Annotated in this window: 59 protein-coding genes and 1 pseudogene (1 of these 60 only partly in view); 37 read left to right on the top strand and 23 right to left on the bottom strand. The window is 72.5% G+C overall.

Annotated elements, in window-relative coordinates; all coding sequences use genetic code 11:
- Positions 1-67 precede the first annotated feature (67 nt).
- From ACFY0D_RS06130 to ACFY0D_RS06105, 6 genes are all read left to right on the top strand, one after another.
- Entirely contained in the window at positions 68-427 is a 360-nt protein-coding gene (locus ACFY0D_RS06130; protein WP_390797209.1) for a lipid asymmetry maintenance protein MlaB, read from the top strand.
- Positions 424-1,386 carry an anti-sigma factor RsbA family regulatory protein gene (locus tag ACFY0D_RS06125; protein WP_390797208.1) on the top strand — a complete coding sequence of 321 codons (963 nt, stop codon included), beginning with the start codon at positions 424-426 and terminating at the stop codon, positions 1,384-1,386. The genes ACFY0D_RS06130 and ACFY0D_RS06125 overlap by 4 nt, the downstream gene beginning before the upstream one ends.
- A gap of 115 nt (positions 1,387-1,501) precedes the next feature.
- Positions 1,502-1,966, top strand: a complete 465-nt coding sequence (locus ACFY0D_RS06120) for an ATP-binding protein (protein WP_390797207.1) — start codon at positions 1,502-1,504, stop codon at positions 1,964-1,966.
- 96 nt (positions 1,967-2,062) lie between these two features.
- Complete coding sequence (locus tag ACFY0D_RS06115) at positions 2,063-2,185, top strand: hypothetical protein (protein WP_384829789.1); 123 nt, start codon at positions 2,063-2,065, stop codon at positions 2,183-2,185.
- A gap of 290 nt (positions 2,186-2,475) precedes the next feature.
- Positions 2,476-2,925 carry an SRPBCC family protein gene (locus ACFY0D_RS06110; RefSeq protein WP_390797206.1) on the top strand — a complete coding sequence of 150 codons (450 nt, stop codon included), beginning with the start codon at positions 2,476-2,478 and terminating at the stop codon, positions 2,923-2,925.
- 5 nt (positions 2,926-2,930) lie between these two features.
- Positions 2,931-3,755 (top strand): DUF1206 domain-containing protein, encoded by an 825-nt coding sequence (locus ACFY0D_RS06105; RefSeq protein WP_390797205.1) that lies wholly within the window; start codon positions 2,931-2,933, stop codon positions 3,753-3,755.
- Between the two features lie 41 nt (positions 3,756-3,796).
- Here ACFY0D_RS06105 and ACFY0D_RS06100 read toward each other — a convergent pair whose 3' ends face one another.
- Entirely contained in the window at positions 3,797-4,231 is a 435-nt protein-coding gene (locus tag ACFY0D_RS06100; protein WP_390797204.1) for a VanZ family protein, read from the bottom strand.
- Between the two features lie 239 nt (positions 4,232-4,470).
- Between ACFY0D_RS06100 and ACFY0D_RS06095 the strand changes: the two genes are divergently transcribed.
- Complete coding sequence (locus ACFY0D_RS06095) at positions 4,471-4,959, top strand: DUF6328 family protein (RefSeq protein ID WP_390797203.1); 489 nt, start codon at positions 4,471-4,473, stop codon at positions 4,957-4,959.
- Between the two features lie 13 nt (positions 4,960-4,972).
- On the opposite strand, the gene ACFY0D_RS06090 is transcribed toward ACFY0D_RS06095, so the two are convergent.
- The 4 genes from ACFY0D_RS06090 to ACFY0D_RS06075 all read right to left on the bottom strand — a co-directional run bounded on the left by ACFY0D_RS06090 (position 4,973) and on the right by ACFY0D_RS06075 (position 7,319).
- Positions 4,973-6,097 carry a glutamate--cysteine ligase gene (locus tag ACFY0D_RS06090; RefSeq protein WP_390797202.1) on the bottom strand — a complete coding sequence of 375 codons (1,125 nt, stop codon included), beginning with the start codon at positions 6,095-6,097 and terminating at the stop codon, positions 4,973-4,975.
- Between the two features lie 218 nt (positions 6,098-6,315).
- Positions 6,316-6,489, bottom strand: coding sequence for a CsbD family protein (locus ACFY0D_RS06085; protein ID WP_390797201.1), 174 nt, complete (start codon positions 6,487-6,489; stop codon positions 6,316-6,318).
- Between the two features lie 122 nt (positions 6,490-6,611).
- Positions 6,612-6,767, bottom strand: coding sequence for a DUF6131 family protein (locus tag ACFY0D_RS06080; protein WP_301374057.1), 156 nt, complete (start codon positions 6,765-6,767; stop codon positions 6,612-6,614).
- A gap of 150 nt (positions 6,768-6,917) precedes the next feature.
- Entirely contained in the window at positions 6,918-7,319 is a 402-nt protein-coding gene (locus tag ACFY0D_RS06075) for a PRC-barrel domain-containing protein (protein ID WP_390797200.1), read from the bottom strand.
- Between the two features lie 274 nt (positions 7,320-7,593).
- Here ACFY0D_RS06075 and ACFY0D_RS06070 point away from each other — a divergent pair, with 274 nt between their 5' ends.
- The 6 genes from ACFY0D_RS06070 (at position 7,594) to ACFY0D_RS06045 (ending at position 11,635) form a co-directional block, all read left to right on the top strand.
- Complete coding sequence (locus tag ACFY0D_RS06070; protein ID WP_390797415.1) at positions 7,594-8,331, top strand: VOC family protein; 738 nt, start codon at positions 7,594-7,596, stop codon at positions 8,329-8,331.
- A 221-nt stretch (positions 8,332-8,552) separates the two neighbouring features.
- Complete coding sequence (locus ACFY0D_RS06065; protein WP_390797199.1) at positions 8,553-9,320, top strand: ribonuclease BN; 768 nt, start codon at positions 8,553-8,555, stop codon at positions 9,318-9,320.
- A gap of 355 nt (positions 9,321-9,675) precedes the next feature.
- The gene (locus tag ACFY0D_RS06060) at positions 9,676-10,161 is read left to right on the top strand and encodes a DUF2975 domain-containing protein (protein ID WP_390797198.1); all 486 of its coding nucleotides are present in this window, start codon (positions 9,676-9,678) and stop codon (positions 10,159-10,161) included.
- Positions 10,161-10,382, top strand: coding sequence for a helix-turn-helix domain-containing protein (locus ACFY0D_RS06055; protein ID WP_390797197.1), 222 nt, complete (start codon positions 10,161-10,163; stop codon positions 10,380-10,382). The genes ACFY0D_RS06060 and ACFY0D_RS06055 overlap by 1 nt, the downstream gene beginning before the upstream one ends.
- A 315-nt stretch (positions 10,383-10,697) precedes the next feature.
- On the top strand, positions 10,698-11,216 hold the full coding sequence (locus ACFY0D_RS06050) for a hypothetical protein (protein WP_390797196.1): 519 nt from the start codon (positions 10,698-10,700) through the stop codon (positions 11,214-11,216).
- A gap of 149 nt (positions 11,217-11,365) precedes the next feature.
- Positions 11,366-11,635 (top strand): DUF1905 domain-containing protein, encoded by a 270-nt coding sequence (locus ACFY0D_RS06045; RefSeq protein WP_390797195.1) that lies wholly within the window; start codon positions 11,366-11,368, stop codon positions 11,633-11,635.
- 100 nt (positions 11,636-11,735) lie between these two features.
- Here ACFY0D_RS06045 and ACFY0D_RS06040 read toward each other — a convergent pair.
- Positions 11,736-12,203: pseudogene (locus ACFY0D_RS06040) on the bottom strand (DoxX family protein); the annotation flags it as partial.
- Positions 12,204-12,313: 110 nt separating this feature from the next.
- Here ACFY0D_RS06040 and ACFY0D_RS06035 point away from each other — a divergent pair.
- Together ACFY0D_RS06035 and ACFY0D_RS06030 are read left to right on the top strand one after the other, a co-directional pair.
- Complete coding sequence (locus ACFY0D_RS06035; protein WP_390797194.1) at positions 12,314-13,006, top strand: hypothetical protein; 693 nt, start codon at positions 12,314-12,316, stop codon at positions 13,004-13,006.
- The gene (locus ACFY0D_RS06030; RefSeq protein ID WP_390797193.1) at positions 13,006-13,134 is read left to right on the top strand and encodes a hypothetical protein; all 129 of its coding nucleotides are present in this window, start codon (positions 13,006-13,008) and stop codon (positions 13,132-13,134) included. Before ACFY0D_RS06035 ends, ACFY0D_RS06030 begins: the two co-directional genes overlap by 1 nt.
- A 9-nt stretch (positions 13,135-13,143) precedes the next feature.
- Here the strand turns inward: ACFY0D_RS06030 and ACFY0D_RS06025 are convergent, their stop codons facing one another.
- Both ACFY0D_RS06025 and ACFY0D_RS06020 read right to left on the bottom strand, forming a co-directional pair.
- Positions 13,144-13,542, bottom strand: a complete 399-nt coding sequence (locus tag ACFY0D_RS06025; protein ID WP_390797192.1) for a contact-dependent growth inhibition system immunity protein — start codon at positions 13,540-13,542, stop codon at positions 13,144-13,146.
- Between the two features lie 141 nt (positions 13,543-13,683).
- Complete coding sequence (locus tag ACFY0D_RS06020; RefSeq protein ID WP_389117623.1) at positions 13,684-14,214, bottom strand: hypothetical protein; 531 nt, start codon at positions 14,212-14,214, stop codon at positions 13,684-13,686.
- 208 nt (positions 14,215-14,422) lie between these two features.
- On the opposite strand from ACFY0D_RS06020, the gene ACFY0D_RS06015 reads away from it, so the two are divergent.
- Positions 14,423-14,971 carry a DUF4262 domain-containing protein gene (locus ACFY0D_RS06015; protein ID WP_390797191.1) on the top strand — a complete coding sequence of 183 codons (549 nt, stop codon included), beginning with the start codon at positions 14,423-14,425 and terminating at the stop codon, positions 14,969-14,971.
- A gap of 50 nt (positions 14,972-15,021) precedes the next feature.
- Here ACFY0D_RS06015 and ACFY0D_RS06010 read toward each other — a convergent pair whose 3' ends face one another.
- Positions 15,022-18,318, bottom strand: a complete 3,297-nt coding sequence (locus ACFY0D_RS06010) for a BTAD domain-containing putative transcriptional regulator (protein ID WP_390797190.1) — start codon at positions 18,316-18,318, stop codon at positions 15,022-15,024.
- A 185-nt stretch (positions 18,319-18,503) separates the two neighbouring features.
- Here ACFY0D_RS06010 and ACFY0D_RS06005 point away from each other — a divergent pair, with 185 nt between their 5' ends.
- A complete protein-coding gene (locus ACFY0D_RS06005; RefSeq protein ID WP_390797189.1) occupies positions 18,504-19,517 on the top strand; it encodes an NADP-dependent oxidoreductase in 1,014 nt (337 codons plus the stop codon).
- 44 nt (positions 19,518-19,561) lie between these two features.
- Here ACFY0D_RS06005 and ACFY0D_RS06000 read toward each other — a convergent pair whose 3' ends face one another.
- Entirely contained in the window at positions 19,562-21,739 is a 2,178-nt protein-coding gene (locus ACFY0D_RS06000; protein ID WP_390797188.1) for a SpoIIE family protein phosphatase, read from the bottom strand.
- Positions 21,740-21,827: 88 nt separating this feature from the next.
- Complete coding sequence (locus ACFY0D_RS05995; RefSeq protein ID WP_390797187.1) at positions 21,828-22,187, bottom strand: MmcQ/YjbR family DNA-binding protein; 360 nt, start codon at positions 22,185-22,187, stop codon at positions 21,828-21,830.
- Between the two features lie 104 nt (positions 22,188-22,291).
- Between ACFY0D_RS05995 and ACFY0D_RS05990 the strand changes: the two genes are divergently transcribed.
- Both ACFY0D_RS05990 and ACFY0D_RS05985 read left to right on the top strand, forming a co-directional pair.
- The gene (locus ACFY0D_RS05990; RefSeq protein WP_390797186.1) at positions 22,292-24,424 is read left to right on the top strand and encodes a DUF4139 domain-containing protein; all 2,133 of its coding nucleotides are present in this window, start codon (positions 22,292-22,294) and stop codon (positions 24,422-24,424) included.
- Positions 24,425-24,432: 8 nt separating this feature from the next.
- Positions 24,433-25,998 (top strand): DUF4139 domain-containing protein, encoded by a 1,566-nt coding sequence (locus tag ACFY0D_RS05985; RefSeq protein ID WP_390797185.1) that lies wholly within the window; start codon positions 24,433-24,435, stop codon positions 25,996-25,998.
- A 134-nt stretch (positions 25,999-26,132) separates the two neighbouring features.
- Here ACFY0D_RS05985 and ACFY0D_RS05980 read toward each other — a convergent pair whose 3' ends face one another.
- Positions 26,133-26,783 carry a TetR/AcrR family transcriptional regulator gene (locus ACFY0D_RS05980; RefSeq protein WP_390797184.1) on the bottom strand — a complete coding sequence of 217 codons (651 nt, stop codon included), beginning with the start codon at positions 26,781-26,783 and terminating at the stop codon, positions 26,133-26,135.
- 160 nt (positions 26,784-26,943) lie between these two features.
- Here ACFY0D_RS05980 and ACFY0D_RS05975 point away from each other — a divergent pair, with 160 nt between their 5' ends.
- Positions 26,944-27,990: a medium chain dehydrogenase/reductase family protein gene (locus tag ACFY0D_RS05975; protein WP_390797183.1), complete on the top strand. Its 1,047-nt coding sequence runs from the start codon at positions 26,944-26,946 to the stop codon at positions 27,988-27,990.
- Between the two features lie 53 nt (positions 27,991-28,043).
- Here ACFY0D_RS05975 and ACFY0D_RS05970 read toward each other — a convergent pair whose 3' ends face one another.
- On the bottom strand, positions 28,044-29,603 hold the full coding sequence (locus tag ACFY0D_RS05970) for an alpha/beta hydrolase (RefSeq protein WP_390797182.1): 1,560 nt from the start codon (positions 29,601-29,603) through the stop codon (positions 28,044-28,046).
- 260 nt (positions 29,604-29,863) lie between these two features.
- Between ACFY0D_RS05970 and ACFY0D_RS05965 the strand changes: the two genes are divergently transcribed.
- Positions 29,864-30,925 carry a PI-PLC domain-containing protein gene (locus ACFY0D_RS05965; protein ID WP_390797181.1) on the top strand — a complete coding sequence of 354 codons (1,062 nt, stop codon included), beginning with the start codon at positions 29,864-29,866 and terminating at the stop codon, positions 30,923-30,925.
- A 64-nt stretch (positions 30,926-30,989) separates the two neighbouring features.
- Here ACFY0D_RS05965 and ACFY0D_RS05960 read toward each other — a convergent pair whose 3' ends face one another.
- A complete protein-coding gene (locus ACFY0D_RS05960; protein WP_390797180.1) occupies positions 30,990-31,271 on the bottom strand; it encodes a WhiB family transcriptional regulator in 282 nt (93 codons plus the stop codon).
- A 47-nt stretch (positions 31,272-31,318) separates the two neighbouring features.
- Positions 31,319-32,407, bottom strand: a complete 1,089-nt coding sequence (locus ACFY0D_RS05955; protein ID WP_390797179.1) for a mechanosensitive ion channel family protein — start codon at positions 32,405-32,407, stop codon at positions 31,319-31,321.
- A gap of 135 nt (positions 32,408-32,542) precedes the next feature.
- Between ACFY0D_RS05955 and ACFY0D_RS05950 the strand changes: the two genes are divergently transcribed.
- A complete protein-coding gene (locus ACFY0D_RS05950; RefSeq protein WP_390797178.1) occupies positions 32,543-33,019 on the top strand; it encodes an ATP-binding protein in 477 nt (158 codons plus the stop codon).
- An 86-nt stretch (positions 33,020-33,105) separates the two neighbouring features.
- Here ACFY0D_RS05950 and ACFY0D_RS05945 read toward each other — a convergent pair whose 3' ends face one another.
- Positions 33,106-34,032 (bottom strand): SigB/SigF/SigG family RNA polymerase sigma factor, encoded by a 927-nt coding sequence (locus ACFY0D_RS05945; protein WP_390797177.1) that lies wholly within the window; start codon positions 34,030-34,032, stop codon positions 33,106-33,108.
- A gap of 179 nt (positions 34,033-34,211) precedes the next feature.
- Between ACFY0D_RS05945 and ACFY0D_RS05940 the strand changes: the two genes are divergently transcribed.
- Positions 34,212-34,595 carry a helix-turn-helix transcriptional regulator gene (locus tag ACFY0D_RS05940; RefSeq protein ID WP_390797176.1) on the top strand — a complete coding sequence of 128 codons (384 nt, stop codon included), beginning with the start codon at positions 34,212-34,214 and terminating at the stop codon, positions 34,593-34,595.
- A gap of 25 nt (positions 34,596-34,620) precedes the next feature.
- Here ACFY0D_RS05940 and ACFY0D_RS05935 read toward each other — a convergent pair whose 3' ends face one another.
- Positions 34,621-35,382 (bottom strand): YqjF family protein, encoded by a 762-nt coding sequence (locus tag ACFY0D_RS05935; protein WP_390797175.1) that lies wholly within the window; start codon positions 35,380-35,382, stop codon positions 34,621-34,623.
- A 277-nt stretch (positions 35,383-35,659) separates the two neighbouring features.
- Between ACFY0D_RS05935 and ACFY0D_RS05930 the strand changes: the two genes are divergently transcribed.
- Positions 35,660-36,055: a DUF4118 domain-containing protein gene (locus ACFY0D_RS05930; RefSeq protein WP_390797174.1), complete on the top strand. Its 396-nt coding sequence runs from the start codon at positions 35,660-35,662 to the stop codon at positions 36,053-36,055.
- Here ACFY0D_RS05930 and ACFY0D_RS05925 read toward each other — a convergent pair.
- Positions 36,045-36,758 carry a class E sortase gene (locus ACFY0D_RS05925; protein WP_390797173.1) on the bottom strand — a complete coding sequence of 238 codons (714 nt, stop codon included), beginning with the start codon at positions 36,756-36,758 and terminating at the stop codon, positions 36,045-36,047. The two genes, ACFY0D_RS05930 and ACFY0D_RS05925, sit on opposite strands and share 11 nt — an antisense overlap.
- A gap of 298 nt (positions 36,759-37,056) precedes the next feature.
- Between ACFY0D_RS05925 and ACFY0D_RS05920 the strand changes: the two genes are divergently transcribed.
- From ACFY0D_RS05920 to ACFY0D_RS05890, 7 genes are all read left to right on the top strand, one after another.
- Positions 37,057-37,299, top strand: a complete 243-nt coding sequence (locus tag ACFY0D_RS05920) for a hypothetical protein (protein ID WP_390797172.1) — start codon at positions 37,057-37,059, stop codon at positions 37,297-37,299.
- Between the two features lie 50 nt (positions 37,300-37,349).
- Positions 37,350-39,599, top strand: a complete 2,250-nt coding sequence (locus ACFY0D_RS05915; RefSeq protein ID WP_390797414.1) for a heavy metal translocating P-type ATPase — start codon at positions 37,350-37,352, stop codon at positions 39,597-39,599.
- Complete coding sequence (locus tag ACFY0D_RS05910) at positions 39,596-40,126, top strand: copper chaperone PCu(A)C (RefSeq protein WP_390797171.1); 531 nt, start codon at positions 39,596-39,598, stop codon at positions 40,124-40,126. Before ACFY0D_RS05915 ends, ACFY0D_RS05910 begins: the two co-directional genes overlap by 4 nt.
- An 85-nt stretch (positions 40,127-40,211) precedes the next feature.
- Positions 40,212-40,721, top strand: a complete 510-nt coding sequence (locus ACFY0D_RS05905; protein WP_390797170.1) for an NUDIX hydrolase — start codon at positions 40,212-40,214, stop codon at positions 40,719-40,721.
- A gap of 78 nt (positions 40,722-40,799) precedes the next feature.
- A complete protein-coding gene (locus tag ACFY0D_RS05900; RefSeq protein ID WP_390797169.1) occupies positions 40,800-41,678 on the top strand; it encodes a SigB/SigF/SigG family RNA polymerase sigma factor in 879 nt (292 codons plus the stop codon).
- 83 nt (positions 41,679-41,761) lie between these two features.
- On the top strand, positions 41,762-42,133 hold the full coding sequence (locus tag ACFY0D_RS05895) for an STAS domain-containing protein (RefSeq protein ID WP_390797168.1): 372 nt from the start codon (positions 41,762-41,764) through the stop codon (positions 42,131-42,133).
- A 5-nt stretch (positions 42,134-42,138) separates the two neighbouring features.
- Positions 42,139-42,588 (top strand): ATP-binding protein, encoded by a 450-nt coding sequence (locus tag ACFY0D_RS05890; RefSeq protein ID WP_390797167.1) that lies wholly within the window; start codon positions 42,139-42,141, stop codon positions 42,586-42,588.
- Between the two features lie 46 nt (positions 42,589-42,634).
- Here the strand turns inward: ACFY0D_RS05890 and ACFY0D_RS05885 are convergent, their stop codons facing one another.
- Positions 42,635-42,880 (bottom strand): DUF6296 family protein, encoded by a 246-nt coding sequence (locus ACFY0D_RS05885; RefSeq protein ID WP_390797166.1) that lies wholly within the window; start codon positions 42,878-42,880, stop codon positions 42,635-42,637.
- Positions 42,881-43,140: 260 nt separating this feature from the next.
- On the opposite strand from ACFY0D_RS05885, the gene ACFY0D_RS05880 reads away from it, so the two are divergent.
- The 5 genes from ACFY0D_RS05880 (at position 43,141) to ACFY0D_RS05860 (ending at position 47,330) form a co-directional block, all read left to right on the top strand.
- Positions 43,141-44,040, top strand: coding sequence for an oxidoreductase (locus ACFY0D_RS05880; RefSeq protein WP_390797165.1), 900 nt, complete (start codon positions 43,141-43,143; stop codon positions 44,038-44,040).
- 422 nt (positions 44,041-44,462) lie between these two features.
- A complete protein-coding gene (locus ACFY0D_RS05875; RefSeq protein WP_390797164.1) occupies positions 44,463-44,948 on the top strand; it encodes a lamin tail domain-containing protein in 486 nt (161 codons plus the stop codon).
- 140 nt (positions 44,949-45,088) lie between these two features.
- A complete protein-coding gene (locus ACFY0D_RS05870) occupies positions 45,089-45,364 on the top strand; it encodes a hypothetical protein (RefSeq protein WP_390797163.1) in 276 nt (91 codons plus the stop codon).
- A gap of 104 nt (positions 45,365-45,468) precedes the next feature.
- Complete coding sequence (locus ACFY0D_RS05865) at positions 45,469-46,521, top strand: ATP-binding cassette domain-containing protein (RefSeq protein ID WP_390797162.1); 1,053 nt, start codon at positions 45,469-45,471, stop codon at positions 46,519-46,521.
- Positions 46,518-47,330 carry an ABC transporter permease gene (locus ACFY0D_RS05860; RefSeq protein WP_390797161.1) on the top strand — a complete coding sequence of 271 codons (813 nt, stop codon included), beginning with the start codon at positions 46,518-46,520 and terminating at the stop codon, positions 47,328-47,330. The genes ACFY0D_RS05865 and ACFY0D_RS05860 overlap by 4 nt, the downstream gene beginning before the upstream one ends.
- Before the next feature lie 8 nt (positions 47,331-47,338).
- Here ACFY0D_RS05860 and ACFY0D_RS05855 read toward each other — a convergent pair whose 3' ends face one another.
- Positions 47,339-48,382 carry a S66 peptidase family protein gene (locus tag ACFY0D_RS05855; RefSeq protein ID WP_390797160.1) on the bottom strand — a complete coding sequence of 348 codons (1,044 nt, stop codon included), beginning with the start codon at positions 48,380-48,382 and terminating at the stop codon, positions 47,339-47,341.
- Between the two features lie 287 nt (positions 48,383-48,669).
- Between ACFY0D_RS05855 and ACFY0D_RS05850 the strand changes: the two genes are divergently transcribed.
- A complete protein-coding gene (locus ACFY0D_RS05850) occupies positions 48,670-49,167 on the top strand; it encodes a C40 family peptidase (protein ID WP_390797159.1) in 498 nt (165 codons plus the stop codon).
- On the opposite strand, the gene ACFY0D_RS05845 is transcribed toward ACFY0D_RS05850, so the two are convergent.
- The 3 genes from ACFY0D_RS05845 to ACFY0D_RS05835 all read right to left on the bottom strand — a co-directional run.
- A complete protein-coding gene (locus ACFY0D_RS05845; protein ID WP_390797158.1) occupies positions 49,149-50,447 on the bottom strand; it encodes an MFS transporter in 1,299 nt (432 codons plus the stop codon). The two genes, ACFY0D_RS05850 and ACFY0D_RS05845, sit on opposite strands and share 19 nt — an antisense overlap.
- 58 nt (positions 50,448-50,505) lie before the next feature.
- Positions 50,506-51,102 (bottom strand): MBL fold metallo-hydrolase, encoded by a 597-nt coding sequence (locus ACFY0D_RS05840; RefSeq protein WP_390797157.1) that lies wholly within the window; start codon positions 51,100-51,102, stop codon positions 50,506-50,508.
- Between the two features lie 219 nt (positions 51,103-51,321).
- On the bottom strand, positions 51,322-52,415 hold the 3' portion of the coding sequence (locus ACFY0D_RS05835; RefSeq protein WP_390797156.1) for an epoxide hydrolase family protein. 79 nt of this gene lie beyond the right edge of the window; only the last 1,094 of its 1,173 coding nucleotides appear in the window; its start codon lies beyond the right edge, outside the window; the stop codon is at positions 51,322-51,324.

Here is a 52,415-nt window from a genome sequence, read left to right as displayed (position 1 = left end):
CCACGGACCGGTCCCGCACGTCCCTCCCCTCCCGCCCATCGGCGCGCAGGCGCTCTACGATGACGCCATGTGGGCGAACGAGGTCGTGCGGTGCGCGAACGCCGGGACGGGTACGACGGCGACGCTGACCGCACGGCCGTTGCGCGACCGACCCGGTGCCCAGCTGAGCGGCAGCTGCGACCTCGACACCCGGCCGATCCTGTGCGCGGCGCTCGGCGTCGTCATCCGGATCCCCGGCCCGGTCGTCCATCTCGACCTGTCCGCGGTGGCCTTCCTCGACACGGCCGCCGTCGCCGCCCTGGTGCAGGCCAACGCCACCGTCACCGGCCAGGGGCGTCGCCTGCTGCTCCACCACCCGCCATACTCGCTCCGCAAGCTCGTGGAGATGTTCCCGGACGAATGTGCCGCGCTGGAGGTCGCAGCATGATCAATTCTCCTGCGTCCGGCGCCTCCGGGGCCTTCGTCCACCCCGCCCTCTTCTACCGGGGGCAGGCGGACTACCTGGCAGGCGTGGGCGGGTTCGTACGGTCCGCCCTCGCGGCCGACGAGCCGGTGCTCGTGGCCGTGCCCGGCCCGCGGCTGGATGCCCTGCGCGAGGACCTCGGCGTCGCCGCGACCGGGGTCACCTGGACGGACATGACGCACCTGGGCCGCAACCCCGGCCGTATCCTGGCCGCCCTGCAGGACTTCGCCGACCGGCACGCGGGACGGCCGGCCAGGATCGTGGGCGAGCCGATCTGGCCCGGGCGCTCGCGGGCCGAGGTGCTGGAGGCCACGCGTCACGAGGCCCTCATCAACACCGCCTTCGCGGGGCGCCGGGCCACCATCCTGTGCCCGTACGACGTCCTCGGCCTGCCGGCCGCCGTGGTGTCCGATGCCCGGCGTACGCATCCCACGCTGCTGGAGGACGACAAAGCCCTGCTGAGCCCGGACTACGCGGACGCCTCGTCGGTCTGCGCCGACTGCGACGCCCCCCTGCCCGAACCCGACGGCGGTGCGCCCTGGCTCGCCTACACGCACGGGCAGCTGAGCGAGGTACGCGCGTACGCCGAGGCCTTCGCCCGTGGCACGGCCCTGAGCGCCGTGCGGCGGGGCGACCTCGTCCTGGCGGTCGGCGAGGCCGCCGCCAACTCCCTCGCTCACGGGGGCGGGAGCGGCGCGATCCGGCTGTGGAGCACTGCGGGATCCGGTGCGGGTGCCGGGGTCGTGGCCGAGATCCGCGACGGAGGTCACCTCGCCGACCCGTTGGCGGGGCGCCGTCGTCCCGCCCTGGCCTCGGCCGACGGCGGCCGAGGCCTGTGGATGATCCACCAGCTGTGCGATCTGGTGGAGATCCGCGCCTCGGACGGCGGCCTTACTCTGAGGCTGCACATGACAACCTGCTGAGCGGCCGGCGGTCCCTTTAGACTGTCAGTCGCGTGCTCGGGTGTCCTCGGCCCCACGGGGCCTGTTCGTTCCCGCGAACAGAGACCAATGTCAATGGTGGGGGTGAGAGACCTCAGTGGAAACGATCGGGCCGGAAGCCGGCGATCGCAGGCCTGCCGGGCTTCCCGTCGCGGGGCAGCGCCGTCGGCTCGCCCTGGCCGGCGTCCGCGGACCCGTGGCCAAGGGCCGCGACTTCGTACGCCAGGCCCTGCTCGACTGGGGCTGGAGCGGGACCGAAACGTCCGAGGACACCCTGCTCCTCGTGTCCGAGCTGCTGACCAACGCGGCCCTGCATGCGGGCGGTTGCATCGAGCTCGCGCTCTCGGCCGGCGAGGTCCTGCGGATCGAGGTCTTCGACGGCACGACGACGCAGCCCCGCCGCCACCCGTCGCCGCAGCGCGGCCTCCCGGGCGGCCACGGCCTCTACATCGTGGAGCGTGTCTCCGATCGCTGGGGCACGCACACGCACGAGAACGGCAAGGCCGTCTGGGCCGAGATCGAGGCATCCCGGCTGACCTCGGGCAGGTCCACGGGGCTGTGACCCGGCCGGGCCCCGCGGGCCCCCGCACCACCCCGCGCCCGCGCCCCCGTCCTCGTGCCGGAGCTTCGTTCCGCGCGAGGGGGGCAGGCGCGCGGTATGACATCCCACGCGCTCGACTCCCTGGCCCTTGCTCCGGCGCCCGGCCCCGCCTGGCTCCACCTCGCCGTCATCGCGTTCGCTCTCCTCGTCCTGCTCCACAGCCTGGCCCGGCACCGGTAGCAGGGACGGAGGCTCCCCGCACCGTGAACGTCACCCACGGCTGAGGGTGCGGCACGGTACGAATTCCTTCCCCGCTGCTGTTTGAGCCCCCGATTCGGGGCCAGACGCGTAAGTGTCGGCGAGTTGCCGTTTCGAGCGGGGCGGCGACCCGTCGAGATCCGCGGCCGCACGCAGGTGTCCCGTCCCCCCGGGCACCGCGTGCGGCCGCGGTCCTGCAGGGTCCTGACGGCGATGCCCGGCTTCGCGAGATGCGGGGTGGGGCCGCCGACGACGACGCGGAAGGGGTACGCATGTCGCACGTGGAGGAGTACGTCGAGGTCAACGTTCCGGCACGGACGGCCTACAACCAGTGGACGCAGTTCGAGGAGTTCCCCGTCTTCATGGAGGGGGTCGAACGCATCGAACAGCGCACGGACACGCTCACCCACTGGGTGACGAACGTGAACGGCGTCCGGCGTGAGTTCGACGCACAGATCACCGAGCAGTACCCGGACCACCGCGTCGCGTGGATGACGGTGGACGGTGAGCCGCGCCAGGCCGGGCTGGTGACCTTCCAGCCGATCGACGCGACCACCACCAAGGTCGTCCTGCACATGAACTGGGTGCCCGACGGGCTGGCCGAGAGCGCAGCCGACAAGCTCGGCTTCATCAAGCGCCAGGTCGCCGGCGACCTGTTGCGGTTCAAGCTGTTCATCGAGTCCCGCGGAGCCGAGACGGGCGCCTGGCGGGGCGAGGTCTGACCGCGATGGGCAGCGGCCGTGTGAGCAGGGGCGTCCGGGCCGCGTCCCGCGGTGGCGGGGGCCGGGAGGTCACGGCGCGCTGCGGGCTGCTGGCCCGCGGGGTGCTGTACGCACTGATCGGGATGCTGGCCCTGCGCGTGGCCTTCGGTGATGCCGGGGGCAAGGAGGCCGACCGCCAGGGCGCCCTCCAGGAGCTCATGGGCAAGCCCTTCGGCGGCATCCTCGTCTGGGCCGTGGGCATCGGGCTCGTCGGCATGATGCTGTGGCGCCTGTCGGAGGCGGTGTTCGGCGCGGCCGGACCCGACGGCGGCAAGCCGGTGAAGCGGCTGGCCTCGGCGGGCCGGACCGTCTTCTACGCCGCGGTCGCCTTCTCCGTCCTGTCGTTCGCGGCGGGCGGGGGCGGGCGCTCCGGCGACCAGCAGTCCCGCGACATGACGGCGCGAGCCATGGATCTGCCCGCCGGCCGGTGGCTGGTGGGTGCGGCCGGGCTCGGGATCGCCGTCGCGGGCGCGGTCATCGCGGTGCAGGCGGCGCGGCGCAGCTTCCGCAAGCATCTCGCCATGAGCGGGGTCTCGGCGCGGTGGCGCGCGGCCGTCGGCTTTCTCGGGGTGACCGGCGGCCTGGCCCGGGGCGCCCTGTTCGCGGCGGTCGGCGGCTTCGTCGTGTACGCCGCTGTGCGCTACGACCCGGCGCAGGCGAAGGGCATCGACGACACCCTGAGGTCGTTCACCGGGACGCCGGCGGGGCCGTGGCTGCTGGTCGCGGTCGCCCTCGGGCTGATGCTCTTCGGGGCGTTCTCCTGGGCGATGGCCCGATGGCGGGAGGTCTAGGGCCCGTGCAGGCGGAGGGCCGCCGTACGACTCGTCCGGGCTCAGCGGTGCCACCAGTGCCTGCGGCGCGGGTGTACGGCCCGGCCCAGCCGCAGGCCGATGAGCAGGTAGCCGATGAGCGCTCCGGCCGTGTTGAGGATGACGTCGTCGATGTCGAAGACGCGTCCGGTGATCAGGGCTCCCTGGGTGAGTTCCACCAGGGTCATCAGGGCGACCGTCACCGCGGCGACCCTCACCAGCCCCCGGGCCGGGGGCAGCAGGACCGGCAGGAGCACCCCGAACGGCAGACCCAGCAGCAGGTTCCCGCCCAGCTGGCGCACCGCATCGACCGTCGACGTCCCGTCCAGATAGGCGCTGATCGAATGACCCGGTCGGACATTGCTGTGGACGAGGGCCTCCGAGGCGGCGGACGGTTCGAGCGTCAGCCGGGCCAGGACCGCACCGAACAGGACCGTCCCGACGAAGGCGATCACCATGGCCAGCGCCCGGACGGCCGGGTGTGCCGGACGGCGTTGCCGCCGGCCGGCCGCCCTGGTCCCTTCCGTAAATTCTTCGGATCCCTCGGATCCCTCGGATCCCTCGGACACCGCACCACGCCGCCGTGCCTGCCTCCATGTCATGCGGGCGCGTTTACCCTGTGGACGGCCGTGTACGCGTGCTCCACTGACGGTCCGCCACGCATACCCGACAGCCCCGGCGGACATAGGGAGGATTCATGGCACAGGATGCCCAGAACGGGCGGAACGAGAGCGTGGAGGAACGCGCGGACCGGCAGTGGCAGGAGCTCATCCAGGAGATCCGCGTCGCGCAGACCGGCGTGCAGATCCTCTTCGGCTTCCTGCTGACCGTCGCCTTCACCCCGCACTTCCAGGGTCTGCCCCAGACCGACAAGGTGATCTACATCGTTACCGTGGTGCTGGGCGCACTGGCGACGGGGGCGCTGATCGGGCCCGTCTCCTTCCACCGCATCGTCTCGGGCCGCCGGATCAAACCCGAGGCGGTCGCGTGGGCCTCGCGTCTGACCTTCACCGGACTGATCCTGCTCCTGGCCACCTGCACGTGCGCCCTCCTCCTCGTGCTGCGGGTGGCCACGCACAACGCGGTCGGGCCCTGGCTCGTCGCGGGAGTCCTGGCCTGGTACCTCCTGTGCTGGTTCGTCCTCCCCCTCTGGGCGCGCGTCCGCTACACCGAAGGGGCGGGCTGAGCGGCGGACGGCCTCAGAAGGCGGGTGTGGCCGTGGTCGTGTCCGCGCAGCCCAGGACCACGGCGGCGAGGTCACCTCGCTCGCTCAACAACGCGCGCTGGACCCGGGCGCCGTTGCCACGTTTCAGGAGAGTGGCGATCTCCGCGGTCACCCGTTCCTGGTCGCCGTGGTCGACGAGCGCCTCGCGGACGTGCTCGTGGAGGGCCCGTACGGCGGTGGCGGGAGCGGTCTCCCGCATCGTCAGGGGATGCAGCAGCGGCCCGTCCAGCCCTGACCGGCCGGCCCGCCAGCCGGCCAGGCGCAGCAGACCCGTATCGACCCGGGCCGGCGGCTCCCCGGCCCGCCAGGCCCGGGCGGCCGTTTCGACCAGCGCGCGGACGAGGGCGGCCAGGAGCACCGTGGTCCCCGCCTCCAGGCACACGTCCGCGACCCGGATCTCCACCGTGGGGTAGACGGCCGACAGACGGGCGTCGAAGTAGATCATTCTTTCGTCGTGCAGCACGCCGGTGTCCACCATCGCGCCGACCTGCTCGTGGTAGCGGTCGGCTGACCCGAAGACGTCCACGGGCCCGGCCGAGGGCAACCGGTTCCACACCCGGCTCCGGTAGCTTCCGTACCCGCTGTCCGCGCCCTGCCAGAAGGGAGAGTTCGCGCTCATCGCGATCAGTACGGCGAGCCAGGGGCGGATCCGGTCCAGGACGGCCACGCCCTCCTCGTCCGACTCGACCGCTACGTGGACGTGGCAGCCGCAGGTCAGCTGCTCCTGCGCGGTCAGGCCGAACTGCTCGGCGATCCACTCGTACCGCTGTCCGGCGCTGCGCGAGGGCCGCACGGGCAGGGGCGACGTGCCGAGGGCCGCCACGAGGGCTCCGGCGGACGCCGCGTGCCGGGCCGCCTCCGTGCGCCACCGGACGATCTCCTCCTGGAGCTCGCCCATCTCCGTCACCGGCTTGGTACCGAACTCCACCTGCTCCTTCTGGAGCTCCTTCTCGAAGACGTGCTCCTTCGCTCCCCCGCCCTTGGAGCACTCCCCCGTGCAGTGGTCCGCCGCCGCCACGACCGGGCCCGACACGGCCAGCGGCTCACCGGTGGCAGCGTCCACCAGCAACAGCTCTTCTTCCACGCCCACGCTTCGCATTCCGCCGCCGCCCATCGCTCCCGGGTTCAGATCGATACAGGTGGCCGCGTTCGAGGTGAGCGCCCCGATGCCGCACGCACCCGCGGAAACCTTGCCGTCTCACGTTCACACGTATCGCGGTTCCATGCATCCGCCGTCACGGACGGTACGGCCCTGCACATGCCGAGGTCCCGCACCCGAACACGGGCGCGGGACCTCGGCGGAGATACTGGTGCGCGTCAGCGCTTGAAGACGTCCTTCATCTTCTCCTTGGCCTGACGCGCGTCGCCCTTGGCCTTTTCGGCCCGGCCCTCCGCGGTCATGCGTTCATTGCCGACCGTGCGTCCTGCCGTCTCCTTGAGCTTTCCCTTGGCCTGCTCGGCCTTGGCGCGGCTCTTCTCCTTGTCCGACACAGCTGATCACTCCCTGGGGAATCGGAATGGAAAGGGGGACTACGTACGTCTTGCGTCCGACCGGAATTCCGAGGGCCGAAGTCCGAGCCCCGGCGTCCCTCGTACGGCGTAGGGCCGACCGGTCAGTAGTAGTGGCGCCGGCCGCCGACCGCATGCCCGACCGAGCCCAGGATCCACAGCACCGCACCCACCACGAGCAGGATGATCCCGATGGTCCACAGGATGGAGATCCCGGTGAAGAATCCGACGATCAGTAGAATAAGCCCGACAAGAATCATGATCTCCTCGTTCCCGCTTCGGAATTCGACGGAACACTTGGATCCGCCGGGGCTTCTCAAGAGGCGTCTACCCTCGAAATTCGCCTTCACCGATTCCGTACCCGGTTATTTTCAGCGGTGGTGAATTCCTCCCTGTGGCAGCCGTGGCCCTCATGCGCGGTGGCTGCCGACCGGGCCTTCGCCGGGCAGGCCTCCGTTGCCGGGCAGCCCTCCCGTGCCGTAGTAGCTGCCGAGTTCCGCCCGGTATCCGGGGTCCTGCAGGTGTTTTTCCCGGTGGAACTCGGGGGCGTTCTTGATCCGGTCCTTCGTGGCGTTCACGTAGACCGTCTCCTCCTGCAGGTCTATCCGGGACACGGTGCTCGCCGGGAGGAGGACCTCCTTGCCGAAGATCCACACACCGGTGTCGACGACCAGGTAGGCGTCACCCACGTCGTAGGAGTGCTTGTCGACCTTCCCGATGTGGCCGTCGGCCGCCTCGACCTTGTACCCGGTGAGGTCGGCCCAGGTCAGGTGCCCCGATGCCGGCCGGTAGCTCCACACATGCTCAGTCACGCGAAACAACTCCTCCCGCTAGGGGTGACCCGTCGTGTTCCGTACGTGTTGACGCGGCTGCCCGCCCTGCCGTCGGCCAAACACCGGTGCGGGCCGCGCGAGGCCCGCCGCGAGCCGAAGAGGGACATGACTCCGTTCGAACCGCGCCTCGCGGCCCAGCGCCGCCGCCCGGTCTACGGTGGAAGGGTTCCGTCCCCCGTCAACGCAGATGAGGCTGGCAGCTGTGTCGACTTCGAGCCACGAGATCTTCGGTGCGCCGTGCTGGGTCAGTCTGCTGGCCCGGGATCTCGAATCCACACAGCGGTTCTACGCCGGCGTGCTCGGCTGGGACTTCCGCTCCACCCACCTCGGCGGCGGGATCGTGGTCGCCTTCCGTGACGGGGCTCCCGTGGCGGGCATCGGCGTGCTCGCCGGGAGCGTCGGCGCGCCGGTGCTGTGGACGCCCTACTTCGCCGTCGAGGACGCCGACGTGACCGCCTCACGGATCCTCGAACGCGGCGCCACCATGGCGGTCGGCCCCGTGGCCTTCGGCACCGGCCGCATCGCCCTGGCGGCGGACCCCGCCGGGGCCGTTTTCGGCTTCTGGCAGGGCGAGGTCGTCCCCGACTGGTCGGTCGGCCGCGGAAGTGCACCCGCCTGGCTGGAACTGCGGACCCGGGACGCGTTCGCGGCCGCCATCTTCTACGGGGAGGTCCTCGAATGGGCCGGCTCGCGTCCCGGCTGCTGCGCGGTCTCCTACGAGCACGCCCACGTCGTCCTGCGCCACGGGCGCGACACCGTGGCCCGCATCAGCGGCGGCGCGCTCGAAGCGGCACCGGACCCGGAGGTCCGTCCCCGATGGCACGTCCACTTCCGCGTGCCCGACCTGGAGACGGTGGTCGAGGCCGCGATCCGGCTGGGCGGCAGGATCGCGTCTCCCGTACAGACGTCCAGCGCGAGCCGGTGGGTCGTCCTCGCCGATCCCGAGGGGGCGCTCTTCACCGTGGTGACCCCGCAGGACAAGCTGTCCTGACCCGGTCGGCCCGGGCGGAAGCCGTCCCGATGGATTCCCCGGCACGAGAGTCCTATCGTGGGAGCGACACCTGGAGCGGCCATGCTCGTCACCTCACCTCCGGCCTACCGCTCCCGGGCACGGAACAGCGGTCGCGGCGACTCGTCCGGGCGTGACCCGGTGAAATGACGGGGTCGGGTGGACCTGGCCGGCTGTCGCCCGTCGAACGGATACGCAGCGCGATGCGCCGTGCGCGGGCCGGACGGCACTGGGGGCGCATCCGGGACGTCGACCTGTGGCAGCGCTCGCTGGGGTTCTCGGCGCTGGGGTTCCTGACGCTGGTACCGCTGCTGATCGTCGTATCCGCGGCGGACACCGCCACCGGGCAGGGGTTCGCGCAATGGCTGGGGGACGGACTCGGCGTGTCGCCGGCCGCCAGGGCGGAAATCGAACGGCTCTTCGCCCTGCCCGGCCAGGCATGGCGGACCACGACGGCGTTCGGCCTCGCCGTACTCACCGTGTTCGGCCTGTCCTTCGGAACCATGCTGCAGAGCGGCTACGAAAAGATCTGGGACCTGCCCCCGGCCCGCTGGTGGGCCAGGTGGCGGCATGTGGTCTGGCTCGGCGTTCTCGTCGGCGTCCTGTACCTGTCGGCCATCACACCACCATGGCGTGAGTCTCCGGCCCGCGGGTTCGTCACGGTGGCGATCGGCACCCTGTTCTTCTGGTGGTCCCAGCGGCTGCTGCTCGGCGGCCGGGTGGCCTGGACCGCTCTGCTTCCCGGGGCGGTCGCCACCATGATCGCGCTGCTCGGACTACGGATCTTCTCCCGACTCGTCTTCTCACCGCTGATCGCCTCCAGCGCCGTCACCTACGGCCCCTTCGGAACCGTCCTCGTCATCCAGACCTGGCTCGTCGGCATCGGCGTCGTCGTCTTCGGCGGCGCACTCACCGGTCGCCTCCTCCACGACGAACTGCCGCGCCGGTCCGGCCCTCCTCGGCCCGGGTAGGCGACCGAGCCCAGCGGCGGGCAGGGGATGTCGCCTGAGCTGCGCTGGAACTCCGCTTTCACGACAGCCTGCTGGAGTGCGCTCTGGGGCGCGGCGAATTCGATGCGGGTGATCAGGACGCCGGGGGTGTCCGGTTCGCGGGTCGGCATGGGGGCCTGCGGCAGCAGCGGCCGAGGCTCGCGTGGCCCGCGGCGACGAGCCACGTGCCGTCGGGGCCGAGCACCGTGGCGCGCGACGACATCGCGAAGGCCCGCGAAGCGGTCCTGCCCCGACCGTCCGGCCCCGCCGGCCCAGCCCTTGCTCCATCTATCGAGATTCGATAGATTCCCATCGTAAATCGATGGAAGGATGGGTCATGGGAAAGCTGGCCGTGCACGCGTTGCGCGCCGTGATCGTGGTGGTGCTCGTCGGCACCGTGTTCGTACAGGCATTGATGGTGTGGGCGCTGGCCACCGACCCGGAGGACGGGGCGCTCCCGCTGACGCCGCTGCGCGTGATCACGATCCTGGGCATGGGGTCGGCCCAGGTCGCCCTGGTCTGTGTGTGGCGGCTGGTGACGATGGTGCGACGCGGAACCGTTTTCTCCCACGCCGCCTTCCGGTACGTGGACGGCGTGATCGGCTCGATCGTGGCGGCTGCCCTCATGTGGTTCGGGGTCACGGCCCTCAATGCGCCGGGCCAGCGGGAGGATCCGGGCGTCACCGTCATCATGGGCGGGGTCGGCGTGGCGATCCTGGGGGTCGCGCTCATCGTGCTCGTCATGCGGATGCTGCTCGCCCAGGCCGTCGCGCGCGACATCGAAGCGGCTCGGATGCAGGCCGAGTTGGACGAGGTCATCTGATGCCGATCACCGTCGACATCGACGTCATGCTGGCCCGGCGGAAGATGTCCGTGGGCGAGCTCGCCGACCGCGTGGGGATCACGCCCGCCAACCTGGCGGTACTCAAGAACGGCCGGGCCAAGGCGGTGCGCTTCGCCACGCTCGCCGCGCTCTGCGAGGTGCTCGAGTGCCAGCCGGGCGACCTGTTGCGCTGGGAGGCCGAGGACGCCGCCGTCGGATGACCCGCCCCAGGATTCGCCTGTACGACTGCAACGGGTCTGCGGCGCGGCGTCGGCCGATGGCCGCCAAGAGGCGAAGCGTACGCGCGAGTTCGGGCGGGGGGCTCGGCGTCACCGGTTGGCGCCTGCGCCAACAGCGCTGCCGTTCAGCCCTGTACGGCGAGCGTGAGCAAGCGTCGTACCCAAGTAGGCGCAGCCCCGCGCCCGTATGCCGGAACCCCGCCGTGTCGGCGGCACGAGGGTCGCCCGCCCACTGTTAGGGTGTCATGCGCCCATCAAGTTGGGCCTCTCACATACTGACATTTCAACGGGGTTGACGTGAAGCTTCGCCATGTCCGCGCGGTAGCCGTCTTCGGTATCGCAATCTTCGCACTCACCGGAGCCCGTGGCTCCCACGGCGGCAGCTGCGGTGGCAGCAGCCACAGTTCCGGCTCGGGCTCCAGTGGTTCCAGCAGCTCCAGCGGTGGCACCACCGGTGGCAGCGACAGCACGAGCGGCAGCACCTCTGGTTCCTCGGTCACCGGTGGATCCGGCAACAACAAGGCCGAGCGCGACATCAAGATCGACGAGTGCAAGCTGGACACGTCGGGCAAGAACCTCGTCGCCAAGATCACCGTCACCAACAGTGGCTCGATCGACTACACGTACAACATCACCATGCAGTTCCGTGGGGACGCCACCTCGGCGGCGACCCCCGCCCAGGCCAAGGTCGCCGCCCTCACGGTCAAGGCGGGTGCGTCGAAGCAGGCCGAGGCCACCACGGCGTACACCGGCAAGGGCGACGGCAGCGAGTACAAGAAGTGCACCGTCGACAGCGCCTCGAAGAGCGCCCTCTGAGCCGTTCCGGATCGAGCGGAGCCCCCTCTCCTGGCCCAGCGGAGCGGGGGCTCCGCCGTTTTCGGACGGACGCGGTCCGGCGCCGCCGCTTGCGGCCCGGACCGTCACCGCCCGATCCTGATGGAATCCCCGACCGGAGGCGTTCCGTCATGGAAGAACAGTTCACGGCAACCCTGCGGAAGAGTCCGGGCAAGGGCGGCTGGACCTATCTGATCTGGCCCGAGTCGGCCGCGTTCTTCGGCACGAGGGGCCTGGTGAAGGTGCGCGGAACCATCGACGGCCACCCGTTCCGGAGCTCCTTCATGGCCCTGGGCGACGGCCGCCACAAGCTCCCGGTGGCAGCGGAGATCCGCAAGGCCATCGGTAAGGAGGAGGGCGACGTCGTCACGGTCCGGCTGCTGGAGCGGATCACGGACTGACCCGGGCCCGGCCCCGGGCGCGGGCCCGTCGGGCACCCGCGCGGGATCCGACGGCCGTCAGGTTCGGGCCGGAGTCGGTGCGTACCGGGGCGGTGGCACCGCGCCTCCGGTGGAGCAGCGCGTCGAGGGACAGGACCGGTGCGCCGGCGAGGATCAGGGGGGTCCAGGCCAGCAGGTAGATCAGGTCCGCGCCGAAGTAGTACGGGGTGGTCGACCAGCTCATGGTCAGCCACAGGCTGAGTGAGATCAGCGCACCGCCGAGCGCCGCGATCCGGGTCAGCAGGCCGGCCAGGGCGCCCAGCCCGACGGCCAGCTCGCCGAGGGCGATCGCGACGCCGAAGCCGACCGGGTCGGCCAGGGAGAGGTCGATCAGCGCGGGAATGCCCGCGGCGTCCCGCACCGCTTCCATCTGCTGGCCGATCGAGCCGTCGCCGGTGGCGGACAGGAAGGCCGGATCGGTCAGCTTGTCCAGACCGGCGTAGACGAAGGTGACGCCGAGGAAGAGGCGCAGCGGCAGGAGTGCGTACTCGGAGGCTCTCGCACGGAGGCCGGCGGAAGGCGTGTTCATGACCCTCACACGAGGGCCCCCGCCATCCGGTTCGACCGCCGGGCCCGCTCTTCACGGCCACTGCACACCGCCGGGCTCGTCCGGATCACGACAGATGCCGAATGAAGCGGATGACGCAGCGCCATTGGCACCATGTTGAGCTGAACGTCGCGGACAACCGCCCCCTGCACGAGCAGGTGGCCGGGGCCGTCAGGCGTGCGATCGGGGCGGTGCCGGTGTCGTGCGGGGTGCTGCCGGCCGGGGAGCAGGTCTCGATCGTGCGGGCGAATCTCCACCACGCGGACGGGCGGGACGCGGACTCGGTCACCGTCGGGGCCGTGGTCACGGTCGTTACGGCGGGCGCGGCCGGGCTGGTGGGGGTGCCGGTGAGCCGCCGGCCCGCGTCCCCGCTCTCGTGGGGGCAGGGCCCCCGGATGGACATTCCTGCAGGTGAACGCCGCGTCTGGCTCGCGTCCACGGAGAACCCGTGGCTGTACCTGCTCTCGGCCGTCACCGGGGTGGGCGCTCTGGCCGCGCTGCTCATCGGGCTCGGCAACCTGGCGGAGCCGATGTGGCTGGTGACGGTGCCGTTCCTGTTCGCCTCGGTCTCGGTGCCGGCCTGTTCCTCGGTCCGGGTCCGGGTCACGTCGCGCGGTAGAGACGTGGTGTTCGGGCCCCTCGGGTGGCCGGTGCGGCGCCGGGACGCGGGCGGACATCGAGTGGGCACGGGCCGAGAACCGGACACCGGGACACCGGGACACCGGGACACCGGCGCAGGTCGGCGGCTGGGGCTACCGGCGTCGGCGGGCTGGGCACGACGGTGATGCCGTGGAGCGGCGCCCCGCCGGTGATCCGGGCCAAGGGCAAGGACTTCGCGGTCAGCGTGGACGACGCCGAGCGGGGCGCGGCGCTGCTGAACTGCCTGGCCGGGGCGCGCGCCGAGCGCCCTTGAAGCGGGCCCTCAACTCCACCGCCCCACCGGCCCGTAGGCCCTGAGCTCGGCCCGCTCCTCTTCGGACAGACCCGCGACGACGGCCGCCAGCTCCTCCCGCAGGTCCGGGAAGAGCGCCCAGGCCGATTCGGGCCGGCCCAGGACGGCGAGCAGCAGGTCCCCCGGGTAGAAGTACGCGTCCAGCATGGGGTCTTCGCGAAGCAGGCGCACCGCGAGGGGCAACAGATAGGGGAGGCCTACGGCTTGGCCGATCAGTGTGCGCAGGTCGGCCGGGGTCAGGGCGCCGAGGCGCTTGTGGCGCAGGGCGTGGACCTTCGTGACCAGGCCGGTGGTGGGCGAGGGCGGCGGAGGCCACGGCGGTCCGTCGAGCTCGTCGAGGGTGCGGTCCAGGTGGAGGAGACGGGTCATGCGCCCATCCTCGTGGCTCGGGCGGACGGGGCACGGTACCGGGTGGACCGAACCCGTCCGCCCGGCCACGACGGCCGGGTCCGCGGCCCGGACCGGACCGGACCGATGCGGGCCCTGACCGGTCCGGAGCCGGTTTCCGGTTCAGTGGAACAGCATGGACGCGTCCCCGGCCGGGGTGGTGACCGATCCCGGGCACAGGAAGCTGCCCGAGGTCTTGGCGGCGGTGAAGGCCCGGTTGATGTACTTCCGGCTCGTCGCGTCGCGGTCCCACACGATGCCGGTCGCCTTGTAGCGGCAGGAGATGAAGCTCTGCCTGCCGGTGATGTCGATCAGATCGGTCCGCGCCGTGCCCGCGGCGTCGTCGAAGGTGAAGGCGGGGTTGTTGTTGAGCGTGGCGGCGATGCCGCCGCCGCAGGCCAGATTGCCGCCCGGCGTGTTGATCGTCGTGCGGTCGACGGTGAGGGCGTTCGGGGGAACGGCGCTGGTGCTCGCGTTGGTCCAGCTACAGCTGTTGCCGGCGACCACCATCACGCCGTCGACCTTCTGGTCGACGGCCGAGGCGCCGGTGCTCTGCGCGAGGGCGGTGCCGGTGCCGGTGAATGCCGCCGCGACGACCAGCGTCGCGATACCGGCGAGGCGTGAGATACGGGTGCCGTGCGTGATGTGCCTCATGGTTCGCTCCTCCATGCCACGTACTGGTGGGGGTGGGCGAGGCGTGGGGCCTCACAGAGTGTGCGGAGTGCGTGCCGGGAGAGTCCCACAGCGACCTTGAACTGTCAGGAGCATGTCAGCACCATGCCGAGAAATGGCCGAAAATGCCGACCCGGCGACGCGGCGACCCCGCGAGCCGAACGCCTCTCAGGCCCCGTAGCCTCACCCCATGCTCCGTGATCGCTTCTCCTGCCGCTGCGTCCTGTGCCACGACTACGGCGACCGCGCCGAGGCGGACCAGCTGGAGGAGAGCATCATCGGCAACGTGCGACGGCACGGGTGGCACGTGGCCATGGTCCCCGAGGACGAGATCGGACCCGGGTTCGCCTACACCATCGGTCTCGCCCACACGCACGGCGCCCCTGAACTGTGCATGTTCGGACGTGATGTCCACGAGATGCACCGCATGCTCAACGTGCTCGGCGACCTGGCCGCCGCCGGCGCCGCGTTGGAGGACGGTCAGGAGCACAGCGGGGTGCTGGACGGCGGGCCGGTGCGGCTCAGGAGCGTCGACATGCGCTGGTGCCGGACCTTCTTCGGCCGGGCCATCGGAATCTACCGGCGGCCCCCGCTCCCCTTCCTGCAGGTCGCCTGGCCCGACGCGGGCGGGCGCTTCCACTGGGAGGAGCAGGCCGGCGAGGACCACCAGGAGTCACAGCCCCGCCTGTGGCTGCCGCCCGACGGCCACCCCGTGGGGGTCTGGACCGTCGAACTCTGAACTCTGCACTCTGATCGCATGCGCACACCGGGCGTAGGGCTTCGACGCGCTCACGGCCCGGTGCGCTCGATCGGGGCGGCGGCCTGCGCCTGCGGCGACAGGGCGCGGCCGTGTGCGAACGCGGTGGCGAAGGCGTCGTCGCCCAGTCGCGCCCGGAGGCGGGCCGTCGCCCGGTCCACGTCGTGCCGTTCCGCCGGCGGCAGCGGGGTCCCGAGCGACTCCCGCAGTGCGGCGGCCGTACCGAGGAGCGCCGCCGCCGCGGCGGCCCGCTCCCCCGAGCCGGCGGCCACGGACCCGGCGCCCGCCAGCCCCTCGAAGGCCAGGGCCAGGGCGCGCGGGTCACCCGACCGGCGGGCCGCCGCGAGGCCGTCCCGGTGCAAGGTCTCCGCGAGCGCGGCGTCACCGCGCAATTCGGCCACGTACCCCAGCTGCGCCAGGATCAGCGCGACGCCGATGTCCACCCCGAGCCTGCGGTTCCAGTCGAGCCACGGCCGCAGCCGGGCTTCTGCGGCGTCCAGGTCGCCGACCCGGCGGGCCCCCAGCGCCAGGCCGATCTCGGCGAACTGCTGGGCCGGCCGGTGCGACTGCTCGTCGGCCAGCCGCCGGGCCTGCTCGTGGAGGTCCGCGGCCCGTGCGGTGTCTCCCGTCAGCAGGGCGATGCGGCCCTGCCGCGCCAGCCGGAAGGAGACCTGGGTGAAGAGCTCCAGTTCTCGCGCGCTCCGTACGCCGTCCTCGTGCAGCCGGGCGGCCTGCGCGTAGTCGCCGCCGATCTCGGCGAGGATGCCCAGTTGTTCCGAGGCCTGCAGCCGGCCCCACTGGTCGCCGAGTTCCGCGAACAGCCGCGCCCCGGCCTCGGCGTTGCGGCGCAGCTCCGCGAGATCGCCTCGGTACAGGGCCCGGGTGGCGAGGCCGCTCAGCGCGGCCGCCTCGCCCCAGCGGTCGCCGAGGCCCCGGAACACCGCGGGCAGCCCTTCGAGGACATCGTCGTGCGCGGCTCCGGCGGCGGCGCAGTCATCGGCCTCGGCATCGAGCCCGCGGGCGAAGCCGAGGCGGGCGAACTCCAGCAGCCACCTTCCCCGCGGATCGGCGCCGCCGAAGTCGCCGCCGAGCAGGCTGTCGTCCCCGGCGAACACGGCGAAGGCGGCCAGCCGGACCCGCGCACCGGCGACGTCCGGCCCGGCCTGCCCGGCCGCGGCGGAGGCGCACGCCAGCGCGGACTCCAGCGCCGTACGCGCCTCGCCGATCCGGCCGCGCAGGCACCAGTACCAGGCCGACGCGTTGACCAGCCGCAGTGCGGCACCGGCCGCTCCCGCCGCGACCGCCCGGTCCAGCGCCGCTCGCAGGTTGAGTCCTTCGGAGTCGAGACGGCGCAGCCATACGCGCTGTTCGGAGCCGTGCAGGCGGGCCGCGGCCTGCTCGGCGAAGCCGGCGAAGTGCTCCGCGTGCCGCAGCCGTGCGGCCGCGGCCTCGCCCGCCTCTTCGAGCCGTTCCAGGCCGTACGCGGTCACCGATTCCAGCATCCGGTAGCGCGGTGCCCCCGCTTCGCCGTCACCGTCGCCGTCACCGTAGGGTGCGACGACCAGCGAGCAGTCCACCAGTCGCGTGACCAGGTCCAGGACGTCCTCGGCGGCCGCGTCCCCCGCCGCGCACACGGCCTCCGCCGACTCCAGGGTGAACCCGCCCGGGCAGACGGCCAGCCGGCGCAGCGCCGCCTGCTCTGCCGGGGCCAGCAGCTCCCAGCTCCAGTCGATCATCGCCCGCAGGGTCCGCTGCCGCGCGGGCGCGTCCCGTCGTACCTGGTTGAGCAGCCGGAACCGGTCGTGCAGCCGCTCGGCGAGTGCGTGCACACCGAGCGCCCTGACCCGGGTGGCGGCAAGTTCCAGGGCGAGCGGGAGTCCGTCGAGGCGGCGGCACACCAGGGCCACGGCCTCGGCGTTGTGCGGGCCCAAGGCGAAGCCGGGTGTGCCGGCGGCGGCGCGGGCGGCGAAGAGCTCCATGGCCTCGGCCCCGTCGAGCGGGGCGACGGCTTCGAGTACCTCGCCGGAGAGGGCGAGCGGCTCCTGGCTGGTGGCGAGGACACGCAGCCCCGGGGCCTGCCGCAGGAGCTGCTCGGTCAGAGCGGCCACGGATTCGACGACGTGCTCGCAGTTGTCGAGTACGAGGAGCAGCCGGCGCGTTCCGAGCGCCGCGGCCAGCCGGTCCCGGGCGGCGGCCTCGCCTCCCGATCCGGGGCCCGCGCCGCCGTCGGCGTCCTCCCGCACCCCGAGGGCGGCCGCGATCACCGCGGCCACGCCGCCCCGCGCGCCCGCGAGTTCGACGAAGCGGACGCCGTCGGGGCACGGGCCCGGCCCGGCGTCGGCGAGGCGGGCCGCGGCGGCGAGCGCGAGACGGGTCTTGCCGACGCCGCCGGGCCCGGTGAGCGTCACCAGGCGGCCGGCCTCGACCGCCGCGCACACCCGGGCGACGGCTTCCTCGCGCCCGACGAGCGAACTGACCGGGGTGGGGAGGTTCGTCCCGGGCCGCAGCGGCCACGCCTCCACGACGGCGGGCACTGGCTCCGGCTCCGGCTCCCGCTTCGGCTCCGGCGCGTGCCCGGCCGTCAGCTCCGGGTCCTGCCGCAGGATCGCCTCGTACAGCGCGCCGAGTTCGGGGTCCGGGTCGATGCCCAGCTCCTGCGCGAACCGTGCCGTCAGCTCCCGGTAGGCCGCGAGCGCCTCGTTCTGCCGCCCCGCCCCGTACAGCGCCCGCATCTGGGCTGCCCGCAGCCGCTGCCGTAGCGGATGCTCCACGACCAGGGTGCCCAATTCATCGGCCAGTACGACGTGTTCGCCCAGCTCCAGCCGCGCCTCCGCGAGATCCTCCTGCGCGGTGATCCGCCGCTCCTCCAGCCGGACGGCCTCGGCCCCTGCGAAGGCGGCGTCCGGGAAGTCGGCGTAGGCGGGCCCCCGCCACAGCCCGAGTGCCTCTGACAGCAGTGCGGCCCGCGTCCGCGCCCCGGCCTCCTTGCGGGCGAGCGCGGTCAGCTCGGCGAACCGGCCCGCGTCCACCGCTTCACCGGGCACCCGAAGCGCGTATCCCGCCGGACCGAACCCGACCAGGGCCCGGCCGCCCTCCTCGGCCTGCGCCAGGATGCGCCGCAGCTGGGAGACCTTGGTCTGCAGGGTGTTCCCGGGGTTGCCCGGCAGGTCCTCGCCCCACAGCTCGTCGACCAGCCGGTCCACGGGCACGGGCCGCCCGTACCGCACGAGCAGCGCGCCCAGCAGCGCCCGGACCTTCGCCTCGGGCACGGGGACGGGGGTCCCCTCGTCGGTTCGCACGGTCAGTGGTCCCAGCACCTCGAAACGCATGCCGCAACGTTACTTCTTCCTCGTCAACAGGCCGTGGGCGGACCGCCGGTGGCTCCGCACGCCGCGCGTACGCGGCGCCGTACGCGGCCCGTGCGCGGCCCGTGCGTCGTCCGTGCGCGGCCCCTTGCACGGTGTTCCTGTGACCGCGACCGAGCGGTCCCCATCCGCACCGGAAGGAACACGCCATGACCGTCTCCCGTGAGATCCGCCTCGCCTCCCGCCCCACCGGTACCCCGAAGCCCGCGAACTTCCAGCTCGTCGCCGCCCGGCTCCCGGAGCCCGGCGAGGGGCAGATCCTGGTGCGCAACACCTGGATGTCGGTGGACCCGTACATGCGGGGCCGGATGGACGACGCCCCCTCCTACATCCCGCCGTTCGCCCTCGGCGCCGCCCTCGAAGGCAGCGCGGTCGGCGAGGTGGTCGCCTCCCGCTCCGCCTCCGTCCCGGTCGGGGCGACCGTCTCGCACTTCCTCGGCTGGCGGGAGTACGCGGTCCTGGACGCCGGCGCCGCCACCGTCGTCGACACCTCGATCGCCTCGCCGACCGCCTACCTCGGCGCGCTGGGCACCACGGGCCTGACCGCGTACGCGGCGCTGACCCGGACCGCGCCGGTCAAGGAGGGCGATGTCGTCCTCGTCTCCGCCGCGGCCGGGGCGGTGGGCAGCATCGCCGGTCAGCTGGCACGGCAGTTGGGCGCGTCGCGGGTCGTCGGCTCGGCCGGCGGTCCCCACAAGACCCGGAAGCTGCTGGACGTGTTCGGCTACGACGCGGCCGTGGACCACCGTCAGGGCGATCTCCCCGGCCAGCTCGCCGAGGCCGCCCCCGAGGGCATCGACGTCTACCTGGACGCCGTCGGCGGCGACCACCTCCAAGCGGCCATCGGCGCGATCCGTCCCGGTGGGCGGATCGCCATGGTCGGTGCGATCAGCGGCTACAACGCCACGCGGCCGGCGCCGGGTCCGGACAACCTCTTCCGGGCCGCAGCCCACGAGGTGACCCTGCGGGGGATGCTGGTCTCCAGCCACTTCGACCTGTTCCCCGAGTGGATCGGCAAGGCGGCCGGCTGGCTGGCCGACGGGACCCTGCGTACGGAGGAGACCGTCGCCGACGGCATCGAGCGGGCGGCCGACGCCTTCCTCGGCGTGCTGAGCGGCGCCAACACCGGCAAGATGCTGGTCCGTCTGGGCGCGGACCGATGAGCGCCTCCGCCCCGGAGGCCGTTCGGAGGCGGTTCGGAGGTGGTTCAGAGGAGGTGCGGAACCGTGGAGGGTACCGGGCCCTCGGTGCGCAGCAGCAGGAGGGCGATGTCGTCGGGGCGGGGGCCGTCGCGGTGGGCGTGCTCGATGAGTTCGTCCGCCAGGTCACCGAGCGGGTGGTGCTCGGGGGCGCCGCCGATCAGGGCCGCGACCGCGCCGATGGCGTCCTCGATGTCCCGGCCGGGGGCCTCGACGAGCCCGTCGGTGTAGAGGGCGAGGAGGGTGCCGGGGCTGAAGGGGACCTCGACGGCGGTGTACGAGGCCCCTGGCTCGATGCCCAGGAGGAGTCCGGCCGGCAGGTTCAGCATCTCGGTCGTCCCGCCGGGGTGGCGCAGCAGGGGCGGCGGGTGGCCGGCGGAGGCCAGGCGGACGGTGTGGCCGGCGAGGTCGATGTGGGCGTACAGGCAGCTGGTGAACAGCCCGGGTTCGAGGTCGGTCAGGAGCCGGTTGGTGCGGGCGAGGACCTCCTCCGGGGGTGCGCCGGCGCCCGCGTGGACGGCGGTGCGGACCTGGCCCATGAGGGCGGCGGCATTCACGTTGTGGCCCTGGACGTCCCCGATGGCCGCCGCGACGGTGGTGTCGTCGATGCGGATGAGGTCGTAGAAGTCGCCACCGATCTCCAGGCCGTACGCGGCCGGGCGGTAGCGGGCGGCCACGTCGAGGCGGGGGACGCGGGGCAGGGTGTGGGGCAGGAGGCCGGTCTGCAGGCTGCGGGCGAGCTGGTAGGTGGCGTCGTAGAGGCGGGCGCGGTCCAGGGCCTGCGCGATGAGCCCGGCGATCGAGGTCAGGACGGCGCGCTCGCCGGGGGCGAAGACGCGGGGGTGCCCGTAGGCGAGGACGAGGGAGCCGATGGGGCGGTTGGAGGCGATCAGGGGCAGGAACGCCCAGGCGGCCATGCCGTCCTCGACCACCGCGTCGGGGTGGGCGGCCAGGAGCTCGCCCACGTCGCCGAAGAACAGGGGGGTGGAGGTGTGCAGGATGTGGGTGATGGCGGTGTCGGCTGAGACGGGGGTGCCGTCGAGTTCCGCGAGGTGTTCGGCGGAGTATCCGCGGTGGCCGACGATCCGCACCCGCCCGTCCTGCTCGGCCAGCAGGGCCAGGGCGTGGGCTCCCAGTGAGGGAACGATCTGGTCCGCGGCCTTCTCCACGACGTCCTGCGCGTGGGCGGCCTCGGTGAGGGTGACGGCCAGCAGCATGAGCGGGTAGAGCGCGGTGGCCCGGCTGGGTGCGGACTGCTCGGGGTCCGTCGGCGGGAGGGGGGCCGGGGAGCCGGCCCGGTCGCCGACCGTGGTGATGCGGACGCTGATGCCGGTGTTGTCCGGGTAGAGCTCGAAGTAGAGCTGCTGTCCGGTGGGGCGTTCGGCGGTGAAGCTCCGGGGCAGTCGGCTCATCGCGGTGGCCCGGTAGTGGTTCTCGATGGCGGGGGTGTCCATCCAGGGAAGGGCCTCCCAGGGCAGGGCTCCGAGCAGCCCGGAGACGGGCGCGCCGAGCAGGTCGGCCGCCTCCTGGGTGATGAAGGTGATGGTGCCGTTCAGGTCGAGTGCGCAGTTGCCTCCGGGGAGACGCCGGACGAAGGCCATGGTGGCCGCAGCCTCGGCCGGGCCCGGTGTGGGTGAGGGGAGCGGTCGCAGGATGATCGGATACGGTGGCGGCCGCAGCGGCAGGCCGTCGCGGGCGGCACGCCGCAGGATGCGCGCCAGGCGGCTGCGGGCCGATTCCAGGGCCGTGCGCTCCTGCTCGTCGAGGTCGGGCCGGTGCGAGCCGGGCCACAGGAACACCAGGCCGGCCCCGGTGGACTCGGGGGCCCCGTCGGCGGCTTCCCCGGTCAGGGGGGCGGCGGCGAGCGCGAAGTCGTAGGGGAGGACGAGGCCGAGACGCGGATAGCGGCGGGCCGTGTCCTCCTGGCCGCGGAGCCAGACGAGCCGGCCCTCACGGACCGCGTCGGCCACCGGAATGGGGTCGTCCAGGGCGACCCGCGACCAGGGTGCCGCGAACTCTCGGGAGAGCCCGGAGGCCAGCATCAGGTGCAGTACGCGCCGGGTGGGGTCGGGGTCGGGCAGGTAGAGCATGCCGATGGACGCTCCCGCGTCGGCACAGGCCCCGACCAGTGCCTCTCTCAGCGCACGCCGGTCGGCCTGCTGATCACGCCCCGGAACGTTTCGCACCTGACCATGGTCTCTCCATATCCCCCCTCCCGTCGGCACCCGCCCGTCCCGGCGAGCCCGTACGCCGATGGCGGCCTCGCTCAGGGCCTCAGGACGGTCCCGGGGGCCCGAGGTCGGGGTGGTCCTTGAGCAGGCCGGGCGGAGCGGCCTGGCGCCAGGAGTCGACGACGATGGCACGCAGCTCGTCGGTGTCGTCGAGGGCCGCCAGGCGGGCCCGTACCCAGGCGAAGGACGCCTCGTGGTCCGCGACCCAGAACTTCCCGGGCTCGGCGCGGACCAGCTCGTCGCGTTCCTCCTTGGGGCAGCGGACGGCCAGCGACGTCCCGTCGTCGGGCAGGGTCAGGAACATCTTCCCGGCGACCCGGAAGGTGGGCATGGCCCAGGCTTCCTTCTCGGTCGTCTCCGGGAGGGCGAGGGCGATTTCGCGGACTTCGTCGGACGTGCACACACCCTGACCGTACGACAGGCCACTGACATCGGGTCTCGGCACGGACGCGCGGGCCGCTCGGGCGTAGGCTTCGACCGGCACGGACGCATCGGGGGGCGGAGTACATGACGGCAGAGACAGCACAGCGGTGGAGTTCGGCCCTCGATTCGGTCGTGGTGTACGCGCAGGGCGCGGTCTGCCGCCGGCTGGTCCGGGGCACCATGCCGGCGGACGGGCGGGTGCGCGTGACGGGGTTGCCCCGCTCGCTGGACCCGGGCTCGCTGCGGGCGAGTGTGCTGGGCGCCCGCGGGGTGCGCGTGACCGAGGCCCGGGTGGAGGTCGAGGCCGAGCCGCGCAGCGCCGGCGCACCCGACGCCTTGCGGCGCGAGGTCGAACGCCTGCGCGACGAATACGCCGCGGCGCAGGGCCGCCGGGACCGGCAGCGGGTGCTGATCGACGAGGTCAGGGCCCTGCGGCCGGTGCCCCCGGCTCCTGATCCCGAGGCCCCGCCCCGCCGCACCCCGGTCGACGCGTGGCTGGAGCTCGCCGACTTCACCGAAGGGCGGCTGACGGGGCTGCACGCCCGCCTCGTGGAGCTGGAGGACGCGCTGCGCCTCGTCGGGCACGAGCTCGGCGTCGCCGCGGACCGGCTGGCCCGCGCCTCCACCGATGTTCCGCAGGCGCACGTGGAGACCACGGTCTCCGCGCTCCTGACGCTCGATGCCACGGGTGACGCCGACGGCGATGCCGAGGGTGTTGCCGGGGAGGTCGAGCTGGAGTTGGAGTACGGGGTTCCGGGCGCCGTCTGGGTGCCGGCGTACCGGCTCACGCACCGTCAGGGCGACGGCGACGGCCGTCTGGTGCTGCGCGCGTCGGTCGCCCAGCGCACCGGCGAGGACTGGACCGGTGTGCGCATCGCGCTGGCCACCGCCGACCTGCGGCGCCGCACCGACCTGCCGAAGCTCCGTTCGGTCCGGATCGGGCGCCGACAGCCCGCCCCCGCGCCGTCCGGCTGGCGCGAGCCTCCGGCGGGTCTCGCCGACCTGTTCGCCGGCTACGAGGCGGCCGGCCCCCGCCGCCCGGCCCCGACCGTCGTCCCCCCGGCCGTCAGGGCCGGCTCCGCGTCCGGTCCCGTACCGCCGCCCCCGCCCCCGCCGCCGCCACCCGCCCCGGCGGCCGCGGCCGCGCCGCAGGGATACGGCGCGCTCCCGGTGCCGGGCGGCGTGTACGGCGCCGCCCCGGACGGCGTCGGCGGCGCGCTGCCCGCATTCGCCCAGCCGGCCCGCCCGCGGCCGGCAGGCAGGCCGCGGGGCGGCGGCACGGGCTTCGGCGGGGCCCCTGCTCCCGCGGCTCCCGCGGCCCCCGGCCGGGCCGCTCCCCCGGCGCCCGCGTCGGCTCCGGCGCCGGAACCGGTGGCCGGTCCGCCGCAGCCGAGCGGCGCCGAACTCGACTACGCCGCCCTCGTCCTGTGCGGCCCCGCCGAGCCGGGCGCTCGCAGGGGCCGGCTGTTCGCGGACTCCCCCGCCGACCCGGTGGCGGCCGAACACCGCCGCCGCGCCGAGGCGGTGGGCGGGCTGCCGCTGCCCGGGCACGCCGTGCGGCCCCGTGAGTCGGCGGGTTCCTTCGACCACCGCTTCGATGCCGCCGCCCGCGCCGACATTCCGTCGGACGGCACCTGGCACACCGTCACCGTCGGGGAGATCCCGGTCGGTCTGCGCACCGAGTACGTCTGCGTGCCGTCCGTGGAGCAGACCGTGTACGCGACGCTGGTGCTCTCCAACGCCACCGGCCAGGCGCTGCTGGCCGGCCCGGTGGAGGTCTCCGTCGGTGAGGACTTCCTGCTGACCGCCGCGCTGCCCACGCTCGCCCCCGGCGGGGTCCGCCGGGTGGGGCTCGGACCCGCCGAGGGCGTCCGGGTCACCCGTCGTACGAACCTGCGCGAGTCGACCTCGGGCCTGCGCAACAACACCACGGTGCTCGACCAGCAGGTCCACGTGGAACTGGCCAACCGGCTCGCCGGACCCGTCACCGTCGAGGTCCACGAGCGGGTGCCCGTCACCTCCGATCCGGATGTCCGGATCGAGGAGCGCGCCGGCTGGACGACACCCGAGGACGGCGCCGGGCCGGAACACCACGCCCCGGGCACCCGCGTCTGGCGGGTGGACCTGCCCGCCGGGGGGACCACCGCCCTCGACGGCGGCTACGAGATCCGCATCCCGGCCGGCAAGGCCCTGGTCGGCGGCAACCGCAGGAGCTGACACCCATCATGTCCACGGCCCCGAAGCCGATCGCCCTTCCCGTCACCGCCGTCACCTGCCTGGAGGACCGCGCCCACATCGAGCGCGCCGTCGTGCTGGACCTGGAGGCGGGGGTCCAGCGGCTGCGGCTCGGTCCGGTCAGCGCGCTGGCCGTCGACCGCACCCTGCACGCCGAGCTGGCCGCCGAGCACCCGGCCACCGTGCTCGACGTACGGATCGTCCGCAGCTGGGAGCCGCGCGGACCGCTGCCGTCCGCCGACGAGGACTCCGCCCTGCGCCTGCGCGTGCACGTCCTCGAAGAGGAGCAGCTCGCCCTGGGGCAGCGGCGCGATCGGCTGCACGCCCGGCTCGACGTGCTCGGCCGGCTCGCCGCCGATCTGCTGCGGGAGATCGGCGAGGGCGCCGGTTCCGGGGAGACCGACGGGCCCCGCTGGGCCCGCGAGATGGACCGGGTGGACGGCGAGCGCGATACGTACGGTGAGCAACTGCGCGCCGTCGACGCCCGGTTGGCCGCCCTCGCCGTCGAACTCGGGGAGACCCGGCAGGCCATGGACCGCTCCGAGACCGAGCCCGCCGAGCTGGTCGGTCATATCGAGCTGACCGTGGACAGCGCGGCCGCCGGTCCGGTCCGGCTGCGCCTGAGCCACCTCACCCCGTGCGCGCTGTGGCGGCCCGCCTACCGGGCCGTCCTGGACGGGGACGCGCTGACGCTGGAAACCGACGCGATGGTCTGGCAGCGCACCGGCGAGGACTGGTCCGGCGTACGGCTGACCCTGTCGACGGCCCGGTCGGCGCTGGCCACCGAGCCCCCGCGGCTGGACGAGGACCGTCTCACGCTGGGTGACCGCACGGCGGCGGAGCGCCGGACGGTCGACGTCGAACTGCGCGAGGAGGAGATCGGGGACCTCGGTCCGGCGGCCCCGGTGCTCGGCCTGCCCGGGGTGGACGACGGGGGCGAGGCGCGGGTGCTGCACTCCCCCGTACCGGTCTCCGTACGCGGGGACGGCCGCGCCCACCGGGTGCCGCTGTCCTCTTTCAGCACGGCCGCGAGCAGCGAGTACGCCTGCTCCCCCGAGCTGTCCCCGCTGGTCACCCGGGTGGTTTCCTTCGACAACCGGTCCGGCCACGCACTGCTGGCGGGTCCCGTGGACCTGGTCCGCGGCAGCGGGTTCAGCGGCCGCGGCACGCTGGATTTCACCGCCCCGGGGGCTCCGGTCGAGCTGGCCTTCGGCAGCTGCGACGACCACAGGGTGGTCCGGTATGCCGAGGAGTCCCGCGACTCGGCCGGATTCACCCAGCGGACGGTGGTGACCCGCACGGTCCGGCTGCACCTGTCCCGGTTCTCCGCTCCCGGGGACCACGGCGAACGGGTGGTCGTCGTCCGGGAGCGGATCCCGGTTTCCGAGGTCTCGGCGGTGGAGGTGCGCCTGCGCAAGGAGGCCTGCTCGCCGGCGCCGGACGCGGTCGATTCCGAGGGCATCGCCCGCTGGGACGTCGCGCTCGCCCCGGGCGGCCGGCGGACGGTCACCCTGGTCTACGAGCTGTCGGCGAGCGCCAAGGTCACCGGGCTGTGAGCGCGGCGGTGCCCGTGACCGACGGCCACCGGCAGTCCCTCTGGACGCTGTTGCGGGAACTCGACGCCGCGGCGACGCCGAGTTCCCACGCGAGGAGTCGGCTCGACCGGTTCTTGTTCTGGATCTGACGCGGCTCAGGGCGTCACGAGGCGGTCGACCTCGGCGTCGAAGAGCAGGGCCGGGTCCAGGCCCATGCCGGTGAAGTGGCCCGCCAGTTCCAGTGACAGCACGCCGTGCAGGCGGCTCCAGAACGTCAGGGCCAGGTGCAGCGCCGACGGCGGGGCGTCCGGGTGGCTGCCGGCCCATGCGCGGTGCGCGGCCAGGTGGTCCTCGAAGGCGTGCGGCTCCGTGTCCGGGGTGGCGCAGGCGTCCAGCAGGACGGACATCAGTTCCGAGGCGATCGCGGTGACGTCCGGCGGCGCGTGGTATCCGGGCACCGGGGTGCCGTAGACGAGGAAGTAGCGGTGCGGGTCCGCCAGAGCCCAGCGGCGCAGCACGTGCGCCAGCCCGGGAAGGCCGGGCCGGCCCGCTCCCCCGTCGGCGGCGGCGATGAAGGCGTCGGCGAGGCTTCGGTAGGCGTCGCGGATGAGTTCGGTGATCAGCTCGTCGCGGTTGGCGAAGTACCGGTAGAGCGCCGGTCCGCTCATGCCCATCTGTTTGGCGATCGCATTGAGGGAGAGCGCGGAGGCGCCGGAGCCGGCGATCTGCTGCCAGGCCTTCTCCTTGACCTCCTCACGCACCTGCTGCCGGTACCGCTCCCGTGGGGTCTTCGTACTGCCCGTCATGCCCGCCGCCTCTCACCGCTCGCCCTTCACCACCCGGTGAGTTAGAGGCTATCACCATCGGCATATCCACTCACGATCGGATGGGCCGCTCCCTTGACATCGGCGAGATAGGCGATCACTCTTGTTACAGCTTCTAACGAACACGAGATGCAGAAACCCCATGGAGGTCATGATGACGAACACCGTCGAGCGGGTCGAGGTCGTTCTGCCGGGCAAGGTCGAGCCGGAGGGCCTGCAGTTCCACCGCGGCCCCGTCCCGGTCCCGGCGGCCGGCCAGGTGGTCGTCGCCATGGAGGCGACGGGCGTGTCCTTCGCCGAGCAGCAGATGCGGCGCGGCCGGTACTACGACCAGCCGCCGTTCCCCTTCGTCCCCGGATACGACCTGGTCGGCACGGTGCTGGCCGTGGGCGAGGGCGTCGGCTCCGCGCTGCTCGGCAAGCGGGTCGCCGCCCTGACGAAGACCGGAGGCTGGGCGAGCCACGTCGCGCTCACCGCCGCCGACGTGGTGGAGGTACCGGAGGGCGTCAGCCCGGTGGATGCGGAGACCGCAGTGGTCAACGGCATCACCGCCTGGCAGATGCTCCACCGCAAGGCCCGGGTGCGCTCCGGCCAGACCGTCCTGGTCCACGGCGCGAACGGCGGTGTCGGCTCGATCCTGGTCCAGCTGGCGCTGGCCGCGGGCGCCCAGGTGATCGGCACCGCCTCCACACGCCACCACGACGCGCTGCGCGCGCTCGGCGTCACCCCCATCGACTACCGCTCCGGGAACGTGCCCGCACGGGTACGGGCCCTCGCCCCCCGCGGAGTGGACGCGGTGTTCGACCACGTGGGCGGCGACGGCATCCTCGATTCCTGGCGGCTCCTGGCCCCCGGCGGCACGCTCGTCTCCTACGGCAGCGCCGCCACCCGCGACGACGAGGGCTCCGGCTCGTGGCCGGTGCTCAAGCTGCTCGGCCGGGTGTGGGTGTGGAACGCGCTGCCCAACGGCCGCCGCGCGTACTTCTTCAACGTGTGGGCCGGGCGCGCCTACGCCAAGGACCGCTTCCGGGCACGCCTGCGCTCCGACCTCACCCGGGTGTTCACGGCCCTCCAGCACGGCGAGATCACCGCCAAGGTCGCGGCCGAGATCCCGCTGGCCCGCGCCGCCGAGGCGATGCGCCTCGCCGAGTCCGGCACGGTCGCCGGGAAGGTCGTCCTCGTCCCGTGACCCGGCCGCCGGGCACGTCAGGCGAGCGGGGCACGTCAGGCGAACGGGGCACGTCAGGAGAAGGGGAGCCGGTCCGGCTGGCAGGTCGTGCCGGGCGGCGGGAGCGTGCCGTCGATGAAGTAGCGGCTCTCGTAGGTGTTGATGCAGGTGCTCGAATTGTTGAAGAGTGCTGTGTGGCCGTACCCGTTGTTCGTGAGCAGCCGGGCGTCGGCCAGCTCCTCGGCCATGGCCTGGGCGTCCGAGTGGGGTGTCGAGGGGTCGTACGTGGTACCGACCACCAGGACGGGGTTCGCCGTGGGCTTGTTCCACGGGCCGTCGTACCGGTTGGCGGCCCGGGCCGGCCAGGTGGCGCAGGGCTCACCGGCCCAGGTCCAATAGCGTCCGGCATCGCCGGCGCGCTGGGCGCTGTCCTCCTCCAGACCGTGGTAGACGGCCGGGTCGCTCGGGTTGGGGCTGTCGCCGCACCACACGGCTCCCGCCTGTTCGTCACCCAGGTACGGACTCGGGTTCGCGACCGGGGGCGGGGGCGGGTACTGAGCCGGCTTCGGGGCGCGGCCCTGCCAGAGCTCCTGGAGGCGGCCGGCGAGATCGGTCCAGCCGGGGTGGACTATGTAGAGGCTGTTGACCGCGTTGGCAACGGTGTTGGCGTACGTCCACGGACCCACCGGGTGCTCGCGCAGGCGCCCCATCAGCTGGTCGAACTTGTCGCGGGTGGCTTCCGGGCTGCCGGCCGAGAAGGCGCAGCGGGCGGTGGTGGCCGATCCGCAGAGGTCGAGGAACTTGTCGAGGGTCGCCGCCGCGGTACGGTCCGAGCCCATGCGCAGGAGGGTCGTGGTCCGGGGTTCGCTCGTCGAGGCGTTGTTCGTCCACGCCAGCGGGTCGATGTTGCTGTCGAGGACCATGGCGCGGACCTTGTCGGGGAACAGGTTGGCGTAGGTGGCGCCGAGGATCGTGCCGTAGGAGACGCCGAGGTAGTTGAGCTGCGGCTCCCCCACGGCCCGGCGCAGCAGGTCGAGGTCCTGGGCGGTGTCGGCGGTCGAGACGTGGCGCAGGAGGTCCGGGTCGCGCTTCTCGCAGCGGCGGCCCAGGTCCTCGTACGCGTCGATCCAGGTCGTGCGCTCCTTCTCGCCCACCGGGAAGCCGCCCGGCTTGCCCGCCCCCCAGGCCTGGGCCTCCTCGGGGCTGTCGAAGCAGTTCACCGCGGTGCTGTTGCCGATGCCCCTGGGGTCCCAGCTGACGATGTCGAACCGCTCGCGCAGATCCTTCGGGAAGGAGTCGTAGTTCTGCGGCACCTGCACCGTCCCGGGGCCGCCGGGTCCGCCGGGGTTGACGAACAGGGTGCCGATGCGCTTCGCGGGGTCGCCCGCCTTCCGGCGGACGACGGCCAGGTCGATGGTGCGGCCGGCGGGGGCCGCGTGGTCCAGCGGCACCTTGGCGGTGGCGCAGTCGTACGGGCTGCCGGGTTTGCAGGGGCTCCAGTCCAGCCGGGGGACGGTCTGCGAGGGTGGGGGCGAGGGCTCCGCCCGGGCCGCGGCGAGTTCCGGTGCGACGAGCATCGAGGAGCAGACCGCCGCCACGACGAGGGCTGCCGCGCACCGGCGGCGACCGGACATCGGTCGGGGTGCGCGTCGGGCCCCGGGTGCGGGTCCAGGCACAAGTCCAGGTGAAGGTGCAGGTGCAGGCATCGCTCCGCCCTCCTCCGGCACGCCGGGGGCGTGGTGCGGCGACCGGTGCCGTGGCACCGGTACGCGCCGCCGGGTCATGCTTCAACCAAACCTCGATTCGCCGACGTGCGCGAGCCCGGCCCTCCGGACCACAGCCGGCCGCGTCCGCAGGGGGGCGGATCCACGGCCCGCGCGCTATCCTCCGCGCCATGCCGATTGACATGGACATGCGATTACGGGTGCGGTCGCGCGCCCTGGTGTGCCTCCTCCTGCTGGCCCTCCTGGGCACGGTGACCACAGCGGCCGCCTCGCCCCGGACCGCGGCCCCCGCCGCGGCCACGGCCGCCAAGGCCGCTCCGACCACCGCGAGCTCGGCCGCCGCGGCCGCCCGCTGGGGCGACCGGCGGCTCGACGAGGCCGCCTTCCTGACCACCCACAACGCCTTCACCAACTACGAGGACTCCCGCTGGAGCTCGGTGAACCAGTCCGAGTCCGTACGCGCCCAGCTCGACAACGGCGTGCGCGGCCTGAGCCTGGACACGCACTGGTACGAACGCAGCACCTGGCTGTGCATCATCAGCTTCGGCAGCGACTGCTACCCCAGCGACGTGTACCTGTGCCACGGCGACTGCAAGACCTTCGCCGGAGCCACGTACGCCCTGCCGCGGCAGACCTTCCACGGCACGATGCAGACCGTGGTGGACTTCCTCGCCGCCCATCCGCAGGAGGTCGTGACCGTCTTCCTGGAGGACTACGTCGGCGCCGATCAGCTGCAGGCGTCCCTCGGCCGGGTCAGGGGGCTGCAGGACATGGTGTTCCGGCCCGACGAGTGGGGCGTACGACAGCACGGCTGGCCCAAGGTGGCCGACCTGGTCACCTCCGGCAAACGGCTGCTGATCTTCTCCGACCGGTCCGACCGGGAGCACCTGGGCGTCATGTACGACAAGTCCTGGACCGTGAGCAACTTCTGGAGCCTCGGTGACCTGGGCAACGACCTCTCGTGCGTCAGCCGCTGGTCCGACGTGCCGCTCGACCGCCAGGAGCCCGGATTCCGGCGCCTGTTCACGATGAGCCACCACCGCAACGTGCCCACCGTCCTCACGGCGGCCCTGGACAACGGCGCCAAGCTGCGCGGCCGCATCGCCGAGCAGTGCCGGTCGGCCACCGGGGGCCGCGACCCGAACTTCGTCTCCGTCGACTTCCACCGCCTGTCGGACGGCAGCGGCCACACGCCCGCGTCGATCGTCGCGGAACTGGGCGCGCGCCCCTGACCGGTTCGCCGGTGGCCCTGCCGGCCGGGTGGACCGCCGCGTACGGCGCGGCGCACCCGGCCGGTCAGCCCGCCTTGCGCGCGCCCAGCGCCCGTCGCTCGTCCTCGGTCAGTCCGCCCCACACCCCGTACGGCTCCTGCACGCGCAGCGCGTGGCTCAGGCACTGCGCCCGCACCGGGCACAGCGCGCAGACCTCCTTGGCCTCCTGCTCCCGCACGGAACGCTCCTCGCCGCGCTCCCCCGCCGGGTGGAAGAACCGGTCCGTACCGAGCGCCCGGCACGCCGCGTCCTCCTGCCACTGCCACAGGTGCTCCGCACGGCCCGGCAGGTGTGCCACCTTCGGCATGTCCCGACTCCTCTCCTCGGCTTTGCGCATGTCTTCGGACTCCTCCCTCACGCGTCTGACCCGGGTGCCCGTTTCGAAACACCGTCCGCGTACTCCGACGGGACGGCGGCCGCGGACGTGGAGACCCGCGGCAGGGCGTACGGGTGCTTCTCGGCCAGCCAGGCGACGAGCTGTTCCCGTACCGTGCAGCGGGCGGTCCACAGGTCGTCCGCGTCCTTCGCGGTGACGATCGCCCGCACCACGATGGCGCTGGGCGTCGTGTCGGTGACCGCCAGGTCCCAGCCCCGGCCGTCCCACACCTCGCAGCCGTCCAGGATCTCCTTGAGCTTCTCGCGCATCAGCGGGACGGGGGTGGTGTGGTCGCAGTGCAGGAAGACCGTGCCGGTCATCTGGATCCCGCCGCGCGACCAGTTCTCGAAGGGCCGCCCGGTGAAGTACGAGACGGGCATGGTGATCCGGCGTTCGTCCCAGGTGCGCACGGCCAGGAAGGTGAGCGTGATCTCCTCGACCACACCCCACTCGCCGGCCACCACGACCGTGTCGCCGATCCGCACCATGTCGCCGAAGGCGATCTGGAATCCGGCGAAGAGGTTGCCGAGAGTGGACTGCGCGGCCACGCCCGCGACGATGCCGATGATCCCGGCCGAGGCCAGCAGCGAGGTCCCGACGGCGCGGAGGCCGGGGAGGGTCAGCAGCATCGCGGCGGCGGCCACCACGGCGACCACGGCGGTGACGATCCTCATGATCAGCGTCACCTGGGTACGGACCCTGCGCACGCGGGACGGGTCGCGCGTGCCGAGCGCGTAGCGGGCGTACGAGGACTCGACCACGGCGGAGGTGACGAGGACGACGCACCACGCGCTCGCACCGATCAGTACGAGCGTCAGGATTCTGCCCACGGCCGTCTCGTGCTCCTGCAGTGGCTGCCATGCGATCTGCCGGTACACGGCGCGCAGCACCGTCGCGAACAGCAGGACCCGTACCGAGGTGCGGCAGCGGCGCAGCATGTTCCAGAGCGGCGTCTCGGGGTGGCGGGCGCCCGCGCGCCGCAGCAGCAGGTCGGTGAGCTTGCCTGCGACGAGGGTGAGCACGATCGCGCCGCCCAGGACGGCCGGGACTTGAAGAAGGCTGTTCATGACTCCTCTGGATGGGGCTCGGGGACGGGTCCCGTCGCACGTGCCCGGCCCCTGTGTGGACAAACAGGGCGTCCGTTCCGCGATGGCGGGTACAAGCGACCACGACACGACAGCCGAGGACGAGGTGAGTGCGCAGTGCAGACCATCGGACCGGACACCGGCGGGCCCGTACCGGACGCACGGGGGCCGGCCTTCCCCCAGCTCCGCCGGCTCGCCCTGCGCGACGCCTTCCGGCAGGTCGCCCGGGGCCGCCGATTCACCCGAGAGGCGCTGGAGGACTGGGGGTGGGACGGTCAGGACACCGCCGAGGACGCGGTCCTGGTCGTGTCGGAACTCGTCACCAACGCCAAGCTGCACGCCGGCGGCTGCCACGAGCTCAGGCTCCGCGCCGGGGACGTGTTCCGCATCGAGGTGTACGACGGCCACGGAGGGCTCCCGCGACCGCTGCCCGCCGTGCGTCCTGGCCGTCCGGGCCGCCCGGGCGGGCACGGCCTGCGCCTGGTACACCGGATCGCCGACCGCTGGGGCGTCCAGGCGGTCGGGCGCGGCAAGGTCGTCTGGGCCGAGATCGACGCCGAACGCCTGCGGACGGGCCGACCCGGGCACGCCTGAACCCGACGGCCGGTGGGCCGGTCGGGCGGGTTCGGGCGTGCCCGCGTCGGGCGTTCGCGTCGGGCGCTTCGAGCCAGGTGTCCCGGTCAGGCGTGCAGCAGCTCCGCGCGCAGGGAGCCAAGCGTGCGGGTGAGCACACGGGAGACCTGCATCTGGGAGAGGCCGATCTCCTCGCCGATCTCCGCCTGGGTCATCTCCTGGCCGAAGCGCAGCTCCAGGATCTGGGTGGAGCGCTCGTCCAGGTCGGCGAGCAGCGGCGCGAGGGCGTGCCGGTCCTCGACCGCCTCCAGGGCGGGGTCGATGTCACCCATGGTCTCGGCGAGGCTGCGCGCGGTCCGGGCGGCCGTGGACACCTGGCTGCCGCCGGCGGGACCGTCCTGGGGTACGTCGAGGGACTGCGTGGAGTAGCCGTTGGCCGCGACCAGGCCCTGGCGGACCTCGTCCTCGGTGAGGTCCAGCCGCTCGGCGAGTTCCGAGGGGGTGGGCGCGTGGTCCGTCTCGGCGGTCAGCTCCTCCGTGGCCTTCGCGAGCTCCAGGCGCAGCTCCTGGAGGCGGCGCGGCACGCGTACGGCCCAGGTGGTGTCCCGGAAGTGGCGCTTGATCTCGCCCGTGATGTAGGGCAGGGCGAGCGTGGTGAGCTGGGTGTTGCGCTCGGGGTCGTAGCGGTCGATGGCCTTGATCAGTCCGATGATGCCGACCTGGATGATGTCCTCGTTCTCGGGGCCGCCGGGGCGGTCGCGGAACGGGCGTGCGGCGAACTGCACCAGTGAGATGTTCATCTCGATCAGGGTGTTGCGCACGTACTGGTACTCGCGGGTCCCCTCTTCGAGGCTCTGCAGCCGTTCGAAGAAGACGCGGGTCAGCTCCCGGGCGTCGCGGGTCGACAGTTCCCGGGGGCAGGGCACGTCCGGCAGCCCGCCGAGTGCGGGGGCTTCGCCGGTACCACCGCCGGGGGTGGCCGTCGTCGGGATCGTCGTCGGGGTCATGGCCTCGGCCTTGGCCGTGAAGGTCATCGTCTTCGCTCCTTGGGCACGTGTGCTTGCGGTGCGGTGCGTCGCTCGATAGCTCTGGTCATGCGGAACTCTGCTTCCGCTTCCCCTGCACCCTGTCGGGGCCGGAGACACACGTCAAGTAATACCGGAAAACCGGTTCTGGAATTGCATTTCGTGAGTCATCCCTCAAGAATGACGGTGTGGAGAGCGAGCACACAGGTCCCCGCCGCAACGGCTGGACCTTCCTGACGAACCATGCCCGGGTTCTGATCGCCATCGCGCGCGACCCGGGCATCCGGCTGCGCGACATCGCGGTGGACTGCGGTCTGACCGAGCGCACCGTACAGGCGATCGTCACGGACCTGCAGGCGGACGGGTACCTCAGCAGGACCCGGGACGGGCGGCGCAACCGCTACGTCGTCGCCCCCGGCGCCCGCTTTCGCCACCCTGCCGAGGCCGGCCACGAGATCGCCGGACTGCTGGCCTATCTCGCCGGCCCGCTGACCGCCCCGGGCCAGGCGGCGCCGTCCGCCGAGGTGGCGAACGACACAGCCGGCCACAGCGAGCCCCGCACGACCGTCTAGGCCGCTGGCGGGTGTCGTACCCGCGTCAGGCGCGCCCCAGGGACGGCCGCCCGAACCGTACGGGGACCCCGGGTGAGTAGAGCACGCTCACGGGCGGCCCGGCCGGGGCGGGCAGGCCTGCCGCGGCCACCAGGTCCTCGTCGCAGCCGAGGAGCTCGGCGCGGTGCAGCGGCCAGCGCGGATGCGCGTTCGGGACGTACAGCGGCCGGCCGAAGAGCTGTGTGTGCATGCCCCAGCGGGCGGTCAGGAAGTGCTCCAAGGCCGTCGGCTCCGCGATGCGCCCACCCACACGTACGGCGATCCGGCTGTGCGCGCCGCGCGGGCCGGGCCGGCGTCGGCTGCCGGCGTACGTGACCGTGTCGCCGTCATGACGGACCGTCATCCGGGACCAGACGTACGGCAGTCGGAACGCGGCCCGCCCGACGGCCACCGGGATCAGCCGGGAGGCGTCCAGCGAGCGGAAGACCACGGCCCGGCGGCCACGGGCGTCGACCGAGTAGAGGCGGACGTTGGTCTCGGGGAAGGAACCCAGGTAGGGGACGCCGGGAAGGCGGAACCAGCCGACCTTGTGCATGCGGAAGGCCACCAGGCCGACGTAGGTGACCCCGTCCAGGGTGTCCGGCACGGTGCCGGCGGGCAGCAGCGGGGCGACCTGGGCCGGGTCGGCGACCCAGTGCAGGAACGCCAGGTCGAGCCAGGACTGGGTGAGCAGGGGGCGGTCCACCGGGCGCGGCGGGTCTGCCGTTATCGGCTCCGGGACCACGGCGGGCGGCGGTGTCTGGCGCATTCAGCCAGTATTCCCCGCTCACCCGGCACCGACGCCGGCGGACGGTGTACCGCTCAGGCCCGGAACGGGCACGGCAAACCCCCGGTGTGTGCGGTGCCCGACGGAGGGGAACCGCGAAGTCCCCACCTCTGCAGCCACTTTGGCGACGCACCTTTCGAGCGGCCGGGGGCGGACGACGCAGCAGCCCGGCTCCGCTCACGGCTCCGGGCGTGCTCCCCCGGTGGGGCATCATCTCCGAGAGCCCCGACGGCGGGGCATCGCGCGAAGGAGGCGTCGCATGGTCGAGTGGAAACGGATCAGCTCAGGCATTCGTCCCGTACCCAGCCCTGCCGCGACCACCTCGGTCTGGGCCGCGGCGGCCGTCGCGGCCGTCGCCCTGGTCGCCGTGCTGAACCTCCTGGACGGACCGGACGACCCCACCGTCGACCTCATGGCGCTCTCCCTCGCCGTGGCCGTGGTGAGCACCGGAGCCCGCCTCACCGCCGCCCCGGGGACCGCCCTGCTCTGCTGGCTCGTCCTCAACGTCTTCGCGACCGCGCCCGTGGGTGAGCTCAGCTGGGAGACCCCCTACGACCTGGTACGTCTCGCCTGCCTCCTCGCCGCGGCGGGCACGGGAACCGCCATCGCCCGCCTCGGCCACGCGCGCGCCGCGCACCGGCGGCTCAGGCCTTAGGGGAGGTCTTGCGCAGCACGCCTATCTTGTCGATGCGGTGCTCGGGATTGCCCTGGGCGTCGCTCCAGAAGTTGCCCTCGGCGTGGTCCTCCGGTGTGGCGCAGGTCGAGATCGTGATCATGGCTTGGGTGGGTGCCGCCCCGGGTGTCCCGGGCACGGCGGCGCGCTGTTCGCTCAGCGAGCGCTCCGACCGGAAGGACGTCTTGCGGGTCGCGGTGATCTCGTAGGTGTACACCACCTCGCCCACGGTCACGAGGACCGTGTCGCCCTGCTCGACGGCGGGCAGGTCCCCCAGCGGACCACCGGCCGACATGCGGTGCGCGGTGACCAGGAAATTGCCCACCTGGCCCGGCCCGACCCCGCCCCGCTTCCCGTAAGGGCTGGCCGCCACGCCGAGGTCCTGGATACGGGTTCCCGGTATGTCGTCGGTGGTGCCCTCGTACGGAACCACGCGCAGCCCGGTGACACCCGCGGCGGGTATGGACAGCGTGGAGACCACGGGCGCGGAAGCAGGGGCAGGGGCAGGAACAGGCACCGGAGCGGGCACGGCGGCGGCGGTGACCACCGCCGGGGGTGTGGCGGCCGGGACGGAAGCGGATACCGCCGCACCGGCGGCGGTCGAGGGGGTGCACGCCGCCAGCAGGGCGGTCACGGCACCGGCCAGCACGGCGGGGACGGCTCGGTACGGGAACGGCAGGGACATGGGCATTTTCCGAGTCGGTCGGTCGGCCGGGGCGTGCGGCGGGCGGGTGACCCGATGCGCCCGGCCAGAGTGACATACGGAGCAAGAGGTCCATAAGGGTCCGGCCCTGTGACCTCGCTCCCGACACCCCGCACGGGCGGGCGTACGGAAACGAGGCGGGCGTACGGAGAAGAAAAGTCGCGGGAACTTCCTCCCGCTTCTCTGCGACTACCTCGCCGGAGGAAGTGCCGTCCCGGCTCCGGCACGGCTGACCGGCACCTCGTCCGTCTGGAACCGAGTACAAGTATCCGGAGTGACGATGACGGACCGGCTTGAGTACCCGACCCTGGCGATCACCGCGCTGAAGCGGTGGGCGCCGCCGCCCGCTCTCGCCGGCTTCATAGCGCTCCTCGTGGTGATGTTCGGCGCGGCGTACGCGGTGGGGGCGAGCGCCGGCCCGGTGGCCCCCGGTATGCGGTCCACCCAGGTCGACAGCCCGGCATTCGTAGGGGACCTGGGACGGACGCACGGGCACAGCGGCGGTACGGGTGGCACGCGGTGACGGCCGGGCGGACCGAGGTGGTGGCCACCACCGATCTGGTCGTCGGCGGGATGACCTGCGCGGCCTGTGTGAACCGTGTCGAGAAGCGGCTGGCCAGGATCGAGGGCGTACGCGCCACGGTCAACCTCGCCACCGGGCGGGCCCGGGTGATGCACCCATCGCACGTGACGCCGGAAGACCTCGTCTCGGCGGTCGAGCGGGCGGGCTACAGCGCCGAGGTGCCGGCTCCACCCGAGCCTGCGCAGGACCGGACGCCGCCGGCGGGGACCGAGGGTGCCCCGGGCCGCGAGGAGGTGCGGCGGCTGCTGATCACCGCCCTGCTGTCCGTTCCCGTTCTGGCGCTGTCGATGGCGCCCGCCCTTCAGTTCCGCAACTGGCAGTGGCTGTGCTTCGTACTGGCCGCGCCGGTCGCCGTCTGGGGTTCGCTGCCGTTCCACACCCGGGCGTTACGGGGGCTGCGGCACGCGGCGGCGACGATGGACACCCTGGTGTCGCTGGGCGTGGTCGCTTCCTTCTCCTGGTCCGCGTACGCGCTGTTCCTGGGCGGGGCGGGCGATCCGGGGATGCGGATGCCGTTCAGTCTGCTGCCCTCGGCGGGCGGCGAGGTGGCCCACATCTACCTGGAGGCCGCAGTCGGGGTCCCGCTGTTCGTGCTGACCGGGCGTTTCCTCGAATCCCGGGCCCGCCGTGGCACGGGTGAGGCACTGCGCTCGCTCGCCGGTCTGGCCGCCAAGGACGTGACGGTACAGGAGGACGGCGCCGAGCGGCTCGTCCCGATCGGGCAGTTGCGGGTGGGGCAGGAGTTCGTCGTCCGGCCGGGCGAGCGGGTCGCGACGGACGGGGTGGTGGCCTCCGGCGGTTCGGCCGTCGACCTCTCCCTGGTCACCGGCGAGAGCGAGCCCGTCGAGGTGGGACCTGGCCAGGCGGTGGTGGGCGGTGCGGTCAACGCGGGCGGTCTGCTGGTCGTCCGGGCCACCGCGGTCGGCGCGGACACCCAACTCGCCCGGATCACCCGCATGGTCACCGAGGCGCAGTCCGGAAAGGCCCGGGCCCAGCGCCTGGCCGACACGGTGGCGGGGGTCTTCGTCCCGGTCGTGCTGGCCCTGGCCGTCACCGTTCTCGGCTTCTGGCTCGGTGCCGGGGCCGATCCGCAGGCAGCCGTCACGGCCTGTGTGGCCGTCCTGGTCGTGGCCTGTCCCTGCGCCCTGGGGCTGGCGACCCCGACCGCCCTGCTGGCGGCGACGGGCCGGGGCGCGCAGCTGGGTCTGCTGGTCAGCGGCCCGCGGGCGCTGGAGACCCTGCGGCACGTCGACACCGTGGTCCTGGACAAGACCGGCACGCTGACGACCGGCCGGATGACCGTCACGCGCGTGACGGCCGTGCCCGACGGGATGGGCGGGGAGCGGGCCCTGTGGCTGGCGGCGGCGGTGGAACAGGGTTCCGAGCACCCGCTGGGCCGCGCCGTGGTCGCGTACGCCCGGCAGGAGCCGCACGGCGGGCCGCCGGCCGAGGTGTCCGGGTTCCGGGCCACCGCGGGCATCGGTGTGACCGGGGTGGTGGAGGGGCACCGCGTGGAGGTCTGCGCCGCCGGTGCGGACCTGCATCCGTCGCTGGACCGGGCCCTGGCCGAGGCGGAGGCGGCCGCGCACACGCCGGTCCTGGTCCGGGTGGACGGCGCCGACCAGGCTCTGATCGCTCTCGGGGACGTGCTGCGCCCCGGCAGCTACCGGGCCGTCGACCGGCTGCGGCGCCTGGGGGTGGAGCCGGTCCTGGCCACCGGCGACCGCGAGGCCACCGCGGTCCGGGTCGCCGCCGCGCTCGGGATCGGGATCGGGGACGTGCACGCGCACTGCTCGCCCGAGGACAAGGCACGGCTCGTACGGGAGTTACGCGGTCAGGGGCGACGGGTCGCGGTGATCGGCGACGGGGTGAACGACGCCGGCGCCCTGGCCGGGGCCGACCTGGGCATCGCCATGGGGAGCGGAACGGACGTGGCCATCGGCGCGGCCGATGTCACGCTGGTCCGCGGTGACATCGAGTCGGTCGCCGACGCCGTCGAGCTGGCCAGGCGGACCCTCGGGACGATCCGGGCCAACCTCGTCTGGGCCTTCGGCTACAACGTCGTCACCGTGCCGCTCGCCGCGGTGGGGTTGCTCAACCCGATGGTCGCGGCGGCCGCGATGTCGGTGAGTTCCCTGATGGTGGTGGCCAACAGTCTCCGGTTGCGTACCTGGCAGCCGGCAGCGCAGGCACGACGGGCGGGTACGGGCAGCCGGACGACGAAAGGCACGGGGCGATGACGCGTTCACCTTCGGAGCAGCCCCCGGGCGGCGGTCTCCCGACCCGTCGAAGCGTGCACGAGGGGCTGCGCGCCGCCATCGTCCCGGTGGCCACCTGTGCGCTCGCACTGGCCGGCCTGACGGCCTGGACCTCGTCCGGCGCCGCGGGCAGCCCGCCGCAGATCGCCGCCGGGAACGGCCGTGTTCTCCTGCCCCAGGGCAGCGGCCGGGACACGGCCGCCTTCTTCGACATCACCAACATCGGTGGCGCGGACGACCAGTTGACCGAGGTGACGTCACCCGGCGTCGAGGAGACCCTGCTCAGCCGGCGGGAGAGCTCTGGGCTCGGGGCCGATCTGTTACGGCCGGCGGGTCCGGTGAGGGTGACCGCGGGTGGCACCGTCGCCATGTCCCCCTCCGGCCTGAGCGTCACGACCCGGACGAAGCCGATCCGCTGGCAGGCGGGCGACATGGTGCCGTTCGTCCTCCACTTCCGTTACAGCGCGCCGGTCGAGGTGGTGGCGGTGGTGGTCCGGCCCGGCAGCTGACCCGCTGTCGGGCCGCGGCCCGTTCCCGGGGCCGGGCGGACACCCGTACCCGAGGGAGGAATTAGCCCCTGCGATCATGTGTCCCATGGGCGAACTGGTCGAACGGGTCGATGAGCAGGACCGCGTCGTGGCGGTCGTGGACCGTGCGGAGGCGATTCGCGAGCGCTGGCCGCACCGCGTCGCGACGATCGTGTGCCGCGACGGCGACGGCCGGATCCTCGTGCACCGCCGCCCGGACGACGCGTCCCGCTTCCCGGGGCAGTTCAACTGGATGCTCGGTGGCGCCGTCGGCGTCGGCGAGTCGTACGAGGAGGCCGCGGCCAGGGAGCTGGCGGAGGAGCTCGGGGTCCACGCCGTTCCCCGCTTCGTGCTGAAATTCCTGTGCGACGGAGTGATCAGCCCCTACTGGCTGGGCCTGCATGAAGCCGTGGTCACCGCACCGGTTCGGCCCGACCCCACGGAAGTCGCCTGGTTCGACTGGCTGACCGAGCCCGAGTTCGAGGACCTCGTCCACCGCGCCGCGTTCATACCGGACGCCCGGGAGGCGTTCGACCGGTATCGCGCCCTGGACCGCCCGCACGCTCACGAAGAGTGACGCTCGGCCACGCCGTGCACAGCTTCAACCCGGCGGGAGGGGGTATGGACCTCTGAGGGGACTCCCCGAGGAGGCTTCATGCCTGCCACTCTCCGTATCCAGGCCTGCCCCGCGCCGCAGCGGGACGCTTCGCAGGACCCTCGCGCGATCCGCGATCCGCGGTCCGTGAGCACCGCTGACGCCCACGACCTGTCGGTCACGCTCTTCCGGCGGCTGCACGAACTGGACGAGGGGACCGCGGAGTACTCGTACGTGCGCAACACCCTGGTCGAGCTGAATCTGAGCATGGTCAAGTATGCGGCCACGCGCGTCCGTCATGTCGGCGCGCCGTGGGAGGACGTCCTGCAGGTGGGCACCATCGGCCTGATCAAGGCCATCAACAGGTTCGATCCGGAGCGCGGGTTCGAGTTCATGTCGTTCGCCCTGCCCACCATCGTGGGAGAGATCAAGCGGTATTTCCGTGACACGACCTGGGCCGTCCGCGTACCGCGCCGGCTGCAGGAGTTGCGCATCGACCTGGCCAAGGCGAACGACGCGCTGGAGCAGGAGCTGGGCCACGCACCGGGTGTGCGGGAGCTCGCCGAGCGGCTGGACATCACCGTGGACGAGGTCTGCGAGGGCCGGCTCGCGTCCAACGGTTTCACCAGCCTCTCCCTCGACGTCCCCGTGACGGCGGAAGACGCCGAGGCGCCCGGCGTGTCGTCCCGGAGCCTCGGCGTCGAGGAGAGCCGCTTCGAGACGGTCGAGGATCTGGAATCGCTCAAGCCGCTGGTGGGAGAGCTGTCCGAACGGGACCGGACGATCCTTGCCCTGCGTTTCGGTGAGGAGCTGACCCAGGCCGAGATCGGCGAGCGCCTGGGCATGTCGCAGATGCACGTCTCCCGGCTGCTGGGCCGCATCCTGGGCCGCCTGCGGGAGGGACTGCTCGCCGAGGAACCGCAGGCCGGGGCGGAATGAGGCGGGCCCCTTCCGCACGGGACGGACAGGCATATCACGCTGGAACCCGGGCAGGTGCAGTGCACGAGGAAGGGTGATGCGGGATGGTGCCGGAAGCGGAGAGTGAACGCTTCACCGTCGCGGTGGAGGCCGTGGACGGAGCCGTCGTCCTCACGCTCACGGGGGAACTGGACCACGACACGGCGCAGCCGCTGCGGGACGCACTCGATGAGGCACTCGGCCCGGGCCGTCGGCTGCTGGTCGATATGGCCGGCCTCGGATTCTGCGATTCCACCGGACTGAACGTGCTGCTGAACACGCGCCTCGCGGCGCAGGAGGCGGGAGCGGGCCTCGAACTGGCCGGTCTGCACGGGCCTGTCGCCCGGATGTTCCGGATCACCGGTGCGGACGGTGTGTTCCCCGTCCACTCCGATGTGACGGAGGCCCTGAGGACGCCACACGCCGGAGGAGCCTGAGCCTCATGGAGCAGCGCGGGCCGTCCGACCGGATCTGGAGCCTGATGCTGTCCGGAACCACCGATGTCGTCACGCGCAGCCGTGACTTCGCCCGCCAGGCACTGACCGCCTGGCGCTGGCTCCCGGGGGCGGGAGAGATCGACCGCGAGGCCGCCGAGGACGTGCTCCTGCTGGTGTCGGAGGTGGTGGCCAACGCCTGCCTGCACGGCGGAGGACCCCGCGCACTCGTCCTCGACTTCTCGGCCGAGCGGCTGCGGATCGAGGTCACGGACAGCAATCCGGCCCCGCCGGTGCGCTTGCCGCCCCATGGGCCGGGCGACCGGGGAAGGCCGGTCGGTCACGGACTGCTGATCGTGGAACGTCTGGCCCGGGACTGGGGCTCCGAACCGGCGGTGGACGGCAAGCGCGTCTGGTGCGAGGTTCCGTGCCCGCCGGGGATCCGCGTTCCCGGATGACGTGGCGAACCACCCGGAGGCATCCGCGCCGCCGGACCGCTCCGTGTCACACGCTGGGCACGGCCCGGACGCTCACGCGCGAGGCGGGTTCCTGGTGGCCGCCGCTCGCGATCATGCGTACGTCGCCCTGGTCGCTGATCTCCGCCTGCACGATTCCGGTGTCGTCGGCGTAGATCGGATGGCCGCCGGGGCCGGTCCGGTCGGTGCGGTGCACGAGGACCGATTCCTCGCCACCCGGTACCGCATGGTCAGGGCCGGCGAATACCAGTTCGTACCTGCTGTCCCGTCCCATTCCGGCCTCCTCCGAGCGAATGCCCCGTCGGCACCATTATCGGGCACAGGGGCCCGACTGCGCGCTCGTGAGCACGGGCGGGGGGAGGAAGCTTCCGCACGGTCAACGCCCCGCGCGCACTCGGGGTTCCGGCTCGCGATGTGATCTTCCCCCACCCCTGAGCGCCTTTCCGCTACGGCTCTCACCTGCGCATACTCCAAAACCCGCCTCGCCCCGAACCGTCGGGGGCGATGGCAGATCGGATGGAGTTGATCAATCAGATGACGTCGCACACGGTCTCCGCGGCAGCTTCGGGCAAATGGGCGCTCGGTGATCTCACGGTCAACCGGATCGGCTTCGGAGCCATGCGCCTGACCGGCAGCGCGGCCTTCCATGAGGGCATTCCCGGCGACCGCGGCCGGGCGATCGCCGTACTGCGCCGGGCGGTCGAGCTCGGCGTCGACCACATCGACACCGCCGCGTTCTACTTCTCGCGGCTGCGTTCGGCCAATGAGCTGATCAACTCGGCGCTGGCACCGTATGCGGACGACCTCGTCATCTCCACCAAGGTCGGCCCCGCCCGGGACGCCTCCGGCGGGTGGGCCGAGCCGGCCCGGCCCGACGAGCTGCGCGGCCAGGTCGAGGAGAACCTGCGCCAACTGGGCCGGGACCACCTCGACGTGGTGAACCTCCGCATCATGGGCCAGGAGTCCGTCAGCGAGCACTTCGGGGCCCTGTCCGAGCTGCGCGACGCCGGACTGGTCCGCCATCTCGGCATCTCCAACGCCCGCCCGGAACACCTGGCCCAGGCCGAGGCGATCGCGCCGGTGGTGTGCGTTCAGAACCGCTACGGAATCGACGCGCCCGACAGCACGGGGATGCTCCGCGCCTGCGCGGAGCGCGGTATCGCCTTCGTACCCTTCTTCTCCATCGCGGGAGAGGGGCGCGAGGCCGGCGCCGTCCGGGCCGAGCACGACGAGGTCCGCGCCGTCGCCCGGGCGCACGGAGCGTCAGCGGCGCAGGTGCGGCTCGCCTGGATCCTGCGGCAGGGCTCCCACGTACTGGCCATCCCCGGGACGGGCAATCCGGATCACCTCGCCGACAACGTGGCGGCGGGCGCACTCCGGCTGACACCGGACGAGCTCCGGCTCCTGGATTCGATCGGCCGCTCCGCGTCCTGATGCCGGCGGCGAGCAGCTCGGCGGGCCCTGGGGACTCCGCGCGACAGAACGCCAGAACCGTTCACGTGCGTGTGTCCGAAGAAACGGTTGGAGCGGCCGTTACAGGACCCTGAACCCGTTCGGCGCAGAGCGGGAGCGGGTCGCGCGGGCAGCACGTCCGTACGGGAAGGCCGCCGTCTCCGGGCCCGCCAAGGCTTGTTCGGCGCGCTCCCCCCGCTCACGTCAGCGTGGCCTTGACATGTGTCCGATACACGCGAGAGTCACCGATACATCCGCATTTTGCAACACGCCCCGAATTAGTGGCTTTTGGTGGTGGTTGGGGGCCAGAGTGTGGCTCCTCGGCAGGACGCCGGGAACGGTTCCAGGCCCACCCGCCCCGCACAAGGCGGACCGGGCTGCTGTCTGTTGAAGGGGTCATCTTCATGTCTGCTTCTCTCGCCACCCGCCGGTTCGTCGCCGCGTTGCTGGCCGCGGGCGCCCTCGTCGGCGCCGCCGCCCTCCCGGCCAGCGCCGACGACCACCGGCGCGACCGCGACCACCGGGCTCCGCACTCCTCGATCGTCATCAGCGACGTCCAGTACGGCACCGCCGGCCGCGACCGCTCCGACCGTGCGCTGAACCGGGAGTGGGTCGAGGTCAAGAACACCGGGCGCAAGAGCGTCAACCTGCGCGGCTTCACCCTCACCGACCGGCAGGGCAACCGCTACCGCTTCGAGGACTTCCGCCTGGACGGCCAGTCCAGCGTGAAGGTCCACACCGGCCAGGGCCGCGACACCCGCCGCGACGTCTACCAGGACCGCCGCCACCAGATCTGGGACGAGCGCGACACCGCCACCCTGCGCGACAACCGCGGCAACGTCCTCGACACCGACTCCTGGAACGGCCGCCGGCACCACCGCAACGGCTGACCCGGACGGGTCACCGGCCTGACGCGCGCCCGCACTCCCCGCACGGCGGGGGTGCGGGCGCGCGTCGATATCGGGCTGCGACTGTCACAGGGGGGTGGCAGGATCATCGGCGGTGATCCGACCACCTACAGGGGGCAGGGATGGGGAGCACGACGTTCGAGTGGCCGCGCGACGCGCAGGCACGGGACACGGCGGCGCTGGAGCTGTGGCTCGCCGTGCACGGCTGGGAGGTCGATCCGACGGTGTTCATGGCCGGCGGACTCGGCCCGGCCGTGCAGGTGCAGCCGATCGGCGGGGCGGGTCAGGACGGGGAGCCCGGGCTGCTGATCCTGCCGGGCGAGACGGTGGTGTACGCGCGGGACCGGATACGGATCGCTCCCCGGGCCGCCGTTGCGGCCGCCTGCGGAACCTCGTAGAAGCACCCTGCGCCGGCCGGCCGGCATCCGCCCACCGGGGCGGCTGTCGGTGGTGTGCGTCAGAGTGGAAGGGATGCCGATTCCCGCGCGAGCGAGGTGATCCCGTGAGACACGCGATCCGGGCGGAGGGCCTGGCCAAGCGGTTCAAGGAGACCCGCGCGCTGGACGGGGTGGACCTGGAGGTTCCGGCGGGTACGGTGCTCGGTCTGCTCGGCCCGAACGGCGCGGGCAAGACCACCGCGGTCCGCATCTTCGCCACGCTGCTGCGCCCGGACGAGGGGCGTGCCGAGGTGGGCGGGTACGACGTGGTGCGGGAGGCCGGGCGGGTCCGTTCGCTCATCGGTCTGACCGGGCAGTACGCGGCCGTGGACGAGAACATGACCGGCACGGAGAACCTGCTGATGATCGGGCGCCTGCTCGGCATGGCGCGCGGTGCGGCCCGGGCCCGTTCCGCCGAGCTGCTCGACCGTTTCCACCTGGGTGACGCGGCCGGACGGGCCGCGAAAACGTACTCGGGCGGTATGAGGCGCCGCCTGGACCTCGCGGCCAGTCTGGTCGGGCGCCCGCGGATCCTCTTCCTGGACGAGCCGACCACCGGGCTCGATCCGCACAGTCGCGGTGAGGTGTGGGAGATGCTGCGCGTGCTGGTGGCGGAGGGCATGACCACCCTGCTGACCACGCAGTATCTGGACGAGGCCGACCGGCTCGCCGACAGCATCGTGGTGATCGACAACGGGCGGGTGATCGCCGGGGGGACGCCCGACGAGCTGAAGGCCCAGGTCGGCGGTCAGGTGCTGCACCTGCGCCCGGTACGTGCGGCCGATCTCGACGCGGCGCACGCCCTGGTCGCCGAGGTGGCCGGGCCGCACACCACGACCGAGGGCGACGGGATCACCGTCCCCGTCAACGACCCGGCGCTCATGCCCCGTGTCGTGCGCCGGCTCGACCGCGCGGGTATCGCCGTCGGGGAGCTCACTCTGCGTCGCTCGTCCCTCGACGAGGTGTTCATCGCCCTGACCGGCCACCGTGCCGAGCCGGGGGCCGCCCCGCAGGCCGACGTCGAGGCAGGGGCCGTTGCCGATGTCGGCGCCGGCACCGACACCGGCTCCGGTGACGACGCCGACGGCCCGTACGCGGAAGCAGGGAGTCCGTCATGACCGGCACGACCCTCACGGACAGCCTGGGCCGCGGCGGCCGGGTCAAGCCGCCGGCGGCCCTGCGGCAGACCGCCACCATGGCCTGGCGCAGTCTGGTCTCGGTGAAGCACAATCCGCTGGAGCTCGTCGACTACAGCATCACGCCGATCATGTTCGTGTTCCTGTTCACCTACGTCTTCGGCGGGCAGATGGCGGGCTCCCCTCAGCAGTACCTCCAGTACGCGCTCGCGGGGATCATCGTTCAGAACACGCTGTTCATGAGCATGTATACCGCCATGTCGCTGAACACCGACCTGACCAAGGGCGTGTTCGACCGGCTCCGCAGCCTGCCGATCGCCCGTTCGGCTCCGCTGTTCGGCCGGATCGTGGCCGACCTGGCCAAACAGCTGTGGGCCATGCTCCTGATGATCGCGCTCGGCACGGTCCTGGGCTTCGAGATCACCGGCGGTCCGGCGGGCTTCCTCGGCGCGACCGTGCTGCTGCTGACGTTCGCGGCGGCCGTTTCGTGGACGGCGGTACTGATCGGGATGAGGGCCGCGGACGTGGAGAAGGTGCAGGTCTTCGCCTTCACCTTCATCTTCCCGCTCACCTTCACGAGCAGCGCGTTCGCCGAGGTCGACACCATGCCCGGGTGGCTCCAGGCCTGGGTCGAGGTCAACCCCGTGACGTATCTGTCGGACGCGTTCCGGGGGCTGCTGCTCGGTACTCCGGCGGGCGGGCCGATCCTCTGGTCGCTGCTCTGGGCGGCGGGCATCACCGCGGTCTTCATGCCGCTGGCGATGCGCGCCTACCGCTCCGACAGCCACTGAGCCCGGGCTCAGTACGTGACGACGATCCGGCGTGCCGGGCCGTCCACCCGGATGCGGCCGCCGACGGGGATCACGAGCTGCGGGTCGGTGTGGCCGAGGTCGACGTCGAACACCACCATGGTGTCGGGGGCGTACTGGCGCAGGGCCCGCAGGACGGCCTCGCGCTGTTGCCGGCGGAAGTCCGCCTTGGCCTCGGCGTCGAGCCGGTTCTCGAACGACCAGCTCTTCGCCCTGCCCATGAGCAGCGCCGGGAACTGCCGCAGCAGCCCGCGTTCGCCCATGCCGCGCAGGATCCGGTAGACCTCTTCGGCGGCCGGCATCTCCTCGGAGGTCTCCAGGAAGAGCACGTTGCCGGCGTAGGCCTCGACCGGTCGCGCCACGCGGTCGGCCATCAGCAGCCAGGAGATGATCTCCAGGTTGCCGCCCCAGCTGATGCCTTCGACGACCCGCTCGGCGTTGTGCCAGGACCAGCCGTCGGCAGGTTCCATGTACGGCTCGGATGCGAAGGTCTGCGGGTCCTCCCAGGGGCTGTTGACGTCCCCGTAGGCGCTTGCCGCGGTGAGCTCGTACTCGCCCGAGGTGAACAGCGCGGCCCGCAGGGAGGCGGCGGTCGACGGGTGCATCGCGCCGGGCCGTCCGAACCCGACCATGACCGATCCGCCGTGGTAGCCGACGATGCCCAAGTCCCGCAGGAACAAAAGCAGGTTGGTGTTGTCGCTGTAGCCGAGGAACGGCTTGGGGTGGGCGCGCAGCAGGTCGCGGTCGAGGTGGGGAAGGACGGTGATCTGGTCGTCGCCGCCGATACTGGCGATCACCGCTTTGATGTCGGGGTCGGCGAAGGCCGCGTGGATGTCGGCGGCCCGCGCCTCGGGCGTCGCACCCATCGTCCGGGTCGTCGGGTATTCCACCGTCTTCAGCCCGAAGTCGTCCTGGAGTCTGCTCAGCCCCAACTCGTAGGGCAGCGGGAACAGGCCGGGGAGGCCGGACGAGGGCGAAAGTACGGCGACCAGGTCTCCGGGGCGGGGCTTCACGGGGTAGCGGGGATTCTCCATCCGATGATCATAGAAGTCGGCGGATCCGGCCTCGCGTCGATTATCCGGGGCGAGCCCGCGTCGGCGCCGCGGACCGGCGTGTCGGGCGCGCCCAAATGACAATCATTCAGCCTTATGATCTCGAATCGAATGCAAAATCGAGACAAATGAGACTGTGTCCCGCGCTGTTCGGCGGATCCCGTCGGAGAAAACTGGTCCGCCGTCAGAGCCATGACGTATCCGACCGAGAACAGGACCCCGACCACTGATCTGACTGTTACCTGCCAACCGATTGCGGAGGTGTCACGATGTCCTGCTTCCGGACCGACTTCCGAAAGGCCCCCAAGGGCCTTCTCCCCACGTGTTGTTGCCCCAGAGCCCGCGCCATCCTCTCGCTGCTGCTCCTGACGGCCGCCGTAACGACCGGCCCCGCAGGCCCGGCTCACGCCACCGCCACGTATGGCGCCAGAGCCGTTGCGGTGGCCGCCTCCAAACAGGGCTCGCCGTATGCCTACGGCGCCACGGGTCCCAAACGCTTCGACTGCTCGGGCCTCACCCTCTACGCCTTCAAGAAGGCCGGCAAACGGCTTCCACGCACCGCCGAGCAGCAGTACGAGCACACCCGCCACATCCCCGAGGCCGATCGCGCGGCCGGGGACCTGGTCTTCTTCCCCAGCGGCGCGACCATGACCCACGTGGGGATCTACGCCGGCGACGACCGCATCTGGCATGCTCCACGCCCCGGCACCCGGGTGCGCCTGGAGCGGATCTGGAGCACAGCGGTCCGCTACGGGCGCGCCACCTGATCGGGCACCCGGCCGGCCCGGCCCCTCCGGCCCTGGTCTCCCGCCGCCCCGGCGGCCGGACCCGGGTCCGCGGGCAGCCTGCGTACCGCCCACAGGCTCGGGGTGAGCAGCAGCACAAGGCTCGCCGAGGTCATCAGTACGGCACTCCAGACAAGGACGGACTCCGTACCGAGGGAAGTCGCCGCGGCGCCCACGACGAGGTAGCCCAGCGGCACGGACATGAGTTCACCGGCCGAGCTGAAGGAGCCGACCCGCCCGAGCACCTCGGACGGGAGCTGTTCCTGCACGGCGGTGTTCCAGCACACGATCGCGATGTCGAGGCCGATGCCCGCCATGACGGCCGCCCCGGCCAGCACGGCGAGCGGCGCGCCCCAGGCGAGGGCGAGGAAAGGCAGCGCGAGAGGCAGGTTGGCGCATACGCACACGACCATGATCCTGGAGGGCTTCCATTTGAGTGAAACGATTCCGCCCAGGAGCAGGCCCGCCGCGAACGCCCCCTGGACGATTCCCCATGAAGGAGCACCCAGATGACTGTTCTGGGCCAGCACGGGGCCGAGGAGCTGATAGCCGCCGAGCCAGAGGGCGACGACCACGGTGCCGGACAGGGTGTAGGACCAGATCCAGGAGAGACGGGAGAACTCTTTCCAGCCATCCTTGAAGTCGCGGAACACTGAAGCCGCGGTCTTGACGGGTCCGGACACGTCGAGACGGCTGCAGAGGAAGGCCGCGACAGCGAAACTGGCGGCGTCCCAGCCCAGGGTCAGTTCCGGGCCGATGAAGGCGACGAGGGCGCCGCCGACCGCCGGCGCCAGGATGCGGATGACGTTGATGGGCAACCGCATCAGCGCGTTCGCCTGCTGCAGCTCGCCGGGCTCGACGAGCTGCGGCAGCAGGCTGTTCATGGCGGGCTGGGCCAGTGCCGACGCACAGCCCGCCAGCGCCGCGAACAGGGCGATCCGCCCGGTGGTGGCCGTACCCGTCGCCACGAGCAGGGCGACGCAGCCCTGGGTGACGGCGGGCAGCACATTGCCGATGACAATGACCCCTCGGCGGGAGAACCGGTCCGCGACCACTCCTCCGACGAGGAGGAGGACGAGCTGCGGGGCGGTGTTGGCGGCGAGGACGACCGCCAGGGACGCCGGGCTGCTGTCGAATCCGAACACGGCGAAGGCCAGGGCCACGGGGGCCATCGCCGTGCCGCTCATCGAGATCAGACGTGCCAGGAGGAATAATCTGAACGGCTTGTGCCGCAGTGTGGAGAGGGATCCCTGTCGAACCATTCGACGGAGACTATCCTGCTCCTGCGCAGGTGGCGGGGCCAGGAAGGGGTCCGGCGCCTCAGAGCGATTCGCCCGGCCTCAGATAGCGGTAGCCGTGCGAAGTCTCCTCACCGAGCCAGCCGTTGACGCTGCTGAGACCGCGGTCGTTGATCTGCGCGTCGTGAATGGCGAACGCCCGCCGCGGGTTCACGGCCTTGACGAAATCGATGGCCTCCACCATTTTCAGCCACGATCCCTGCGCCGGCACCAGCAGCGTCTCGATCTCCTGCTCGGGCACGTGCAGCGAGTCACCCGGGTGGTAGACCGCGTCCTCGACGACGTAACCGAGGTTCGCGCAGTCGGGCTGGCCGCCGTAGATGGAGGCATGGCGGCCGCCGACCGCCCGTATGCGGAAGCCCGCGGCGGTGAACTCCGCACCGGAGGACACCCCGATGACGTCCAGCCGCGGGATGTCCGCCTCGGCGGGGGCGTGGACCGGTACGCCGAGCCCCGCCAGGCGCAGCACGTCGACGTGGTCGGTGTGCTCGTGGGTCACCAGCACGGCGTCCGCGCCGGCCAGGGCGGCCGGTTCGCTCCACGTGCCGGGATCGATGACGAGAACCCGGCCGTCCTGCTCGATCCGGACACATGCATGGGTGTACTTCGTGATCCGCATGGCTTTGGACCGTACCGTGCCCGGACCTGCCGTGGCACGGTCGTTCGCGGGTCGTTCCGGAGTCATGCCCGCCGCATTCCCCGGTCGTCCCGTCGATCGCCCCGCGCAGCGGGTCCGTTGCCCGTTGTGGCGGGCGTACTCCTCGATCGTGTGGGTCGGGACGTAGTGCAGCGAGTACGGCTGGTCGCCGGAAGCAGCCCACGCGTATGCACATGCCGGTCAGCGCAGTTGCCGGAAGAAGGCGCGGATGTCCCCCACCAGCAGCTCGGGCACCTCCATGGCGGGGAAGTGGCCGCCCCGGTCGTACGAGGTCCAGCGCACGATGGTGTCGGTGCGCGCGGCGATGTGGCGCAGCGGGATGAAGTTGTCCCGGGGGAAGTCGGCCAGTGCGGTCGGGGTGCGCGACACCTCGGGCAGCCGGCCGGCGTACGCGGCGTGGGCCCGCTCGTAGTAGATGCGGGCCGCGCTGCCGGCCGTTCCGGTGAGCCAGTACAGCATCACATTGGTCAGCATCTGGTCCCGGTCCACCGGGCACGCGGGGTCGCTCCACTCGGTGAACTTCTCCGCGATCCAGGCGAGCAGCCCGACCGGCGAGTCGTTGAGCCCGTACGCGAGGGTCTGCGGCCGGGTCGCCTGGATGTCGGCGTACCCCTGCCGCTCCCGCGCCCAGACCCGGTACCGCTCCCAGGAGGCCAGCGTCCGCTCCTGTTCGGCGGGGGACAGCGCGGCCAGTTCCTCCGGCCGGGGTTCGGCGGTGGCCCCGCCCCCGGGCAGCAGGTTCAGGTGCACTCCGATCACGTGGTCCGGCCGGATCAGCCCGAGTTCGCGCGAGATCGCGGCCCCCCAGTCGCCGCCCTGCACCCCGTACGACCGGTGGCCGAGGCGGTCCATCAGCACGCCGAAGGCCCGGGCCACCCGCTTGAACTCCCAGCCCGTCTCGGTCGTGGGCCCCGAGAGGCCGAAGCCGGGGATGCTCGGCAGCACCAGGTGGAAGGCGTCCGCCGGGTCGCCGCCGTACGCCCGGGGGTCCGTGAGCGGGCCCGCGACGCGCTGGAACTCCACCGGCGAGCCCGGCCAGCCATGGGTCATCAGCAGCGGGGTCGCGTCCGGCTCGGGCGAGCGGACGTGTGCGAAGTGCACCCGTGCGCCGTCGATGACCGTGGTGAACTGCGGCCACTCGTTCAGGCGGGCCTCGGCCGCCCGCCAGTCGTACTCGTCGCGCCAGTAGCCGACGAGCTCCCGCATCCGGGCGAGCGGCATCCCGTACGCCCAGCCGACCCCGGGCAGTTCGTCGGGCCACCGCACCCGGCCCA

This window comes from Streptomyces sp. NPDC001502 (genome assembly GCF_042894785.1).
Taxonomy (GTDB): Bacteria; Actinomycetota; Actinomycetes; order Streptomycetales; family Streptomycetaceae; genus Streptomyces; species Streptomyces kutzneri.
Note: the sequence above shows the minus strand (reverse complement) of the source record. Positions and strands in the feature narration are given on the sequence as shown.

What these genes read in the sequence shown, in the direction of transcription:
- ACFY0D_RS06130 (WP_390797209.1), top strand. Translation starts at nt 68, where the DNA reads ATGTGGGCGAACGAGGTCGTGCGGTGCGCGAACGCCGGGACGGGTACG.
- ACFY0D_RS06125 (WP_390797208.1), top strand. Translation starts at nt 424, where the DNA reads ATGATCAATTCTCCTGCGTCCGGCGCCTCCGGGGCCTTCGTCCACCCC.
- ACFY0D_RS06115 (WP_384829789.1), top strand. Translation starts at nt 2,063, where the DNA reads ATGACATCCCACGCGCTCGACTCCCTGGCCCTTGCTCCGGCGCCCGGC.
- ACFY0D_RS06110 (WP_390797206.1), top strand. Translation starts at nt 2,476, where the DNA reads ATGTCGCACGTGGAGGAGTACGTCGAGGTCAACGTTCCGGCACGGACG.
- ACFY0D_RS06105 (WP_390797205.1), top strand. Translation starts at nt 2,931, where the DNA reads ATGGGCAGCGGCCGTGTGAGCAGGGGCGTCCGGGCCGCGTCCCGCGGT.
- ACFY0D_RS06100 (WP_390797204.1), bottom strand. Translation starts at nt 4,231, where the DNA reads ATGGTGATCGCCTTCGTCGGGACGGTCCTGTTCGGTGCGGTCCTGGCC.
- ACFY0D_RS06095 (WP_390797203.1), top strand. Translation starts at nt 4,471, where the DNA reads ATGGCACAGGATGCCCAGAACGGGCGGAACGAGAGCGTGGAGGAACGC.
- ACFY0D_RS06090 (WP_390797202.1), bottom strand. Translation starts at nt 6,097, where the DNA reads ATGCGAAGCGTGGGCGTGGAAGAAGAGCTGTTGCTGGTGGACGCTGCC.
- ACFY0D_RS06080 (WP_301374057.1), bottom strand. Translation starts at nt 6,767, where the DNA reads ATGATTCTTGTCGGGCTTATTCTACTGATCGTCGGATTCTTCACCGGG.
- ACFY0D_RS06065 (WP_390797199.1), top strand. Translation starts at nt 8,553, where the DNA reads ATGCGCCGTGCGCGGGCCGGACGGCACTGGGGGCGCATCCGGGACGTC.
- ACFY0D_RS06060 (WP_390797198.1), top strand. Translation starts at nt 9,676, where the DNA reads ATGGGAAAGCTGGCCGTGCACGCGTTGCGCGCCGTGATCGTGGTGGTG.
- ACFY0D_RS06055 (WP_390797197.1), top strand. Translation starts at nt 10,161, where the DNA reads ATGCCGATCACCGTCGACATCGACGTCATGCTGGCCCGGCGGAAGATG.
- ACFY0D_RS06045 (WP_390797195.1), top strand. Translation starts at nt 11,366, where the DNA reads ATGGAAGAACAGTTCACGGCAACCCTGCGGAAGAGTCCGGGCAAGGGC.
- ACFY0D_RS06035 (WP_390797194.1), top strand. Translation starts at nt 12,314, where the DNA reads ATGACGCAGCGCCATTGGCACCATGTTGAGCTGAACGTCGCGGACAAC.
- ACFY0D_RS06030 (WP_390797193.1), top strand. Translation starts at nt 13,006, where the DNA reads ATGCCGTGGAGCGGCGCCCCGCCGGTGATCCGGGCCAAGGGCAAGGAC.
- ACFY0D_RS06025 (WP_390797192.1), bottom strand. Translation starts at nt 13,542, where the DNA reads ATGACCCGTCTCCTCCACCTGGACCGCACCCTCGACGAGCTCGACGGA.
- ACFY0D_RS06020 (WP_389117623.1), bottom strand. Translation starts at nt 14,214, where the DNA reads ATGAGGCACATCACGCACGGCACCCGTATCTCACGCCTCGCCGGTATC.
- ACFY0D_RS06015 (WP_390797191.1), top strand. Translation starts at nt 14,423, where the DNA reads ATGCTCCGTGATCGCTTCTCCTGCCGCTGCGTCCTGTGCCACGACTAC.
- ACFY0D_RS06010 (WP_390797190.1), bottom strand. Translation starts at nt 18,318, where the DNA reads ATGCGTTTCGAGGTGCTGGGACCACTGACCGTGCGAACCGACGAGGGG.
- ACFY0D_RS06005 (WP_390797189.1), top strand. Translation starts at nt 18,504, where the DNA reads ATGACCGTCTCCCGTGAGATCCGCCTCGCCTCCCGCCCCACCGGTACC.
- ACFY0D_RS05990 (WP_390797186.1), top strand. Translation starts at nt 22,292, where the DNA reads ATGACGGCAGAGACAGCACAGCGGTGGAGTTCGGCCCTCGATTCGGTC.
- ACFY0D_RS05985 (WP_390797185.1), top strand. Translation starts at nt 24,433, where the DNA reads ATGTCCACGGCCCCGAAGCCGATCGCCCTTCCCGTCACCGCCGTCACC.
- ACFY0D_RS05980 (WP_390797184.1), bottom strand. Translation starts at nt 26,783, where the DNA reads ATGACGGGCAGTACGAAGACCCCACGGGAGCGGTACCGGCAGCAGGTG.
- ACFY0D_RS05975 (WP_390797183.1), top strand. Translation starts at nt 26,944, where the DNA reads ATGGAGGTCATGATGACGAACACCGTCGAGCGGGTCGAGGTCGTTCTG.
- ACFY0D_RS05970 (WP_390797182.1), bottom strand. Translation starts at nt 29,603, where the DNA reads ATGTCCGGTCGCCGCCGGTGCGCGGCAGCCCTCGTCGTGGCGGCGGTC.
- ACFY0D_RS05965 (WP_390797181.1), top strand. Translation starts at nt 29,864, where the DNA reads ATGCCGATTGACATGGACATGCGATTACGGGTGCGGTCGCGCGCCCTG.
- ACFY0D_RS05960 (WP_390797180.1), bottom strand. Translation starts at nt 31,271, where the DNA reads ATGCCGAAGGTGGCACACCTGCCGGGCCGTGCGGAGCACCTGTGGCAG.
- ACFY0D_RS05955 (WP_390797179.1), bottom strand. Translation starts at nt 32,407, where the DNA reads ATGAACAGCCTTCTTCAAGTCCCGGCCGTCCTGGGCGGCGCGATCGTG.
- ACFY0D_RS05945 (WP_390797177.1), bottom strand. Translation starts at nt 34,032, where the DNA reads ATGACCTTCACGGCCAAGGCCGAGGCCATGACCCCGACGACGATCCCG.
- ACFY0D_RS05935 (WP_390797175.1), bottom strand. Translation starts at nt 35,382, where the DNA reads ATGCGCCAGACACCGCCGCCCGCCGTGGTCCCGGAGCCGATAACGGCA.
- ACFY0D_RS05930 (WP_390797174.1), top strand. Translation starts at nt 35,660, where the DNA reads ATGGTCGAGTGGAAACGGATCAGCTCAGGCATTCGTCCCGTACCCAGC.
- ACFY0D_RS05925 (WP_390797173.1), bottom strand. Translation starts at nt 36,758, where the DNA reads ATGTCCCTGCCGTTCCCGTACCGAGCCGTCCCCGCCGTGCTGGCCGGT.
- ACFY0D_RS05920 (WP_390797172.1), top strand. Translation starts at nt 37,057, where the DNA reads ATGACGGACCGGCTTGAGTACCCGACCCTGGCGATCACCGCGCTGAAG.
- ACFY0D_RS05915 (WP_390797414.1), top strand. Translation starts at nt 37,350, where the DNA reads ATGACCTGCGCGGCCTGTGTGAACCGTGTCGAGAAGCGGCTGGCCAGG.
- ACFY0D_RS05910 (WP_390797171.1), top strand. Translation starts at nt 39,596, where the DNA reads ATGACGCGTTCACCTTCGGAGCAGCCCCCGGGCGGCGGTCTCCCGACC.
- ACFY0D_RS05905 (WP_390797170.1), top strand. Translation starts at nt 40,212, where the DNA reads ATGGGCGAACTGGTCGAACGGGTCGATGAGCAGGACCGCGTCGTGGCG.
- ACFY0D_RS05900 (WP_390797169.1), top strand. Translation starts at nt 40,800, where the DNA reads ATGCCTGCCACTCTCCGTATCCAGGCCTGCCCCGCGCCGCAGCGGGAC.
- ACFY0D_RS05895 (WP_390797168.1), top strand. Translation starts at nt 41,762, where the DNA reads ATGGTGCCGGAAGCGGAGAGTGAACGCTTCACCGTCGCGGTGGAGGCC.
- ACFY0D_RS05890 (WP_390797167.1), top strand. Translation starts at nt 42,139, where the DNA reads ATGGAGCAGCGCGGGCCGTCCGACCGGATCTGGAGCCTGATGCTGTCC.
- ACFY0D_RS05885 (WP_390797166.1), bottom strand. Translation starts at nt 42,880, where the DNA reads ATGGGACGGGACAGCAGGTACGAACTGGTATTCGCCGGCCCTGACCAT.
- ACFY0D_RS05880 (WP_390797165.1), top strand. Translation starts at nt 43,141, where the DNA reads ATGACGTCGCACACGGTCTCCGCGGCAGCTTCGGGCAAATGGGCGCTC.
- ACFY0D_RS05875 (WP_390797164.1), top strand. Translation starts at nt 44,463, where the DNA reads ATGTCTGCTTCTCTCGCCACCCGCCGGTTCGTCGCCGCGTTGCTGGCC.
- ACFY0D_RS05870 (WP_390797163.1), top strand. Translation starts at nt 45,089, where the DNA reads ATGGGGAGCACGACGTTCGAGTGGCCGCGCGACGCGCAGGCACGGGAC.
- ACFY0D_RS05860 (WP_390797161.1), top strand. Translation starts at nt 46,518, where the DNA reads ATGACCGGCACGACCCTCACGGACAGCCTGGGCCGCGGCGGCCGGGTC.
- ACFY0D_RS05855 (WP_390797160.1), bottom strand. Translation starts at nt 48,382, where the DNA reads ATGGAGAATCCCCGCTACCCCGTGAAGCCCCGCCCCGGAGACCTGGTC.
- ACFY0D_RS05850 (WP_390797159.1), top strand. Translation starts at nt 48,670, where the DNA reads ATGTCCTGCTTCCGGACCGACTTCCGAAAGGCCCCCAAGGGCCTTCTC.
- ACFY0D_RS05845 (WP_390797158.1), bottom strand. Translation starts at nt 50,447, where the DNA reads ATGGTTCGACAGGGATCCCTCTCCACACTGCGGCACAAGCCGTTCAGA.
- ACFY0D_RS05840 (WP_390797157.1), bottom strand. Translation starts at nt 51,102, where the DNA reads ATGCGGATCACGAAGTACACCCATGCATGTGTCCGGATCGAGCAGGAC.